The 57,671-nt window shown below is 45.3% G+C and carries 42 protein-coding genes and 1 pseudogene (2 of these 43 running past the window's edge); 28 read left to right on the forward strand and 15 right to left on the reverse strand.

Annotated features, from left to right (window positions below; all coding sequences use genetic code 11):
- The 6 genes from IS446_RS15500 to IS446_RS05195 form a co-directional block, all read right to left on the reverse strand.
- Window positions 1-530, reverse strand: partial view of an OmpA family protein gene (locus IS446_RS15500; protein ID WP_203058944.1) — the 5' end (the start) only. 553 nt of this gene lie to the left of the window's left edge; 530 of the gene's 1,083 nt are visible here — the first part of the coding sequence; the start codon lies at window positions 528-530; its stop codon lies off the left edge, out of view.
- 246 nt (window positions 531-776) lie between these two features.
- Window positions 777-1,940, reverse strand: coding sequence for an OmpA family protein (locus IS446_RS05175; protein ID WP_203058945.1), 1,164 nt, complete (start codon window positions 1,938-1,940; stop codon window positions 777-779).
- Window positions 1,941-2,452: 512 nt separating this feature from the next.
- Window positions 2,453-4,201 carry a hypothetical protein gene (locus tag IS446_RS05180; protein ID WP_203058946.1) on the reverse strand — a complete coding sequence of 583 codons (1,749 nt, stop codon included), beginning with the start codon at window positions 4,199-4,201 and terminating at the stop codon, window positions 2,453-2,455.
- Between the two features lie 11 nt (window positions 4,202-4,212).
- Complete coding sequence (locus IS446_RS05185) at window positions 4,213-5,376, reverse strand: DUF4249 domain-containing protein (protein WP_203058947.1); 1,164 nt, start codon at window positions 5,374-5,376, stop codon at window positions 4,213-4,215.
- An 11-nt stretch (window positions 5,377-5,387) separates the two neighbouring features.
- Window positions 5,388-8,153: a TonB-dependent receptor gene (locus IS446_RS05190; protein WP_203058948.1), complete on the reverse strand. Its 2,766-nt coding sequence runs from the start codon at window positions 8,151-8,153 to the stop codon at window positions 5,388-5,390.
- A gap of 6 nt (window positions 8,154-8,159) precedes the next feature.
- Window positions 8,160-8,861: a hypothetical protein gene (locus tag IS446_RS05195; protein WP_203058949.1), complete on the reverse strand. Its 702-nt coding sequence runs from the start codon at window positions 8,859-8,861 to the stop codon at window positions 8,160-8,162.
- A 571-nt stretch (window positions 8,862-9,432) separates the two neighbouring features.
- Here IS446_RS05195 and IS446_RS05200 point away from each other — a divergent pair.
- Both IS446_RS05200 and IS446_RS05205 read left to right on the forward strand, forming a co-directional pair.
- Entirely contained in the window at window positions 9,433-9,927 is a 495-nt protein-coding gene (locus IS446_RS05200) for a hypothetical protein (protein ID WP_203058950.1), read from the forward strand.
- A 51-nt stretch (window positions 9,928-9,978) separates the two neighbouring features.
- Window positions 9,979-11,697, forward strand: coding sequence for an adenosylcobalamin-dependent ribonucleoside-diphosphate reductase (locus tag IS446_RS05205; RefSeq protein WP_317192170.1), 1,719 nt, complete (start codon window positions 9,979-9,981; stop codon window positions 11,695-11,697).
- Here the strand turns inward: IS446_RS05205 and IS446_RS05210 are convergent.
- Complete coding sequence (locus IS446_RS05210; RefSeq protein ID WP_203058951.1) at window positions 11,694-12,143, reverse strand: DUF2267 domain-containing protein; 450 nt, start codon at window positions 12,141-12,143, stop codon at window positions 11,694-11,696. The two genes, IS446_RS05205 and IS446_RS05210, sit on opposite strands and share 4 nt — an antisense overlap.
- Window positions 12,144-12,456: 313 nt before the next feature.
- Here IS446_RS05210 and IS446_RS05215 point away from each other — a divergent pair, with 313 nt between their 5' ends.
- The 3 genes from IS446_RS05215 to IS446_RS05225 all read left to right on the forward strand — a co-directional run bounded on the left by IS446_RS05215 (window position 12,457) and on the right by IS446_RS05225 (window position 17,316).
- Window positions 12,457-12,873, forward strand: coding sequence for a sulfur reduction protein DsrE (locus tag IS446_RS05215; protein WP_203058952.1), 417 nt, complete (start codon window positions 12,457-12,459; stop codon window positions 12,871-12,873).
- Window positions 12,874-12,915: 42 nt separating this feature from the next.
- Window positions 12,916-14,562: a bifunctional metallophosphatase/5'-nucleotidase gene (locus IS446_RS05220; protein WP_203058985.1), complete on the forward strand. Its 1,647-nt coding sequence runs from the start codon at window positions 12,916-12,918 to the stop codon at window positions 14,560-14,562.
- 282 nt (window positions 14,563-14,844) lie between these two features.
- Complete coding sequence (locus tag IS446_RS05225) at window positions 14,845-17,316, forward strand: zinc-dependent metalloprotease (RefSeq protein WP_449619086.1); 2,472 nt, start codon at window positions 14,845-14,847, stop codon at window positions 17,314-17,316.
- 343 nt (window positions 17,317-17,659) lie between these two features.
- Here IS446_RS05225 and IS446_RS05230 read toward each other — a convergent pair whose 3' ends face one another.
- The 4 genes from IS446_RS05230 to IS446_RS05245 form a co-directional block, all read right to left on the reverse strand.
- Window positions 17,660-18,379: a hypothetical protein gene (locus IS446_RS05230; protein WP_203058954.1), complete on the reverse strand. Its 720-nt coding sequence runs from the start codon at window positions 18,377-18,379 to the stop codon at window positions 17,660-17,662.
- Window positions 18,380-18,563: 184 nt separating this feature from the next.
- Window positions 18,564-21,077 (reverse strand): TonB-dependent receptor, encoded by a 2,514-nt coding sequence (locus tag IS446_RS05235; protein WP_203058955.1) that lies wholly within the window; start codon window positions 21,075-21,077, stop codon window positions 18,564-18,566.
- Window positions 21,067-21,978, reverse strand: a complete 912-nt coding sequence (locus IS446_RS05240; RefSeq protein ID WP_203058956.1) for a FecR family protein — start codon at window positions 21,976-21,978, stop codon at window positions 21,067-21,069. Before IS446_RS05240 ends, IS446_RS05235 begins: the two co-directional genes overlap by 11 nt.
- A 70-nt stretch (window positions 21,979-22,048) precedes the next feature.
- Window positions 22,049-22,546, reverse strand: coding sequence for an RNA polymerase sigma factor (locus tag IS446_RS05245; protein ID WP_203058957.1), 498 nt, complete (start codon window positions 22,544-22,546; stop codon window positions 22,049-22,051).
- 310 nt (window positions 22,547-22,856) lie between these two features.
- On the opposite strand from IS446_RS05245, the gene IS446_RS05250 reads away from it, so the two are divergent.
- Complete coding sequence (locus IS446_RS05250) at window positions 22,857-23,621, forward strand: hypothetical protein (protein ID WP_235996408.1); 765 nt, start codon at window positions 22,857-22,859, stop codon at window positions 23,619-23,621.
- Between the two features lie 298 nt (window positions 23,622-23,919).
- Window positions 23,920-24,330, forward strand: coding sequence for a hypothetical protein (locus IS446_RS05255; protein WP_203058959.1), 411 nt, complete (start codon window positions 23,920-23,922; stop codon window positions 24,328-24,330).
- On the opposite strand, the gene IS446_RS05260 is transcribed toward IS446_RS05255, so the two are convergent.
- Window positions 24,290-24,547 carry a hypothetical protein gene (locus IS446_RS05260; RefSeq protein ID WP_203058960.1) on the reverse strand — a complete coding sequence of 86 codons (258 nt, stop codon included), beginning with the start codon at window positions 24,545-24,547 and terminating at the stop codon, window positions 24,290-24,292. The two genes, IS446_RS05255 and IS446_RS05260, sit on opposite strands and share 41 nt — an antisense overlap.
- 258 nt (window positions 24,548-24,805) lie before the next feature.
- On the opposite strand from IS446_RS05260, the gene IS446_RS05265 reads away from it, so the two are divergent.
- The 16 genes and pseudogenes from IS446_RS05265 to IS446_RS05340 form a co-directional block, all read left to right on the forward strand.
- Window positions 24,806-25,177, forward strand: coding sequence for a hypothetical protein (locus IS446_RS05265; RefSeq protein ID WP_203058961.1), 372 nt, complete (start codon window positions 24,806-24,808; stop codon window positions 25,175-25,177).
- 43 nt (window positions 25,178-25,220) lie between these two features.
- Entirely contained in the window at window positions 25,221-30,182 is a 4,962-nt protein-coding gene (locus IS446_RS05270; protein ID WP_203058962.1) for a 2-oxoacid:acceptor oxidoreductase family protein, read from the forward strand.
- 14 nt (window positions 30,183-30,196) lie between these two features.
- Complete coding sequence (rsxC, locus tag IS446_RS05275) at window positions 30,197-31,588, forward strand: electron transport complex subunit RsxC (protein WP_203058963.1); 1,392 nt, start codon at window positions 30,197-30,199, stop codon at window positions 31,586-31,588.
- Window positions 31,581-32,600, forward strand: coding sequence for an RnfABCDGE type electron transport complex subunit D (locus IS446_RS05280; protein ID WP_203058964.1), 1,020 nt, complete (start codon window positions 31,581-31,583; stop codon window positions 32,598-32,600). The genes rsxC and IS446_RS05280 overlap by 8 nt, the downstream gene beginning before the upstream one ends.
- Complete coding sequence (locus IS446_RS05285) at window positions 32,597-33,292, forward strand: RnfABCDGE type electron transport complex subunit G (RefSeq protein WP_203058965.1); 696 nt, start codon at window positions 32,597-32,599, stop codon at window positions 33,290-33,292. Before IS446_RS05280 ends, IS446_RS05285 begins: the two co-directional genes overlap by 4 nt.
- 11 nt (window positions 33,293-33,303) lie before the next feature.
- Complete coding sequence (gene rsxE / locus IS446_RS05290) at window positions 33,304-33,930, forward strand: electron transport complex subunit RsxE (protein ID WP_203058966.1); 627 nt, start codon at window positions 33,304-33,306, stop codon at window positions 33,928-33,930.
- Complete coding sequence (locus tag IS446_RS05295) at window positions 33,930-34,511, forward strand: electron transport complex protein RnfA (protein WP_203058967.1); 582 nt, start codon at window positions 33,930-33,932, stop codon at window positions 34,509-34,511. The genes rsxE and IS446_RS05295 overlap by 1 nt, the downstream gene beginning before the upstream one ends.
- Before the next feature lie 15 nt (window positions 34,512-34,526).
- Window positions 34,527-34,772, forward strand: coding sequence for a hypothetical protein (locus IS446_RS05300; protein ID WP_203058968.1), 246 nt, complete (start codon window positions 34,527-34,529; stop codon window positions 34,770-34,772).
- Window positions 34,773-34,793: 21 nt separating this feature from the next.
- Complete coding sequence (locus IS446_RS05305) at window positions 34,794-35,651, forward strand: ferredoxin reductase domain-containing protein (RefSeq protein ID WP_203058969.1); 858 nt, start codon at window positions 34,794-34,796, stop codon at window positions 35,649-35,651.
- 53 nt (window positions 35,652-35,704) lie between these two features.
- The gene (locus IS446_RS05310) at window positions 35,705-36,571 is read left to right on the forward strand and encodes an RnfABCDGE type electron transport complex subunit B (protein WP_203058970.1); all 867 of its coding nucleotides are present in this window, start codon (window positions 35,705-35,707) and stop codon (window positions 36,569-36,571) included.
- A 702-nt stretch (window positions 36,572-37,273) separates the two neighbouring features.
- On the forward strand, window positions 37,274-40,477 hold the full coding sequence (locus IS446_RS05315) for a glycoside hydrolase family 2 TIM barrel-domain containing protein (protein WP_235996409.1): 3,204 nt from the start codon (window positions 37,274-37,276) through the stop codon (window positions 40,475-40,477).
- Window positions 40,478-40,488: 11 nt separating this feature from the next.
- Window positions 40,489-41,898, forward strand: coding sequence for an Ig-like domain-containing protein (locus IS446_RS05320; RefSeq protein ID WP_203058971.1), 1,410 nt, complete (start codon window positions 40,489-40,491; stop codon window positions 41,896-41,898).
- Window positions 41,899-41,919: 21 nt separating this feature from the next.
- Window positions 41,920-42,750: a glycoside hydrolase family 16 protein gene (locus tag IS446_RS05325; protein ID WP_394370953.1), complete on the forward strand. Its 831-nt coding sequence runs from the start codon at window positions 41,920-41,922 to the stop codon at window positions 42,748-42,750.
- Between the two features lie 9 nt (window positions 42,751-42,759).
- On the forward strand, window positions 42,760-44,823 hold the full coding sequence (locus tag IS446_RS05330) for a carbohydrate binding domain-containing protein (RefSeq protein WP_235996410.1): 2,064 nt from the start codon (window positions 42,760-42,762) through the stop codon (window positions 44,821-44,823).
- A gap of 241 nt (window positions 44,824-45,064) precedes the next feature.
- The gene (locus IS446_RS05335) at window positions 45,065-45,919 is read left to right on the forward strand and encodes a CPBP family intramembrane glutamic endopeptidase (protein WP_235996411.1); all 855 of its coding nucleotides are present in this window, start codon (window positions 45,065-45,067) and stop codon (window positions 45,917-45,919) included.
- A gap of 166 nt (window positions 45,920-46,085) precedes the next feature.
- Window positions 46,086-46,541 (forward strand): annotated as a pseudogene (locus tag IS446_RS05340) (serine hydrolase domain-containing protein); the annotation flags it as partial.
- A gap of 223 nt (window positions 46,542-46,764) precedes the next feature.
- On the opposite strand, the gene IS446_RS05345 reads toward IS446_RS05340, so the two are convergent.
- From IS446_RS05345 to IS446_RS05355, 3 genes are all read right to left on the reverse strand, one after another.
- Window positions 46,765-47,688, reverse strand: a complete 924-nt coding sequence (locus IS446_RS05345) for a DUF6268 family outer membrane beta-barrel protein (protein WP_203058974.1) — start codon at window positions 47,686-47,688, stop codon at window positions 46,765-46,767.
- A 215-nt stretch (window positions 47,689-47,903) separates the two neighbouring features.
- A complete protein-coding gene (locus IS446_RS05350; protein WP_203058988.1) occupies window positions 47,904-48,728 on the reverse strand; it encodes a DUF3472 domain-containing protein in 825 nt (274 codons plus the stop codon).
- 15 nt (window positions 48,729-48,743) lie between these two features.
- Window positions 48,744-49,685, reverse strand: a complete 942-nt coding sequence (locus IS446_RS05355) for a hypothetical protein (protein WP_203058975.1) — start codon at window positions 49,683-49,685, stop codon at window positions 48,744-48,746.
- 1,469 nt (window positions 49,686-51,154) lie between these two features.
- On the opposite strand from IS446_RS05355, the gene IS446_RS05360 reads away from it, so the two are divergent.
- The 5 genes from IS446_RS05360 to IS446_RS05380 all read left to right on the forward strand — a co-directional run.
- The gene (locus tag IS446_RS05360; protein WP_203058976.1) at window positions 51,155-52,792 is read left to right on the forward strand and encodes an amidohydrolase family protein; all 1,638 of its coding nucleotides are present in this window, start codon (window positions 51,155-51,157) and stop codon (window positions 52,790-52,792) included.
- A gap of 70 nt (window positions 52,793-52,862) precedes the next feature.
- Complete coding sequence (locus IS446_RS05365; RefSeq protein WP_203058977.1) at window positions 52,863-54,197, forward strand: metal-dependent hydrolase family protein; 1,335 nt, start codon at window positions 52,863-52,865, stop codon at window positions 54,195-54,197.
- A gap of 10 nt (window positions 54,198-54,207) precedes the next feature.
- Entirely contained in the window at window positions 54,208-55,872 is a 1,665-nt protein-coding gene (locus IS446_RS05370) for a M81 family metallopeptidase (RefSeq protein WP_203058978.1), read from the forward strand.
- Window positions 55,873-55,914: 42 nt separating this feature from the next.
- Window positions 55,915-56,907, forward strand: coding sequence for a class A beta-lactamase (bla, locus tag IS446_RS05375; protein ID WP_203058979.1), 993 nt, complete (start codon window positions 55,915-55,917; stop codon window positions 56,905-56,907).
- A gap of 125 nt (window positions 56,908-57,032) precedes the next feature.
- Window positions 57,033-57,671, forward strand: the start of a protein-coding gene (locus IS446_RS05380; RefSeq protein WP_203058980.1) for a serine hydrolase domain-containing protein. It continues 870 nt past the right edge of the window; 639 of the gene's 1,509 nt are visible here — the first part of the coding sequence; the start codon lies at window positions 57,033-57,035; the stop codon falls past the right edge of the window.

Consider the following 57,671-nt stretch of genomic DNA (forward strand, 5'->3'; position numbering starts at 1 on the left):
TGGTTAAGACCTGAATCGTCTCCCAGACCCCATTTTCCAAGGGTGTTTAGGTTGATCGCAAAGTTCTCTCCTACCCAGAAGTTTACTCCACCTCCTGCATTAAAAGTGAACATCTCGTTTTTATTGATCGAGCTAATTCCACCCCCAAGTGCTAAATATGGATCGAACCACCCTCTTTGTGCGAAGAACTTGTTCAAGCCGTAGGTGATCAGACCGTCAGCAGCATAATAGTTCTGATCTTCGGTGATCTCAGTTCCGTCTATAATATTTCCTTCTTTATATGTATTTAATGAAAAGATTCCCTGGAATGTGAATCCGCTTACTGTCTCATAACCTGCCATAAAGCGGTTCGGGTAGAAATTAGAGTTCCAGTTGTCTCCAATATTAAATGGTTCATTTCCTCTGGTTCCTGAATCGTCTACGATATTGTAACCGGCACCAAAGATCCATCCGTTACGGGTGTCCTGAGCGTTTGACTGCAATGCAAAAAGAAAGGTCAAACAGAAAAGAAGTAAGTAGTTGTTTTTCATCTGTAATAAGTAGTTATTATCGCTATTAATTGTTAAAAAAGGGGTGCTTTAAGTCGATAAATATATACAATACGTAAGATTATTCACTTTTTTGAAGTGAAAAATTTACATGAAATGTAAGAGGTGAGTGGAATACTCATCTCTATGTGTTTTTCAGCGGGAATAAGTGTATTTTGTCGATATTTTTGGAAAATATGGATAGCCGTAAAAAGCGCTGAAAGGCTTTAAAATGTCCTTGTTTAAGGGTTAATAGTCCAGTAAAACGTATTCTACCTGTCTGCTTTTTGCCAATTCTTCGTCAGAACATGGTTGATCGTCCTGGCACGGACTTTCGGTTTTGTTCTTGATCGATCCTACCGCCTGAATGCGATCAGGGTGAATTCCGCTTCGGGTGAGATATGTTTTTATACGTCCTGCCCGTCGAACCGACAGCCATGCATTGTATTCTTCGGTTCCCCTGGCATCGACATTACCGCGAATTTCGATCACTGCCGACGGATAATAGTTCATAAAGGCAATGAGCTGGTCGAGTTGCTCATAGTCGTTTTCTTCCAAATAAGAAGAGTTGGTGGAAAAGGACACTCTACTGATACCGGCGAGATCTTTCTTAAGGCGCTGGGTAATGATCTCGGCCTTTTGATCCAGGCTTCGCTGTTTCGCCATAACCGCTGCGATGCTGTCTTTTACCCGTTGTTCGATCTCTTTTACCGAGGGATCAGGGGCTACAGCAACGGGTTCTGTAGAGGCAAGAAGATCATCTTGCGGCGTCTCCTCCTTTTTAACGATACCTTTTGCACCATCTTTCAGATCACCACCATTACCTGCGAATAGCTTTTTGAAATCGGGCTTAAAGACTACACCTAAACCATGTTGTATATGGTTGTCATTGCCCTCGTCAAGTCCCCATTTTCCCAGTGTACTTAAATTCACGGCAAAACGCTCGTTGATCCAGAAATTGAATCCGCCACCCAGGTTAAAGGTAAGCTCATTGTTCCCGGCCAGCCGCTTTAATCCCATCCCGGTTTGCACATAGGGATCAAACCAACCTCTGGGATCTATGAGGTTTTTAAATCCGTATCCAACCAATCCGTCAAGGGCGTAGTAATTCCAGTCGGTTTGCTGCGCGAATCCATTCACCATAACATCTTCACTGTACCTGTTGTAACTGGCAAACCCCTGAAAGATCATTCCGTTGTCTAGCAGGTAGCCCAATGAAAAACGCGATGGAAAGGCTACGCTACTCCAATTGTCTGAAAAATTAAAGGCTTCACTACCTCCGGTACCGGAGTCGTCTATAAAGTTGAATCCGCCCCCTAATAACCATCCGTTTTCTGAGTATTGGGCGTGAAGCTGTCCGGTTGCCAAAAGAATGAACAATGAACACCACAGTACATGAAGGAATTTTTTCATAGTAAATAAGATTTTAAGTAGTTCTTAAAAAACATTCAGGGGGAAAGAATTTTCTATGAACCAGAAGTAACCTTTTTATTATAAGGTATTTCCGACTCTAAAAGTAATATTTCGTTGATTTATTCCCAATAGAAAATGAAAAAATTATGGAAAGGGGGGAGAAGGTAAAGGGGTAAAGGGATAAAGGGGTAAAGCCCTTCTTCGCTAAAGCTACGAAGGGTGAAAAGGGGAAAGGGGGAAAGAGGCTGTACGCTTTACGCCTTAAGCACTGGGGTGCTGAACGTGAATTTTAGATTTTACTCATTCCTGCATCCCTGAACCCCCGTATGCCCATATCCCGTACCTTACAAGAATTCAGTTTTCAGTCTTTACGCACTGCTCCCTATTTTATCCACCGCCTTGTTCTCCGAGACTACATAATTAAGGAGAAAGCTTTAGCGATGGATGACTCTCCACTCATTCAACCTATCGCAACACACTTTGTATTGCCAGGTGTTAATGGAAGATTTTAATCATTCAACCACGAAGGTTGTTTTGAATTTCACGGGTTTTAAGTCAGTAGTGAAGCCCTCGATACTCACCTCGTATATCCCGGGAATATCAGAAGTGAAAAAGTTAAATTCGGTTTCGTTCTCTTTTAGTTGGACATCCGGTTTCCAAAGTAATTGATGGCGGAAGTCAGGAATTTTAGTGTCTGTATCTGTATGCTGTTGTCTAAAGTACTGCTTGGCAGGTTGAGGCCTTTTGATTTTGGCAGAGAGATATTTTTGTTCTTTATACATTTCAAGGAATTCGTTATTGAAAGTGATCACATCGAAAATACCTTGAAAAACCTGCCCTCCGATGTTGACCTGTTCCCTGACTAAGCGTATGGTCTTCACATTTTTCATAGCAAATGCGATAAGGTCCTCGTGGTCCTTAACGACCAGTCCGTCGACAATCACCAAGGGTTTGTAACCGATCTTCGTATTCGTATTGCCAAAATCCCTGATAAATATGGCTTGTCTGTCATCCTTATCGGTATCGACCCAGGCGTCGTCAACGATCTCTACAAGGGTTTCTTTAAAGGAATTAAACCTGGTGTATTCATCGAGGTTATAATCTTTGGATGATGAACCGTAAAAGGGGATGTATGTCTCTGAAACCAATACGGTATCTGGTTTGAATTCAAAATATGCATTTTCTATCTGATTGTGAATGCTTCGCTCTTCTATGGCCTGCTTCATTTCGGGTTTCAGGGAAAAGGAATTACCCTGCTCTTCTGTAAAGGAAGGTGAAGGCAAAGGATTAAGAATGATCTCTGCTTCTTGTGGTGAAGCATTGGCCACCTGAAAATAGACTTCAGAACTCAGGTTGTTTGCATTCAGAGAAAATTGAAATTCACCCTTCTCATCAGTTTCAGCTATAGCTATTTCATATTGATCTCCCGGGATCGAGAAGAAAATACGCTGTTTCTCAAATGCTCCTGTTTCTTGCTTTGTAGCTAGTTTTCCGGAGATCAACTCTCCACGAAGTTCAGGAAGGAACTTTAATTGATCGATCTCTTCGATCCGCATTTTCCTGTAGTCTTCATTAAACTCTTCTGGTGTTAAATTTTCTTTGTAGACTAGAGATTCTGATGCTTTTCGTACAGAAATAGAGTAGTTGCCCAAGAAATAGGGGTCGGAGATGATCTTCAAATTAACCATCTCCCTGACCTTATAGTGATCCTTATTGGTAACTGCTATAAAAGGATCTTCTGAGCTTTTGATAGTTTGTAATGTACTGTTATTTGGGATGTTAGCATCCTGGCTATCCAGTTGATCGCTTAGGAATATCTCCTGGTTATTGGTATACGGATTAATGATCACCACCCGGTCCCGGAAAAATCTGTCTGATGGCCAATTCAGCATATAGCGGGTGTAGGCGGTAAGCGTATAGTATCCTGATTCAAGCGAGGTAGGCAAAAAGAAGTCTCCCTTACCTGTGCCGTTTTGAAGTTTTACCTTTTGGATGATCTTTCTGTTACCGTATTGATCCAGAAGTTCAATATACGCCATCTTACTTTTTGAAGAGAGGCTTTTCTCTTCCTTTGCAAGCGTGTATAATTTGTAATGCACATATTCCCCGGTGAGCATCACATTATGGGTGTAATGTACATAAACTCCTTCTGTACCCATGTGTTCGATGAGTGTGTCGGGAGAAGTACTATCTGAGGTCTGGGATGAAACCATAAAGGTTATCCATAAGAATAGCTGTGTGGTAAAAAAGTGTTTACTCATAGTGTTTAAAGTTATTCTTCGATCCAGAATTCGGGTATTTTAGTACTGCCTAGCAAAGTACAATCAATACATTGTTCAGGGGCTATATTGATAACTCCGGGTGGGTCTTCTGCAACAAAAAGGTATCTGCCGCTATTGATCCTGTCAAAAAGTACCGGATCATTTAATAGAAACCCTTCTCTTTCGCAACTTCCTAAGTAGGATATGTCGTTGCCAAAAATGTCCTTAAAACCAAAAAAGATCCTTTTTTCTGATACAGAAACAGTTTCAAAAAGTCCGATGACTTTAATATTCGGGTCGGTGTCATTTTGAATATTACCGGCAATAAGTCCGGGTTGTATTTGTGAGAACAGGTTGTCGCTACTTGAGAATTTTTTAAGCGTTTCGTAAAACTCATAAGATGTGCTGCTAATTGCGTATTGTCTTACGAGAATACTATACCTAATGGCAACTTTTCGAGCTCTTCTTTCAATGAAATTAACCGGTAGATCAACAACCTTGTTCTCCGAGAGCGAACTGGTCTCGGCCAGTAAAATAGTATTTGATCGTTCTGTAATGTAACAGGTCTTTTGTGAAGATTCCTTTTTGACCACTTCCAGTACCGGAGGGGTTTGGGAGGTGACCACCAGAGAGTCTTGTGGATTGAACCATGAATCGATGCGGTAGGTTTCTTCGTAGTCATACCTCAAGTATCCGGTATTAGCGTCTGAAAAACCATCAACAGTTATCTGTACGCCATCGGTACCGGAGAGGTCGGTGAATCTATTTGCTTTGATCTCTTCAATTTCTGAGGTATTGGTTAATGTAACGGGAGAAGACGAATATGAGGCTCCGTTCTCATCGGTTACAGTTAGTGTATACATAATTCCCCGGGATGGAGAAAACGGTATCGCGGAGACGTATAAACCTGGTTTTCGCTCTGTAAATTCATAATTATCGCCACTGTCTGATCTTACCGTAACCCGGGCTCCTGATACCTGTGAAGTTTCTTCTCCCGAAGAGAAGCTTCTGGAAAGGTAGATCTCATGCTGTTTAAATTCATCGGTGATGCTCGCATCGATCACCAGAATATTCTCGAATTCCGTAGTTTCTATCTCGAAGGGTTCTGTGCAAGAATTGACCATAACCAGCGCTATGAGAAGTAAGATCAATTCTTTTAAAGTATAATTAGGCATGTTACGGAGTCTTAAAATTTAATGTTGTAAGTGATCGACGGAACAGGGATGGCAAAAATGGAGCTTTTGTAGGCCTCCACCTCACCCGAATCGGTAACATAGAAAACCGAATACGGGTTATTCCTGCCCAGGGCATTATATATGGAAAGCGACCAAAAGCTGTGAGCGGCCTTTTTAAGCTTATGATTCCCCTCTATATTAAAAGCGAGATCCAGCCTGTAAAAATCAGGAATACGAAAACTGTTTCGGTCACTGTATACGGCGTATTGAGCACCGTTAAATGATATATTACCAACGGGTACAGTTACCGGCCTTCCTGTTTGATAAATAAAATTTGCAGAAAAGCTGAAACGCCTTGTAAATTTATAATTGGCAACCATGCTAAGATCGTGGGGCTTGTCAAAATTGGAGGGGAAGTATTCCCCATCATTTACCCGTTCTTCTTCAAACTCACTATCCAGCCTTAGTAATGACCTGGAATAGGTGTAGCCCAGCCAACCGTTGAGCCTTCCCTTATTTTTACGTATCAGGAATTCTACACCATACGACCTGCCATCTCCCTGGAGTACTTCGGATTCAACATTCTCGTTCAACAAGAGGTCTGCACCGGTTTTAAAGTCCAATACATTTGTACTGGTCTTGTAAAATCCCTCGAGGCTGATCTCATAGGCATCGGCGTCGATATTCTTGAATAATCCAAAAGAAAATTGCTGTCCGCGTTGGGGTTCTATGTTCAGGTCAGACAGTTTCCAGGTATCAATAGGAGATACCGTGGTGTTGTTGGTGAGCATATGGATGTATTGGATAGCGTTGTTGTATCCTGCCTTTACAGAAAAGCTGGGAGTGATCAAATATCTTATCCCTGCCCTGACCTCAGGACCTCCGTAGGTCTTTATGGGTTCATTTTTACCGTAATTGAGGGTGTCAGTGATGTTGGCTCTGTTTCGCGGATTCCCTTCAAGGTATTGAAATTGAGTACGTTCTCCCAGTGCTGAAAAAACAGAGAACCTTAAGCCTGCATCCACCGACAATTTTTTTGTCAGGTCATAATTAACCGAAGCGTATCCGGCCCCTTCCAAGGCCTTTTCCTGCTGTAAAGAAGTAGTTTGAACAGCAGATTCGGCATTTAAAGGCTTAATACTTCCGGGTTCTGAAACATACCATTTCCCCTCCAGGCCGTAATTCAAGCTCCAACCGCTGTTGTTAAGGTAGTTGAAATTGAACTTGGCGGTAGATTCATTCATGTTAAATCCGAGGTCAAAGTCATTATTAGCTCCTCTTTCGTATTCGATATTAAAACCGTAATTGCTATTGGTGACCTGTAGCTCACCAACATGCTTGTCGTTAAATCGATGTTGCCAGCGTAAGGCAAGTAAACGGTTGTTGTAAATAAAAAGGGAGTCAGAGGCTATACTGAAATCGTCATTGCTGTAATATGCAGTGGCAGTTAGCTCATTGTTCTCGTCAATGTCGTGAGCGTAATTAATCACCCCGTCATAGAAAGAAGCGCTACTATTTTGGAGCTCTTCATCGTCTAATTGTCTGAGTATCCAATTGGCATATGCCCCTCGTCCTCCGATCATGACCGAAGATTTTTCCTTGACTACAGGGATGTCTAATACCACATTCCCTGTTACAGGCCCTACGGAAGCTTCACCCCTTAATTTAGCATGATCTCTTTCCCTGATCTGCATATCAAATACCGAAGAAAGTCTGCCCCCGTATTTAGGAGGGATGTTTCCTTTATAAACATCAAGTTTACCAATGGAGAACGGATTGATAGCAGAAAATATCCCGAAAAAATGTTGCGGATTGTAGATCGTAGCTCCATCCAGCAGGATGAGATTTTGATCTGCACGACCACCCCGCACATTAAATCCGGTAGCACCTTCTCCTGCTGTCGATATTCCGGGAAGCGCCGTTGCTACCTTCATCACATCCCGTTCTCCCAGAACCAAGGGAATGGTTTTGCTTTCTTCGCTGCCTACCTCCTCACTTCCTCCCGATACCTCTTCAATATTACTGTAGATATCTCCTTCAACCACCACTTCTTCCAGTTGCTCTACACTTTCATTAAAACTCAGGTTGAGGTAACCATCGTTAAAAATAATGACCTCTTTTTTATCAGACTCATAACCAAGTCCTCTGAAGTTTAATAGGTTGCGTCCTGCGCTTAGAGAGATCGAATAGGTGCCGGTTTCATTGGTGACACCTAAAACTATGTTATTTGATGTTAGAATCGACATGTCGGGAATAGCATTACCTGAGACGGCATCGGTGATACGGCCTTTTAAAATGTAGCTCTTCTTATCATTTGCCTTGTCTTCCTTGCCGATCCTTATCGTTTCTGTTTTTACAGTTGTAAGGTTCGGTGATGACTGGTAGAATATAGGGGAGGCGTTATTTGCAGGGTTGGCTGCTAATGGTGCTTTCTCTTCCTTGCCAAAGAATCCTTCCGGTAGTTCATCGTAAATACTATTATTCTTGGTGAGGATAATTCGTCCCGGTTCATAGATAAAGTAGTTTATGGAGTTATCCTTCAGCAGGTCCTCAAGTATAAATTCAAGATCCTTTTCCCGGTATGACTTGTTGATTAAATCGTTCGAAAACCATTGGGGATAGAAGTAGGTGGTGTATCCCGTTACTTCATCCAGTTGAGAAAATGCCTGAGCAAGGGTGACCCCATTGAATGCTATGGAGATCTTGTCGCTCTTGAATTGAGCTATAGATAGATGAAAACAGAACAGGGAACATATAATGATCAAAGATCCTTTCATGATGGGCTATTTAGTTAATTCAAGAAAAAGCAGGTTATAAAAAGTGTCCTGGTCCTTACCATAGGCCTTCCGTAGGTCTTTATAAACCTTATTTACGGTTTTTGTTTGTTCAGGAAATAGGTCTTTCCATTGCCTTTTAGAATTTGCTTTATATAGCTCCTTGTTGTGGTAAATAAAGTAATCGGTTGTTTCGGTATATTCTGTGATCACCAATTCTTCTCCGCGAATATCATTTTTCTTTTTACCGTGTTTTTTGAGTAGCATCCGTTCCTTACCCTTCGCGATCAGTTCCAGGTATCCCGGGTCGACCCCGTTGGACGATGTATTTGGCAGACGAATAAAATGGTGATCTTGGATGTGGAATTCACTCACGTGTTCTTTTACGAGCTTAACCACTAAAGCCGATGCATTGTATTTTGGGGTGATAACAAGCTGATCACTGAAAGTATTGTACTTTATATTTTGATCGAAATAGGGTTGTCCTTTGAATACGACCTTTCCCTTGCTAAAACCGTCTATCAAAAAATAAGGATGTGTATTGGTCCTATTCTCGAATTTCTCAATGAGCAAGGGGCCGTTGTAAAGTTCCATGTTCTGCTCTCCGATCTGATAGTCGAAAGCGGCGTAGGCCCTGGAGAGATTCTGGTCTTCCTGTGCGTAAATATTAAATGACCAGCAACAAAACAACACGCACCATAAGGATGCCATGCTAATTTTCGTATTAAGTGAATCCTGCCGGGATGGATACCCTGCAATAAGTTTCCGCATAAGTTTCTTTTTCTGCAATTTGTCTGTAAAGTTATGCGCTTTCTTACGTATTGTAAAACAATATGATACAAACTTTTCTTATAAAGATGAACGATTAGCTCCCTGGGTAGGCAGCCAGGCGGGTAAAGAAGTAAAGCCCTTCTTCGCTAAAGCTACGAAGGGTGATAAGCTAAAGGAGGGAGGCTGTACGCTGTATGCCGTAAGCTTCGAGGTATAAATTATGAATGATAGATCTAACGCATCCCTGCATCCCACTTGAGTTCTAAGTCTTCAGTTCGCAGTTTTTTACTCCCCACTCTCTACTCTCCATTCTCCACTCTCCATTCTCCACTCTCTACTCCCCACTAAATTTAAAAATGAAGATCTTGATAAATAATTGCGCTTATAGTGATGAAAATCAGTTTGTTGGGCGGTGTTTTGTGTTATATTCAAAAGGTGCTTTCTCAGATAGAACTGTCAAAGCCGGCATGGTAGAGCACCTATGCTAAACCAATAATTTAAATCCGGAGTTATGACCATCGATCATTTGGAAGAACGGGTAAAAGACTACACCATCTCTTTGGAAAAGGTACTCCTAAAGAAGAAAGAATGGCAAACCAAATCCCGGCCGAGTATTCTGCGTACCCTGGAGGAGATACATTCCAGGTTCCCCATCGGGTGGGCCGTGCAGCAGTTTAATTGGATGTGGTATAACGAAGCGGTGAATATCACCTTTAAATCGCTCCCGGAAACCCTGCAGGACCTGGCTGTTGAATCGGGAGACGGAGAGCTCATCAAAGGCGGAGCCCTGGTGTTTTCGCAGTTGCATAACGGCGATATTTCGGTGATCGTACTCTTCCCTTTTGCAGATCCGGTAGCTGCCGATAGCGGTAGCCTGGACCTTGGTACCTACAGGCCGGATCAGATCACCGAAAAGCTGGTCATCGAAAAGGTGGATGAATTTTTAAAGGAAATGATCAGATGGGAAGCACCCACTCCCAGAGATAAGATCGGATTTGTTTCGTGATCGATACCATAAAGGCCAATAGCGAACGATATTAATAAAGAGGAGTAGGTTGTGGAAAACATCACCAAAAATGCAGCGCAGATCCTTACTGAGCGCTATCTCCTGCGGGATCAGAGCGGAAGGATCATCGAGGATGCCGATGGACTTTTTCGGAGGGTAGCCCATGCCGTTGCACAGGCCGAATTGTCAAATGCAGCACATTGGGAACAGCTCTTTTACGACATGATGCGCAGCCTGTTGTTCCTGCCTAATAGTCCGACCCTTATGAATGCCGGATTGCCCGGCGGACAATTAAGTGCGTGCTTTGTGCTTCCTGTGAACGATAGCCTGGAAAGCATTTTCAGGACCCTTGGGCAGGCCTCGCTTATTCATCAAAGCGGAGGAGGTACCGGTTATAATTTTTCAGCGATCAGGCCAAAAGGAAGTATGATCAGCGCCTCCCGGGGTACGTCATCAGGGCCATTGGCCTTTATGAGTATCTACGACGAGGCCACCCGTCATGTAAAGCAGGGAGGTAAGCGACGCGGGGCCAATATGGGGATTCTCAATATCGATCACCCCGATATTGAGGTATTTATTAATGCCAAGCTCGATGGGGACCGATTTACTAATTTTAACCTGTCTGTGGCAATTACAGATGCCTTTATGAAGGCAGTAAACGCTGGGGGACTATGGGAACTTCGTGACCCGAATACAGGTAAGGTTACTAAGAGGTTACCTGCTCAAATGCTCTGGGAAATGATCGTTCATGCGGCATGGGCTTGTGGTGATCCGGGACTCGTATTTCTGGATACGATCAATCGCAAGGGTCCCTTTGAAGAAGATCACCCTATTTCCAGTACGAATCCGTGTGGAGAGGTGCCCCTGGAAAACTATGAAAGTTGTAACCTGGGATCGGTTAACCTTTCAAAAATGGTATTGCAGGGAGCTCAAGACTCCAATGTTGATTGGAAGAAGCTCCGTCAAACCGTTCACCATGCCATACGCTTTTTAGATAACGTGATCACGGTTAATCAGTACCCTTTGCCAGAGGTTAAAAAAGCGACACTTCGCAACAGGAAGATAGGACTTGGCGTGATGGGATGGGCAGAAATGCTTTTGGAACTTGACGTCCCTTATGCTTCTCAACAGGCTGTAGCCCTGGCAGGGCGGTTAATGAAGTTTATTCAGGAAGAGAGTTATGCGGCCTCCACAACACTTGCATCAGAGCGGGGTGTGTTCCCATCGTGGGAAGAAAGCAGGTTCTACCCCGACCGGCCAATGAGAAATGCCACCTGCAATAGTATTGCTCCTACCGGTACTATTGGAGTGATCGCCGACACTTCTTATGCTATTGAGCCTTTATATGCCCTTTCGTTCAGGCGGATGGGTATTCTCGAAGGCAAAATTCAGTCGGTGTACATTCCCTTGGTGCGGGAAAAACTGGAGGCATACGGCTTATGGGACGATCGCACCCAACGTTTGGTTACAGAACGGGGAAGTCTGTCTGAAGCTCACTGGATAACCGACCATATAAGAGCGCTATTTAAGACCAGCCTTGAGATCCCCTGGGAAATGCATCTTGCGCATCAACAGGCCTTTCAGCAATACACCGATAATGCGGTCTCAAAGACCATTAACCTGCCGGAGAACACGCCTGAACGCGTTATCGGTGAGATCTATAAAAAGGCCTGGGAAGACCAACTCAAAGGGATCACCGTATACCGTGACCACAGCAAGTCAACACAAGTACTCCATAAAAGTTGCGGGATCTACCCGGCCACTTGTTAGAACATAATGTCGTGATACACCATATGCTTCAACTCCTTGGGAAGCGATGAACGTATGTCTTCCATTTCACCCAAAGAGATATACCTGCGAAGGGCGATAAAGGTGGTGAGGATGTAGTTTTCTGCTTGTTCATCAGATCCGAAGTCATTTACAGAGGTCTGGCCGTCCATACTTCGGGCAAGATCGATAAAATCGGTAAGCGTCTTTACCTTGTCTCTCTGCTTACCTGGAGACCATCCGTTTACATATACCGCTTTAAGGAACATCGGAAACTGTGCTATGAACTGAAAAGACTCTTCAATGGGAATGACCTCCCGCAAGGCATGGAGTATACTGCTTAGTATGCGTCCGGCCTTATCCCTGTCGTCTGGCATGTTGAGATCTCTGGCATACGCCTTTAAAAAGGTGTTGCCTTCTGTAGCGTAATTGTTGAAATTTAGTGACATGATCATAGAATTTAACGTGTTTGAAGAATGTAGACAGAAACCCCCGATCATAAAATGATACCCGTCAATCCGGAGCTTTTTTTAGAGGTAAAAGTATGACTTTCAGTGGTTTTAATATAGGTGTGTAACTTTTGTTACACGGATAGTGCAATTAAAATGATAGATTAGAAGCTGATTTTTGTATTGCAGGATCGCAAGTGGGTATTTGATACCGGTAAAATATATCAGTCTCAAGGGTGAGATACCATCAATACCCCTGATAGCATCTAATGCTCTGAATGCTTCAAAATATCACAACCAAAAAAAATGCCTTATGAAAACAACGTTATACACCGCTTTGACGGCGATCTTATTATTGCTGTCTGCAGCAACTGTTAATGCACAGAACGATGCCACATACAACTACGTGGTCCTGACCAAGAAAGTTCCCCAGTTACAACCTATTCTGATCACGGCAGAAAAACTTCAGGAAGAAGACGAAGCCCAATATGGTGAGTTTCATGTGGTGATCTGCGGACAAGGGATCGGGGAGATCACTGATCCGGAGAAAATCAATAAATTTATAGCAAGGGCAAACCAATTGGGAGTTAAACTCATTGCATGCGGATTTTCCCTGAACAAGTTCAAGGTAGACCGGGCTGCGGTGCCAAAAGAAATGGAGATCGTCGAGAATGGGATCCTCTATAACTTTCAGCTACAGAAAAAAGGTTTTATAAGTCTCGGATTATAACCTCATACCACTTTACGAAAATCAACACCTATGAAATTAATTATGAAAACATTCCTGACGCCTGTTCTTCTTTTGGTCATGGTCTTTTCGTTTACGTCCTGTAAGCAGGAAAAGGATGGAAGAATGGCAAAATTAGAAGCAGTTCAGGATACCCTTAGTATTACCATCCTGCAAACGGCCGACATTCACGGACAGCTGGATCCGCATCCCGAACTTTTTTGGGAAGACAGCACTATCATGTTCAAGGAAAGGGGAGGTTTGGCCAACATAAAAACCCTCTTTGATATGGAGCGTAAGGCCAATCCCGGCCGTACCATCGTGGTCGATGGGGGCGACCTGATCCAGGGCAGTGGCTATGCGGCCTTGTCTGAAGGAAAGGTCATGACCGAACTCATTAAAAATATGAATTACGATCTCATCGTACCGGGAAACTGGGAAGTAGTTTACGGGAAAAAGAATATGCTCGAGATCCTTAAAGGATACGATACCGAGGTGATCGTACAGAACATGTATCACGACGATAATAAAGAGCCTTTATTTCCGCCTTACTGGATCAAGGAGATCGAGGGTGTAAAGATCGGGTTTGTCGGTCTTAACGATCCGGCCGTGCCTGTTCGTCAAAACCCGATCTTTAGTAAGGGAATCGGATTCTCAGGAATCGATGGTGAACTGGAAGCAACCCTTAATAAGCTTAAAGAAAAGGAAGGGGTCGATGTACTCTTTTTGGTGACCCATATAGGCGTATTCAAACAATTGGCACTGGCCAGTAACCCGGTAGCCAAGAATGTAGATTATATTTTAGGAAACGATACCCATGAGCGCATTCGCGATTTGTTTCAGGGAAAATACGCCAAGGTTACTGAGCCCGGGGCTTTCGGTTCTTTTGTAGGGAAATTGACACTTGATTTTGTCGATGGCAAACTGGTGAACGACCACTATGAGCTTATCGATGTAGATCCTGAGCAATTCCCCGCCGACCCTGAATTACAGGCTATGGTGGATAAGGCGAAGGCTCCATACAGGGAGGAGATGGAAACCGTGATCGGGTACACCAGTACCCCGCTGTTTCGGTACCTCACCGTAGAGAATCCGATGGACAATATGATCACCGATGCCGCGCGCTGGAAAACCGGGGTCGATATCTCAATTTCTAATGGTTTCCGGTTTGGGAATCCCATAGTGCCTCAGGAGGGGAAGCCTGCACCTATTACGCGTGCCAATCTCTGGAACCTACTGCCGGTGAATGAGAAGATCAAGACAGGAAAAGCCAGCGGAAAGCAGATCGTTGACTGGCTGGAACAGGAAATGCACAATGCCTTTGCCCAGGAAGCTACAGAACGCTTTGGGGGGTGGCTGGTGCGCTTTTCAGGGATGAAGGTGGTCTTTGATAGTAGTAAGCCTAAAGGAGAGCGTATACAGGAGATCATTGTGAATGGTGAACCATTGACAGCAGATGCGTATTACAGTATCTCTGCCTGTGTTCGTCCGGGTGATCCACTGGATAACCTCTGCCGAATGCCCAATGTGAAAGATGTAGAGGTAATGGATTATACCATCCACGATGTCGTTGAAGAATACCTGAAGATACATTCTCCGGTATCGCCGGTACTTGAAGGAAGGGCCTATGATCCTTCCCTTGGAAAATATTCATTCTCTACAGTTCCGGGAACCGAATATGTATTCCAATAAACTGGAAACCAAATGAGAAAAGAGCGCTCAGACTTTTGAGGTTTCCCCCGCCTTAGGGACTTGAGAACCAAGGGCCACTTGGCTCCGGATGTCGTAAGATATCCGGAGTTTTTTTATGCCTGGAACCCAGGATGTGGATAAGGTTAGGTGAGTTGCCTGATCAATTTGCTGAAGGATCATCAATTATTATAAGTGAAATCCTCAGGATTAAGAAGTATTTAACAATGCTTTCGTGAAATAATCAGGTAATTTGAGGGAAAATTAAACTAACTAACTATCATGATGAGATCAAGATTAGGCTTAGGCCTTCTCATGGCAGCCTGCTTTCTTGGATCTTCTTGTTCTTCGGGAGAACCGCTATTCTCCGGGAAAAGCAAGAAACAAGAGCCGGCACCCGCTAAGAAAGAGAAAAAGAACGGCATCAAACCTTTTGGTAAAGTAATTACTTCGGCAGCCGAAAAGGACGAAGGACTTTTTACCGTGTACACCGAAGGAGAAAAGATGTATTACGAGATCCCCGACAGCCTATTTGGCAGAGAGATGCTCATGGTAACCCGCATCGCTAAAACGGCCACCAATATCGGATTCGGTGGAGGAAAGGCCAATACCCAGGTATTGCGCTGGGAAAAGAAGCCCACCAAGGTACTGCTCAGGGTGGTTTCTCACCAGATCTACGCTGCCGATTCCCTGCCTATTCATGAGGCGGTGGTCAACTCGAACCTGGAACCTATACTACACAGCTTTGACATCGAGGCGCTTGGAAAAGACTCTACTTCTGTAGTGGTTCAGGTGAACGACTTGTTCGAAAAAGATGTAAAGGCGCTCGGACTACCAGGATCTTACAGAGATCGCTACAAAGTAAGTACTACCGATGGAGATCGTTCTTACATAGAAAGCTTAAAGAGTTTCCCGCTCAATATTGAAGCCCGTCACGTAAAAACATACAAGGCTAAGAATCCGCCTTCCAACCAAAGCCTTGGTTCGATCACCGTAGAGATGAACAACTCTATGGTGCTGCTGCCAAAGGAGCCTATGCAAAGAAGGTACTTTGATCAAAGAGTAGGTTGGTTCGCGCGCGGACAGGTAGACTACGGACTCGATGTACAGGAAAGTAAGACCGTGCGTTACCTGGACCGTTGGAGACTGGAGGTTAAAGATGAAGACCTTGATAAATTCAACAGGGGAGAGCTTGTAGAGCCTAAGAAACCTATTGTGTATTATATAGACCGTGCCACTCCTGAAAAATGGAGAAAATACATCAAGCAAGGTATTGAAGACTGGCAGGTGGCTTTTGAAGCGGCAGGATTTAAGAATGCGATCCTGGCAAAAGACCCGCCTTCTAAGGAAGAAGATCCTGATTGGTCGCCGGAAGACGTGCGTTATTCTGTTGTGCGTTACCTGGCCTCTCCAATTCCTAATGCCAATGGACCTCACGTTAGTGACCCCCGTAGTGGTGAGATCCTGGAGTCAGATATCAACTGGTACCACAATGTAATGACCCTGCTTAAGAACTGGTTCTTTGTGCAGACTTCAGCCATTAATCCAGATGCGCAGAAGGTCGAATTCGACGATGAGGTGATGGGGCGTCTTATTCGTTTTGTGTCTTCCCATGAGGTAGGACACACCCTCGGATTGCCGCACAATATGGGGAGTAGCGTTGCTTATCCTGTAGATTCCCTGCGTTCGGCAACCTTTACCAAAAAGTATGGTACAGCACCATCGATCATGGATTATGCGCGTTTTAATTACGTAGCACAGCCCGGAGACGAAGGGGTGGCACTAATGCCGGAGATCGGAGTGTATGATAAGTACGCCATCGAGTGGGGTTACCGACCGATTCCAGGAAAAACAGCTATAGAAGAAAAGGAGACCCTAGACCAATGGATCATGGCCCATGCCGGAGACCCATTATATCGTTTTGGGCGTCAGCAGTGGACCGTGGTAGATCCGAGTTCACAGACCGAAGACCTGGGAGACGATGCTGTAAAAGCAAGTGATTACGGAATCGAAAACCTCAAGCGCATTGTGCCGAACCTGATCAAGTGGACCTACGAGAAAGGAGAGAACTATGAGAAGCTGGAGCAAATGTACGGTCAGGTACTTTCCCAGTTCAACAGGTATATGGGACATGTGAGTAATAATATAGGCGGGGTTTATGAAAACTATAAAACCTACGACCAGGAAGGTGCCGTATACACCCACGTACCTAAAGCGCATCAGAAAAAGGCCATGGACTTCCTCCAAAGACAACTTTTCGCTACGCCAGAATGGATGCTTGATGCCGATATCCTTAGTAGGATCGAGCACGACGGTAGCGTAGAGCGTATTCGTAAGTTGCAAACCCGTACTCTGAACAATGTGCTTGACTTTGGACGTATGGCCAGGATCATCGAGAATGAAGCTATTTACGGAAATGAGGCGTATACCATCAAGGAAATGATGAGCGAGCTTAGAGACGGAATCTTCAGCGAATTACGCAGAGGCCGCACTATAGATACGTATCGTCGTAACTTGCAGCGCGCTTATGTGGAGCGCTTGGGTTACCTCATGCATGAGGAGCAACAGCAAAGCCGCAGAACGGCAAGTGCTATCGATGCCAGCCAGTCGGATATCAGATCCATAGCAAGAGCAGAGCTCAATACCCTGCGTTCGCAGGTGAGCAGCGCTATTAACCGTACCGGTGATCTTATGAGTAAATATCACCTGAGAGACCTCAGAGATCGTATCGATGAGACCTTAGAGCCTAAAAGCTAAAGTGCGATAAAAGCTAAACAAAGACCCGGTTGCTATTCAACCGGGTTTTTTTATGACCGGTTGTTGAGGTTTCAATTGTGCCCGGGACATGAGTTCCATTAAAAACAGAGAGCAGAGGAACGAAGGCTGAGCAGTGTAATTTTTCGAAGGATGAGAACAAAGGCAAGCGGCATAAAAAAGCCCGGCATAAATAACCGGGCTTTTTGGGTTAGGAGAACCAAATGGTAGATCCTTATTATCTGAATGTTTAGGTACTAAAGGAGTTTAAGTATTACCCTTCGGTATTGATGTATACTTTTATTTAGAATTCACAACTTAAAAATTGAACGATACGGTCCGATAGTTAATTCGAAAACTCTGATTCAGTACTTTCATCTAATCCATCCTCTACCAGATCATAGATCTCTTCATTGTTTTCTTCGTTGATCAGGATAATGCCCTGACCGTTGGTTTTTGCATTATCCAACATGGCAACGGGCACATTGCTAAACCATACATAGGGATCAAGAACAATAGAACCGAACACGGTGGTTCCTTCTTCCATAGTCATGGTTTGTTCGGTCTCTGCTTCGAATGTCTCTCCCGAATTGAATTCAAATCTGATGGGCGATGAGGTCCCGTCGGTGCGTACATAGGTGCCCACAAGCATAATAGCAGGTTGGGCATCTTCATCTCTTAATTCCACTTCTATATTCACATAAGAATAGTCTCCGGAAGGAATAACAATGTCATTCATTGGAGGTGCAACCATTCCTGTATTAAAGTCAAATTTCGAAAAGCGTTCTACCTGGCGTTCAATGGAAGTTCCGCGAACCAAAGTACCGTCAAATTCGATCTCGCTTACCCAAAGATGGCCGGCATTAAAGTTGAGGTTTCCTGCGAACTTAGCAACCGTCTCCCGAGATTTACTCTGTGTTGGTGGAACCAGGGAAGCGCTTATTTCAAGGGTGGAAGTTCCGGAACCAATATCGTCGAGCGTATCTTTAGAGCAGCCGGCGATGGATCCTGCAGCCAGTAAGGCGATACATAAGTAGGATATTTTCAGGGATTTAAATGCTTTCATTTTGCAATGTCGTTTTATTTGTGAGTTCTTAGTTTGTTCTATGCTGTAATTACAACATATGGCCCTTTAAATAGATAACAACCGGTAGTTGCATTTTTACCCATTCGAAGGAATTTTTTTTCTTTATTTAAATGATCGGTCATGTTGTTGTACTATTAAAGTTATATTTTTTTTACATAAACAGTTAAAAATCAAGTTTGAGGAAAATATTAATGGTTCTTTCTAATGAGAATTCAGAGGCCCTTTGAGGGTAGTTAATATCGGTAAAACGGTAATACCTGTTGATCTCATTTTCTTCATTAAATATATTCCAAACCGCTGCCCCCAGCCGCAGGTTCATTCGCGGTGGGAGTCTCAGGTCGTAAGTAAGGGAGCCGTCCAGCCTGGAATAATAAGGTAACTCGCTGCTGTTAGGTGCCTCGTAATTGATCTCGTTATTTACCACCTCATTCCCTTTAACGGGCAGGGTAGTGGGTAAGCCGGTACGAGAATTATAACCCAGGGCAATATTAAAGCCCTTGAATTTATAACTTACCCCGGAGGTCAGCGCATGACGTATCCTGAAATTACTGGGGAATAGCTCCGGATAAAGTCCCGGAAAGTTGTATTGGGTATTCGATAGGGAATAATTCAACCAGCCGTTAAAAGCCCGCGCCCCGTAATTCACCGTAACATCAATACCCTCAGAGGTGTAATCTCCCAAAGCGTAGATACGTTCAAAATTGTTCGTGAACTCCTGGCTACGTGCATTGATGCTTTCCACTTTTTTCAGGTAGCCTTCCGTATGAAAGCTCCAATGGTCGTTCTTGTACATATAGCCTAAGGAAACCTGCATGTTCATAACTACCGGTCTGAGCTCGTTGTCGGCAAGAAACCAGCGCCTGTTCTCAACTCCCAAAAAGTCGGTTTGCAGGTCTACTTCCTGGGTAATGCTCTGGGTTTTTAATTCTGCGGCAAGGTTAAGGGTGCTTTTCTCTCCCAGGTTGTGAACGAGATTTACCCTTGGTTCTGCAGTAAAGGCATCTGCCTGGGCGAAATAACTGAAACGGATTCCCGAGCGGAGTTCTCCTCCTTGCCATGGATTCCATTTGACTTCGGTGAAAAGTGCGTGCCGGGTTAATTCGCGTTCCTCCCTGTTCAGGGTTCGTATAGATTGCAGGGCATCGAGATTGATCACCCTGGTATGCAGTACCTCATATCCCGACAAGAGGTGAACAGCACTGTTTATGCGGATCCCTGTGGTGACCTTGAAGCCTGCTTCCTCGATATCGTTTTGCTGTATGAGTAGCTGATCCCTAAGGATATCGGCATTGCGTCCTTCGATACGATAGTTAAGCCAATAAGAATGGAGCTGAAGGGATCGCCCTTTTTTCCACCATTTCTGATATTGAATAAAAGCACTCTGATTCTCCTGTTCGCTACTGCTCAAACGGGATTGCTCTACATTGTTAACGAAGGCATTTTCCAGGAAAGAAAAATTATTCTTCATCAACAGGAATCCCGCTTTGATCCGGGCCTGTCGTGAAGGTTGGTAGTTGAGTACCCCACCCACGTCGTAAAAGCGGAATTCATCGCTTGCCGCAATAACATTCTCACTATTAGTGATCACCTCGGTATTCTGAAAGGCCTGATTAAAATAGTTCTGATAGGCCTGGGAGCGAAATAGTTCGTTGAGCGATCGCCTTCCTGCTACGCTTAACGCCGCTTTTTTTCCTAAAGGAACCGTAAGGGTTGCCATAGCGTTCACGAGGTTGAGACCTGCACTGCCGCTCAGGGTACTGTCGATCTTATTATCGGAAAGCATAAGGATGCTACCGGAAACCCCACCGCCATACCGGGCGGAGGTGCCATTCCTTATAAGCGTGGTTTCATCTACCAGATCGGGATTAAAGGCAGAAATATAGCTGAAGAAATGCCCGGATTGATACATGCGTATACCGTTCCAGGAGATGTAGTTCTGATCGTGACTTCCTCCGCGAATGTTAATATTGGTTACCGTTTCGTCATTACTGTTTATTCCCGGAAGGGTTTGCACCGCCTGCAGCGGATCGGCCTGGGTAAGGCCCGGCAGGATGCCGAAATTTTCAGCGTTGATACGTATGCTCCCGTCAGCGAGGATATCAATACCCTTGGTAAGGAAATTGTAGAGGGTGATCTCACTTAGTAATTCGACCTTGCTGCTTATGATCACCGGGGCACACCCTTCGCTAGTGAGGTTGCTTTCCGCCAGCTTGATCGTTCTGTAACCCAGGTGGGTAATAGAAAGGGTGTCGCGGTCTTCTAGTGTCAGGAACCGGAAATAGCCGTTGTGATCGGTTACCGTATGTTCTCGTGGTGACCTCACCAGTGCACCTTCAAGGGGAGTGCCATCTTCGAGGAGCAATCGGCCACACCTCCACCTGTTTACTTCGGGAGCTTGTGAAATGGTTACGATACGGTCTTGCAGGATCTCAAATTGCAGGCCTGTTTGCACGGTAATGGCGGCCAGGGCCTGTTCGAAGGTAGACGTCTGTTCTGGAGGAAATACACGGTAGGGGGCAATGACCTCATCGGCATAGGAAAACGTATGGTCATAGCCGGATTCAAGGTTCTCAAGCACCTCCTTTAAAACAAGCTTATCCTGTGCTTTAGCGTTGATCGCAAAACACAGGATAAAAAGCAGGCTTATGGAAAAACTCTTATAACTGTTATTGTTCAACAGGTGAGACCTTTACTTGATTACCATTAATGACAAATTGTAACCGGAAGGGCTGACAAACCGCTCTGAGCGCTTCATTAAGGTTGTCATGTGAGAATACACCTGTAAACTCATTGTTTTCCGGTTCCATTTCAAGGGAAATCTGGACTCCGTATTGTCGTTCGATCTCGTTAAGCACAGCAGAGAGTGGCATGCTTTCAAAAGAAGATTTACCCTGAAGCCATAGTGGCTCTCCGGTCTTACTGCTTCTGGCAGTGATCTTTCCGTTGATCACTTGCAGTCCTTCGCCCGGTTTCAAGATCACTTCTTTGTGAGCGACACCCACCTTCACCGATCCTTCAAAACAGTTTACCTTAAAAATACCATCCCGGTTAAACACATTGAACTGTGTTCCTAAGACCTGAACCCAACCATGGTTGGTTCGAACCTTGAAGGCAGATCCTTTTTCCACTTTGAAAAAGGCCTCTCCTTTCAGGGTGAGCGAACGGTTTTGTCCCCATTCGTTCTCGTCGTAGGCGATCTCAGAATCGGCGTTAAGATATACTTCTGAAGCATCCGGAAGGGTTAGTTCCCGGTGCTCTGCCAGCCTTGTGCTGACCTGTGTAGACTGTTGTTCATTAAAAAAGAGGTAGCCTGTAAATAGCACAGCGATAACCGCTGCCACACTGGCCACAGCTTTGAGTCGGCTTTTCAGGGAAATTAACTTGGGTTTACGCGTAATACGGTTTTCCAGGTCCTTAAAGCCTTTCTCCTTATCAACCTTTTGATCATTTTTAAAGTGAGCAGCATGCTCCATGATCCTGAGATATGACTCATAGCCCTCCATGGACTGCAGCTCTCTGAGTTCTTCAGGAGACAGGTCGTTGTCGAGCCATTTTAATATGAGTTCTTCTCTGTTCATTAGGGTTGCCTTTTATTAAGAAACAACTAACGGAGGGATATTTACCCCTGGTCTTTAAATTATTTTATGATCAGATACCATCGATATCCTTTCTGAGGTTCTCAACAGCACTGTACAATCGTTTTCTTACCGCCCTGATCGAGATATCGAGCAGTTCGGCGATCTCCTGGTGACTCTTTCCGTCAATACGGTTGAGCAAAAATACGGTGCGCTGATTTTCACTGAGTGCTGCGAGGGCGTTTTCGTATTTATTCAGGTATTGCTTTTTTTCCAATAAAAATTGTGGGTCTTCGATATTACTGTCGTCGGTAACCACCTGCTGATGTTTAAGGACCACCTTTTTATGCTTCAGTTCGTTAAGCATATGATTATTGGCCACCGTAAATAAGAATCCCTTTGCTTTTTCAGGGGGTACCTTCTTGCAGTTCTGCCATAATTTTACAAAGGCTTCCTGGGCCATATCAAAATGATCATGTTCTGCCCCGTATTTATAATAGAGGAAGTCTGTGAGCTTTTGAATGTACTCGTTGTAAATTTCGGAGAAGACCTTTTTATTGCAAACGTCCATGAAATTTGGGGGTTGATTCCTTTAAAACTGACAGTCAACTGGTTGTGAATATAGGTGTTTTTTATGAAATCACCATAAGAACTATAGCTTTTGAGAGCAACCTAAAGTCCTTTATTTATTGTGCTTCTGCTTGATTATGATGTGTTTATAAGAGATAATTTTAATAAAAAATCAGAATCTGAGGGGTAAATTATTAAAGGGCGATTGTTTTTATAGTAAACACCCCGGAAATGAAGTTGGTTCTAAATCTGAAAAAGAACGGAAAGACCTCCGGGAAATTAAATTCATAAACCTAATAATGCGATTAGCCATGAAATGGAATTTTTTAATGAAAATTGGTAGTTTACTCTTTACTTTACTTCTTATCATCTCTTGTAGTGATAATGATGATCCCGTTACCCGCGGACAATTAAGAATAAGTGTAGGGAACAGTTTAGATTCAGAAGGAGCTAAAGGAATGGTAGCAAACCGAGAAGTGGCTCCCGGACTGGATATTACGACCTTTCTTATTAATATGGAGGAATTTGAACTGGAGATCGATCATGAAGATGATGATTATGACGGTGAAGATGATGATGAGATGTGGGATGATGATGGGTATTACGATTCCGAAGATGAATTTGAACTGGAAGGTCCATTTGTGGTTGATATGCTAGCCGGAAAGGTAGAGCTCATGAATATAAATATGCCCATGGGGCCGTTTGATGAGATCGAATTCGATTTTGAGAAAAGTGATGATCCGGAAAGTATTTTATTTGGAAAGTCGATCCTGGTGGAAGGGACATTTGAAGGCGTACCCTTTATCTTCTGGCATGATTTCATGGATGAGATCGAGGTTGATTTTGAAGATGTAGAGAAAGATATTGTGATCACAGAAGGAACAGAAAGTGTAACGATCTATTTCGATATCGCGAACATGTTCAGTCTGGAGCAAGGTATCGACCTTTCTGAAGCTAAAGATGGTAATGGTGATGGAGTAATTGAAATCAGTCCAAAGGATGAAGATGGCAACAACCAGCTTGCTCATGACCTTAAGGAAGCCCTTAAGGCTCATATTGATCTGTTAGACGATTAAGACACGTAGCGTTTCAAAAGGTGTTACCTGAGTAAACGATAAAAATATTCAAGACTTCATAGGAGAAAAGAAATATCGAATTTCTCCTGTAATTTAACCTACGACGACCTATGTATTTAAAAAAGGCTGCCCTACAACAGGCAGCCTTTTTTAATAATGTGCTTATCATGAATTTATATAAGGTGCTATCATCTATTTATTTAGCCTTATACTGGAAAGCAAGTTTTGGAAATGTAGTTTGAGGGTAGGGTAAAAAATGAAGGGAAGGTTGTTTTAATTTAAAAACCCAAATAGTATTATGAAACACTTATTTATAGCAGTACTCATTCTTTTGATCGGTTTTAATATTGTTGCATGTAATAGCGATGACGATCCCATGGCAAAAGTTACCCTTACCGCCCAGAACACCGACTTTGACGGCGATGTGACCGGAGAAGGAGGAAGTCTGAGCAAAAGTTATACCTGGAACAATCCGCTGGCCACCGTAAATTACAACATGGATATCACCTCCGGAAGAAATGGTTCCTTCCAGCTCATCCTTCAGGATGCCGAAGGCACTGTAGTGGCCGACAGAACTATTGTAGCCGGTCAGGGAGAAGATTCCAGATCGGGAGTTTCTCAGGCTGGGGTTCCCGGAGACTGGACCGTAACCATCGTATTGACCAATTTCAATGGAGATGGGTCTTTCTCGATCTCCCCCGGTAATTAAGCTTTATCACAAAATTCAAAATAGCAATAGGCTGTCTTGAAAAGGGCAGCCTTTTTTGTATCCGGACTTCCCCATTTCCCGACTTCCCCATTTCCCGACTTCCCCATTTCCCGACTTCCCCATTTCCCTGTTCCCGACTTCCCCATTTCCCCGTTCCCGACTTCCCCATTTCCCCGTCTACCCGCATACCCACCCTTGTAACAATTGTTACTCTCACAACATTTTCTTGTTTTAGGTGTCAAATTCATAAAATAAACATGGTGCAGTTGGTTATTTTTAATGATTCTACACAATCCTTGAATATCCTTTATTTTCGGTGAATAGCGGAGATTGACGTCATCTAATTTCAGGTGTCTATCTGTTCTGATTACCCCTTCACCTGACATAAATCATAAAATCAAACGATTGAGCTATCTATTTTTAAATCGCTTTCCTACGATTTTATCCGTTTGGAAGCGTATTTAAACTCGTGCTTATGGATACCACTGCGATCAATTACAGATTTAAAACGGCCGACCGATCCCTTCGCGAAGCGAAGGAAGAGTTAAATCGCCCGGCAGAAGATGTGGTTCCTTTTATGGTGTGCAGAAGCGTTCGCCATTCCATCTCCAATAACCTTATGGGATTTTTAATGAAGCACGGAATTCAGGTCGATGAAAATGCACCGGTAAAGACCCTGCTGGAGAATTGCAGCGCCATCGATAAGAAGTTCAGAGGACTCGAATTAACACCCATATCATTTGTAATGGACGAGGAGTACAGTGCCACCTTCGATAAGATGGAAAGCTGTATCGATCTCGCCACCTATGTGAGACAACTGGTAGGAGGTAAGTATCAAAGTAATTGAAACCTAACTAACCCTATATACGACCTTAATTAAACCGTAGATCATGAGTAAGGCTTTATTAAAGAAACTCGGCATAGAGAACAAACCCAAAGGAAAAATGAAAAACTCGTCTCATCCTAAGTATCCCGGTAATCCGGTGGCCATGGACGGAAATACCGCGGCCATAATGTGTGAACGCGAATCTACCGACGCGGCCGGTGCCTATCCTATTACCCCGTCTACCCAGATGGGAGAATACTGGGCCGATGCTGCCGCCAAAGGGCATCTAAACATTTCAGACAAACCCTTAATATTTATCGAGCCTGAAGGTGAGCACGCCGCAGCTGCGGTAACTGCCGGTCTTTCAATGACCGGTTTACGGGCTGCTAACTTCTCCTCCGGTCAGGGTATCGCATACATGCACGAATCCCTCTATGCTGCAGTAGGTAAACGCCTTACTTACGTACTCAATATCGGAGCACGTGCCATGACCAAATCAACCCTTAACGTTCACGCGGGTCACGACGACTACCACGCGATAGACGATACCGGGTTCTTTCAGATGTTCGCTAAAAAGGCACAGCACGTTGCCGATCTTAATATTATTGCTCACCGCATTGCAGAGCTTGCACTTACTCCCGGGATCATTGCTCAGGATGGATTCCTGACCACCCACCTGATCGAATCGTTCAAATTACCGGAGCGTGAGCTTATTAAGGAATACCTGGGGCGCCCTGATGATATCATCAAGACCCCAACCCCTTCTCAAAAGATCATCTACGGGGAAACCCGCCGTCGTATTCCGGAGCTTTGGGATGTCGATAACCCGGTTATGGCGGGTATCGTGCAGAACCAGGATTCGTATATGCAAAGTGTGGCCGCACAGCGTCCGTTTTTCTTTGACCATATCCGGGAATTGGCCGATCAGGCCTTTGAAGAGTACGGCGAACTTACCGGCCGACATTATGAGCGGGTAATGACCTATAAGGCTGATGACGCCGATTACCTGATCCTGGGGCAGGGTAGTTTAGTGCCCAGTGCAGAGGTGGTTGCCGACTACCTCCGCGAAACCCGAGGCATCAAAGTAGGGGTTGTAGACCTCGTGATGTTCCGTCCGTTCCCTGCCGATATGCTGGCAAAAGTACTTAAAGGTAAAAAGGCAGTAGCCATTCTGGAACGCCTTGATCAACCCCTGGCGGTCGATTCTCCGATCACCCGTGAAGTACGCAGTGTACTCAACAAATGCGTAGAGAACGGTAGAGATAAGAAGAACCGTCCGTACCCTGAATTGGTTGCCTATGGCATCAACGATATGCCAGCTATCTATTCCGGATCCTATGGTATGGGTAGTCGCGACCTGCAACCTGAAGGTATTATTGGTGCCGTAGAGAATATGCTGCCCGACGGTAAACACAAAAAGAATTTCTACCTCTCCATAGATTTTATTCACGAAATTCCGAACTCCCCTAAACAAAAAGCCTACCAGGAAAGTATCCAGGAGGCTTATCCGCGGGTTAAAGAACTTTCAGTAAGAGGATCAGAGAACCCGAACCTCATGCCTAAGGATGCCATCACTGTGCGTTTCCACTCCATCGGAGGTTGGGGAGCGATCACCACCGGGAAGAACCTGGCCATGACCCTCTATGAGCTTTTAGGTTACGATATCAAGGCCAACCCAAAATACGGTTCGGAGAAAAAAGGACAGCCCACCACCTATTACCTGGCAGCGGCATCAGAGCCTATTCGTATCAACTGCGAATACTACTTCGTAGATGTGGTGCTCTCTCCTGATCCTAACGTATTTAAACATACCAATGCCCTGGCCGGTCTCAAAAAAGGAGGAAGTTTTATCATCCAAAGTGAAAGAGCTACACCCGAGGAAGTTTGGGCCGATATTCCGGAACGCTACCAGAAGATCATTATCGACAAGGAGATCAAGGTGTTCTATATCGACGGCTTCAAGATCGCACGTGAGGAAGCCTCCGACCGCGAATTACAGCTTCGTATGCAGGGTATCGCCTTCCAGGGTGCTTTCTTCGCTGCCTCTCCGCTGATGGAGAAATCCGGACTGTCGGAAATAAAACTGCTCGAAGCCATCGAGAATCAGCTGCAAAGCAAGTTCGGCGCCAAAGGACAACGCATCGTAGACGATAATATGCGCGTGGTTAAACGCGGATTCGATGAGGTGAAAGAGATCAAGGAAATGGAACTGGGCGCCGGACATGAGAAGAACGGTAAGGTGGTGGAAGCCCTGCCCATCCCACGCATTATGAAGGAGATCCCGAAGAGTGAATCCAAGCTCAGCGATATTCACCGCTTCTGGGAGCAAACCGGAAACTTCTACCTCCGCGGTATGGGGAACGACAACCTGACCGATCCGTTTATCGGACTCAGTGTGATGCCGGCCGTATCGTCGGTATTCAGAGATATGACCGGTATCCGTTTTGAGCACCCGAAATGGATCCCGAACAACTGTACCGCCTGCGGCGACTGTTATACGATCTGTCCTGATACCGCCATCCCGGGGCTGGTAAGTGAGGTTTCTGATGTGTTCGACACCATAGTGAAGCGTGTGAAGAACGCCCATGGTAAGCTCGAAATGCTTCCAAAAGCCGTTCGTAAGATGGAAGGTCATGCCAGAAAACTGTTCAAATTACCTAAGAATGGTAAAACGGTGAACGACTATATCCAGGATGCAATAGAAATGACCGTAGCCGATTTTGACGATAGTACCGTATTGGCTAAAGAGTTTACATGGTTCAAAGAAGAGCTGGGCGAGTTCGACTTCGCCTTGACCAGACCTTATTTTGACCTTCACGAGAAAAATGAAGAAAACTCAGGCGGATTGTTCAGTATCACCATTAATCCAACCACCTGTAAGGGATGTATGGAATGTGTGGCGGTATGTAACGACAACGCCCTGATCAAGATCCCACAAACCGAAGGGTCTGTGGTAGAACTCAACAAGCAATGGGATCTGTGGATGGATCTGCCGAACACTCCGGAGAAATTTAATCGAATTGACGACCTGGAAGAGAAGATCGGCCCGCTGCAGACCATGCTGCTCAATAAGGATGCTTACCTCAATTTTGCCAGTGGTGACGGGGCCTGCCTCGGATGCTCAGAGAAATCGGTGGTACACATCTTTACTGCAACGGTAGAATCGCTCATGCAGCCGCGTATTAAGAAACATATGACCTACCTCAAGGAGCTCACCGAGAAGTTGGAGAAACACATTCAGAGCAAATTGATGGGGGGTATGGATCTCACCGATTCGGCTACCATGACGCGCATTATTACCGAAATGCAGAATTCTGACCTCACCATGGCCGAGATCACCCGCCGATTCGAATCAGAACAAGGCGGAGAGCCGATCGACCAGGAATGGTTACGCCATGTGACCCAACTGCTGGCACAGCTCAAGAAATTACAGTGGAAATACTCCAACGGAACCACAGGAAAAGGCCGCTCTAATATGGGTATGCTGAACTCTACCGGATGTACTTCGGTATGGGGAAGTACCTGGCCGTTCAATCCGTATCCATTCCCTTGGGCGAACCACCTGTTCCAGGATTCTACATCCATGGCCATGGGTGTCTTCGAAGGGCATATGGCTAAGATGGCTGAAGGATTTAAAGCGATTCGTAAAGCCGAACTGGAACTCGCCGGAAAATACGATCCGACCGAACACGATGAATTCTTCACCTACTTTAACTGGCAACAGTTCACCGACGACGAATGGCATCTTTGTCCGCCGGTAGTCACCCTCGGAGGTGACGGATCCATGTACGACATCGGATTCCAGAACCTCTCCCGTATGATGGCCTCCGGAAAACCGATCAAGGTGATCGTGGTCGATACTCAGGTGTACTCCAATACCGGAGGACAAGCCTGTACCTCCGGGTTTATCGGACAGGTATCAGATATGGCGCAGTACGGTAAGGTGTGGAAAGGGAAGAGCGAACCTCGTAAAGAGATCGGACTCATTGCTATGGCGCACAGAAATACTTATGTGTTACAAAGTACCCTGGCCAATACCAGTCAGATGATCGAAGGATTTATCGACGGCCTCCAGACCAAGCGTCCTGCGGTATTCAATATCTATACCACCTGTCAGCCTGAACACGGAGTAGGTGACGATATGGGAGCACACCAGGCGAAACTCGCGGTAGAATCCAGAGCCTATCCGATATTTAAATACAATCCGGATCACGGTATCAAGGCGAAAGAGGCCTTTGATCTGGGAGGAAATCCGGATATCAACGAGATCTGGCCAACCTATAAGCTCAAATATCTCGAGTACGGTCAGGAACGCACGATGGAACTGCCAATGACCTTTGCCGACTTTGCCCTTACCGAGGCGCGCTTCAGAAAGCATTTCAGAAAAGTGCCGCGTAACGCATGGAACGACAATATGATCCTGCTTTCCGACTTCCTCAAACTGGAAGAAAGCGAACGCGAAGGCAAGTTCCCATATATCTGGGCAGTCGACAGAGATCAGAAACTCAACAGGATCCTGGTGGCCAAGCCTATAGTAGACTCATGTGAAGAGCGTCGCGACTTCTGGCTCATGCTGAAAGACCTTGCCGGAGTGGAGGAAATTGATGCGAATGCCGAAAACCTTGAGGATAAGATCCGTACTGAAGTAGTCGGTAAGATCGCTCAGGGACTCATGCAACTCGCCGGAGGTGAAGGTAATGGACTTGCCGACCTGGCTATGCCTCCTGCCGCACCTGCTGAAGCCAACGGTGAGGAGCAGCCTGCAGCAAATGGAGAATACCTTGCGCCATGGTTAGAGTCTGATGAGTGTACCTCCTGTGATGAGTGTATGAAGATCAATGCCGGGATCTTTGCCTACGATGAAAATAATAAGGCATACATAAAGAATCCTAAGGCAGGACCTTACGAAGACCTCGTTAAAGCAGCAGAAAAATGTACGGCCGGAGTGATCCATCCCGGTTTACCTGCAGACAAGTCTGCCAAGGACATCGAAAAATGGATCAGCCGTGGTGCTAAGTATAATTAATATACTCAGGGCCTATGTCAATATTCAATTTTCATAAGAATTCGTTTAAGCACGGGATTCATCCCCCGGAAAGCAAAGATGAGACCAAGGGACTGCCGATAAGGCAGTTCCCCTTTGCTCCGGTGATCATACTGCCCATGGCTCAACACATCGGTGCCCCGTCACAGATCGTAGTCAGGGAAGGGCAGGAGGTGCATCGCGGACAGTTACTGGCTAAGGCCGGTGGTTATGTTTCGGTGCCCATGCATGCTCCGGTTTCCGGAGTGGTGCGTAAGATCGGGAATGTTCCTACGATCAGCGGACAAATGACCACGGGGATCTATCTCGAAGCCTTTCCGTTCTCCACCCAGGAAGTGTTGGAAGGGACCCCTGTTGATCCGGACACCGCTACCCCCGAAGAGATCCTTCAGGGTATTCAGGATGCCGGTATCGTCGGACTTGGAGGGGCAGCCTTTCCTACCCATGTAAAGCTCAAAGTGCCGGAAGGTAAGACCTGTGAGACCCTCATCATTAACGGAGTGGAGTGCGAGCCTTACCTCACCACCGACCACCGGGTGATGCTGGAACAGGAAGCCGATATCTTTATGGGTATCAAATACCTCCTGAAGGTTACCGGTGCCAAAGAAGCCGTTATCGGGATCGAAGCCAATAAGAAGGATGCCGCCGAACACTTGAGAAAACATCTTCCCCCGGACCTTCCCATATCGGTAAAGGTACTCCCGGTAAAATATCCGCAAGGAGCAGAAAAAATGCTGGTTACCGCTATCCTCGGTAAGGAGGTCCCCTCTAAGAAATTACCCATTGAGGTAGGGGCAGTGGTGGTTAATGTAGCCACAACAGCAGAGATCGGTCGCCTCCTGCCTCACGGTCGCGGAATTCAGGAGCGGGTGATCACCATTAGCGGACCCGGAGTAAAGAAAAAAGGGAATTACCTGATCCCGGTGGGCACGCCCCTGCGCTTTGTTCTTGAACATATTGGTGTAGATGAGGCGATCACAGAGGTGTATATGGGAGGCCCCATGATGGGGGTAGCTGTTTCCAATCTCGATATCCCGATCGTAAAAGGAACCTCGGGGATCCTGGTATTTACCAGGAAGGAGGTCGAACTCAATGTGAAGACCTACCCGTGTATTAAGTGCGGCGCCTGCGTAGATGCGTGTCCGTTAATGCTCAATCCATCCCAAATGGGTATTCTGGCCAAGTCTGAAGCCTATGATGAGATGGTAACCGATTTTAACCTGATGGATTGTTTTGAATGTGGTTCCTGCACCTATGTTTGTCCGTCCCACATCCCGCTGGTACAATATTTCCGCCTGGCCAAACGCCAGGTGCGTAAGCGTGAAGCGGCCGAAAAGGAAGCTGCAGCAAAGCAAGAAGCAGATAAAAAAGAAAAATTAAATGCTTAAGAAAACACTTCATATAAGCTCTTCGCCCCATATTACTAAGGGCAGAAGTACCGATCAGATCATGAAAAATGTGGTGTGGGCCTTGTTGCCTGTAGCCGGATTTTCCGTATGGTCTTTTGGGTGGAATGCCCTGTTGGTCATAGCAACGGCCACCCTGGCCAGTGTGCTTACCGAGCACGTGCTGTGCAGACTCTCTAAAAAGGAAACCACCGTTAACGATTATTCGGCGGTGATCACAGGTTTGTTACTCGGACTCACCCTGCCACCGACCTTTCCATTATGGATGGCCTTTATCGGTGGAGTAGTGGGCATCGCCCTGGGGAAATACATCTTTGGCGGATTGGGCTATAATGTCTTCAATCCGGCGCTTGTAGCCCGCGCCTTTTTACAGGCGGCATTCCCAGTGGCCATTACCACCTGGCACCCTGCCTTACTTGACGATCGCTTTACGACCATTGCAAGTTCGGTATTTACGTGGCCTTTTATGGCCCCTCAATACGATGTGATCTCCGGTGCAACCCCACTCGCAGCCTTTAAGTTCGACGGGGTAGTTACCCCGACCATGGAGCTGGCCTTCGGCCAGATAAGCGGATCGACGGGGGAGACCTGTGCTGTCATTATTATTCTCGGCGGACTCTATCTGATCGCGCGGGGTATGATGAGCTGGAGAATTCCCGCTGCGGTATTACTAAGTGCCTTTCTCCTGAGTGGCGCCCTCTATATGATCAATAGCGAGGTGTATCCTTCACCTGTATTTATGCTGTTTTCCGGCGGACTCATGCTGGGGGCTGTGTATATGGCCACCGATATGGTATCATCTCCCATAACGCCAGCCGGGCTATGGGTGTACGGGGCGATCATCGGGATCTTAACCATCGTGATACGTGTATGGGGTGGTCTTTCTGAAGGGGTGATGTACGCCATTCTCCTGGCAAATGCCATTTCACCACATATAGATAGGGTGATCAAAAACAGGGTATACGGAACAAATAGAAAAATGAAGGTCGCATGAGTGAAACAACTACCATAAAAACACAAAAGCCTGCGAGTAGCAATAAGATGCTTTTCGCTATGGGAGGTATAGGGATCATAAGTGCCCTGTTGATCGTTATGACCTTCGAACTCACCAAACCCCGGATCGAACAATTGAAGGCCGAAGCTTTGGAGAAAGCTATTTTCGAAGTACTGCCCGGTACGGTACGTACACAGGCTATGGCCATTACCCCGGAGCAAACCCTGGCAGCACCCAAAGCTGGAGATGCCTCAGAAACACTGGTATATGCCGGATTTGATGCTAACGAGGCCCTTGTGGGCTATGCCGTGGAGGCTGCCGGACAGGGCTATGCCGATATCATCAGGATACTCTATGGTTACGATCCGGCCTCGGAAACCATCATTGGATTCAGGGTACTGGAAAGCAAAGAAACGCCCGGTCTTGGAGATAAGATCGAAAAGGAACAACGCTTTTTAGACAACTTTAAAGCTCTGGATGTAAGCCTTGATGAGCAGGGTGCTATTCGCAATACGGTGATCACGGTAAAGCAAGGAGAGAAAGTGAATGCCTGGGAGGTCGACGGGATCTCCGGAGCCACTATCTCGTCGAGAGCTATTGGAGATATAATTGGCAGGAGCTCTAAAGAGATCGTACCGGTATTACACGGGGCTAATGAACAGGAAGTAACGTCGCAAGACGATAAACAATAAAAAGGAAAATAATGACTAAGAACCCTCCAAAGACAGAAACACCGAAATCTACCGATGAGTTCATCAAGGGACTGTGGCGGGATAATCCGGTATTTGTGCAGGTACTTGGAATGTGTCCGGTACTGGCCGTTTCCAATACGGCGGTCAATGCCCTGGCCATGGGACTCGCAACAGCCTTTGTACTGCTGATGTCGAATATCCTGGTGTCTATGTTACGCAAGTTTATTCCGAAGCAGGTGCGTATTGCCTCCTATATTCTCATCATCGCAACCTTTGTGACCCTTACCGACTACGCTATTCAGGCTATAAGTGTGGAGCTTCACAAGAGTCTGGGAGCCTTTATTTCACTCATCGTAGTGAACTGTTTGATCCTGAGCCGTGCCGAAGCTTTTGCTTCAAAAAATACCATAGGCAGGTCTATGCTCGATGCCCTGGGAATGGGACTCGGATTTACATTTGCCCTTTTCTGTCTGGGAGCCGTTAGAGAGGTCCTGGGGAATGGTTCCATATTCGGGGCCATGCTCTTCCCGGAAGGTTTTCAGAGCTGGATCGTGATGATCCTGCCGGCAGGCGGATTCTTTACCCTGGCTTTGTGGTTACTGGTTATTAATGCATTACAAACGAAAAAAGCAAACTAATGGAAACAGCCGATCTGGGAACTATATTTCTTAATGCCGCATTGGTCAACAACTTTGTACTGGCATACTTTCTGGGGATCTGTCCGTTCTTAGGCGTTTCCGGAAAAATGGAAACCGCCACAAAAATGGGGGGAGCCGTGATGTTCGTGATGCTCATCAGTTCAATGTGTGCCTACGGGATCCACGCCTTCCTGGTAGCCATTAACGCCCCCTTCCTGCAGTTGATAAGCTATATCGTAGTGATCGCCTCAACGGTACAATTGGTAGAGATGTTCATTAAAAAAATGAGTCCCGCCTTGTTCCGTTCACTGGGGATCTTTTTACCGCTCATTACCACGAACTGTGCGATACTGGGAGTAGCCCTGTTTCAAACCAATAAGGGATACGGATTTTTGGAAGCCGTGGTGTATGCCCTTGGCGCCGGGGTTGGATTTACCTTGGCCCTGGTACTTATCGCCGGACTCAGGGAGCAATTAAAATTTGCAGATGTACCCCAGATCTCAAAAGGAACCGCATTGACCCTGTTCATTGCAGGAATATTATCACTTTGCTTCATGGGCTTTGCTGGCCTGGGAGCATAAAAACTCGAAAAAACGATGTTAAAATCACTTGTTATAGGAATCGGACTAACGCTGAGCATCGTGTTCTTTTGGGCACTGGTGCAAGCCCTGTGGAAAAAAACGTTTCGCGAGGAATACAGCGAAGATGATGTTTTGGCAGGCAGAAGAAGCTGCTCGAATTGCGGTTGCACCACAGCCTGCGCCACTAAGGGTAGTGTTGATTCGCATGAGGATAATACGTCAAAGAATACACCAACAATTAAGATCAATTACAGAACATAACTAACGAATTAAACAGGAATCATGGCACATTTACTAGATTTTGATACAGAGAAAAGGTATAAGGCAGTTGTTAAAGATACCTCCCGGCTCACCCCAAAGGATACCGATGAGGTCAGGGAGATCGTACTTGAAGTAAAAGACCCCGCATTTAAATGCGAGGTAGACCAAAGCTTTGGCGTATTGGTCGATGCCCCCGGCGACTTTGGGAACACCCTGCATCACAGGTTGTACAGTGTGGCCGATCTGCCCGGAAGCAGTAACGGAAATGCACAACTCACCATGCTGGTTAAACGCTGTTTTTACGTAGATGAATTCAGTGGAGAAAAATACGATGGGGTTGCGTCCAATTATCTTTGCGACAGAAGCAAAGGCGATGAGATCACCCTAACAGGGCCCTTCGAACTCCCATTTAGGGTGCCGGAAGATAAAACGGCTAATATGATCCTGATCGGGATGGGAACCGGGATCGCACCTTTCCGCGCTTTTATCAAGCATATCTATAAGAACGTAAAAGACTGGGAAGGGAAGATACGCCTGTTCTACGGAGCGAATAGCGGATTAGAGTTGTTGTACATGAACGATAAGAACAACGATCTGGCTAATTACTACGATGAGGAAACCTTTAAAGCCTTCCAGGCTTTGAGTCCGCGACCACACTGGGCCGATCCTATCGATCTGGATAAGGCGCTGGAGAAGCAAGGAGAAGAATTACTCGAAATGCTTTCAAGGTCCAACACCTATGTGTATGTAGCCGGATATGAATCGATACATAAAATGCTTAACAAAGCGTTCGCCAATATCCTGGGGTCTGAAGAAAAATGGCGTCTGCGTAAGGCCGAACTGATCGCAGGGAAGAAATGGGCCGAGATCATTTTCTGATCGCGGTTATCATGAGCGCCTGATGTTTTTATACCAACACCAAAAATGATCATATGTCTATACTTATTGCCATAGTTGCACTCGGAGGGTTAACCTTGTTATTAGCAGTTTTGCTCATTACTGCATACAGGAAACTCTATGTCTGGGAAGATCCACGCATTGATATGGTAGAGGATATGCTGCCCCGCGCTAATTGCGGGGCATGCGGATATCCGGGATGCCGGCCGTTTGCAGAAGCCCTCGTTGGGGAAGAAACCCTGCCCGGAAAATGTACCGTGAGTTCTGATGAAGGCCGGCAGGCGATAGCATCTTTTTTGGGTGTAGATCTGGGTGAAGAAGAAAAGCAGGTAGCCCGTCTGGCATGTGCCGGAGGTACCAACGTGGCCATTAACCGCGCCCAGTACGAGGGCATACGCAGCTGCCAGGGTGCTGCACTGATCTCCGGCGGAGGTAAAGGGTGTTTCTGGGGGTGCCTGGGACACGGCGATTGTGAGGTCTCCTGCGATTTTGGCGCCATCACGATGAACGAGCACGGCTTGCCCGTGGTCGATCCTGAAAAGTGTACCGCCTGTGGCGACTGTGTGGAAGCCTGCCCAAAAGACCTGTTCTCTCTACAGCCTGTGAGTCACCGCCTTTGGGTGGCCTGTAAAAACCTGGAACAAGGCGATGATATCCTTGAAGATTGCCAGGTAGCCTGTACCGCTTGCGGACGATGTGCCATGGATGCCCCCGGAGATCTGATCACCATGCAGAACAATCTTCCGGTGATCAACTATTCCGAAAACCACGATACTACCGATCCGATACAGCGATGCCCAACAGGAGCCATCGTCTTCCTTAACGATGAGGGAGGAGCTGTAAAAGGAAAAGCCAGTAAGAAGATCATCAGGAAAGGACAAAGGGCGATGGGGTCTACATGACCAACGATAGCCTTCCCCTCTTATCGAGGGCCGAAAGACCATGGAAGGTTCAGTGAAGCTTTCATAGTGAGGTGCTTGCTGGTTGGCAGAAGTTTTGCTTCGCAGAACCGGAAGGGGATACCTCATATTTGCAACCTTCTTAACTTCATGAGATTGCTTCGTTGCTGCGCTCCTCGCAAAGACAAAGACGCTCATCCCTCATCCCTCCTCACTCCTCACTCCTCACTCCTCACTCCTCATTCCACTCCCTACTAACCACTCCCTACTAACGATCCAAATCTCAAATTTCAAAAAATCCATATCCCTCATCCACAATCCACAATCCACAATCCTTACCCCCATTTCCCTCTTTCCCCATTTCCCCATTTCCCTCTTTCCCCATTTCCCTCTTTCCCCATTTCCCTCTTTCCCCATTTCCCTCTTTCCCTCTTTCCCTACATTTAACCTTAAAAAATTGCTTAAGGCATTGATATTAAGTAGTTTAGTGTTCGATTTCGAAAAACATGGAACTTGTTTCCCTTATTTTTTAGTTCAGAAATACAAGTCATTCCCCCATGGCTTCAATGGTTCAATACGTATTTTGATTCGTTTACCGTCTTTTATTTCAGCCCCACACATAGAATAAGTAAGTGACTCACAGTAAGCAAGCTGTTGAGCTAGAACAATGAAGTGATCATACTGTACTAACAAACAGTTTTAATTATGGAAAGCCAATACACCGTGTCTGGTATGAATAATGCAACGAAAAACACCCTCACCCTTAAGCTCACCATCCTGATCTTTTTTAGTCTTTTCACTTTTACAAGCAGCTGGTCCCAGGTAAATAAGGTTACCGTTCAAAAGGATCAAAACGGAGCGCGACTACTCGTGAATGGAGAAGATTTTATGATCAACGGGATGAACTGGGATTATATTCCTATAGGTACCAATACCGTAAATGCACGGTTCTGGGATAAATCGGATGATATTATCAAGGCAGGGCTCGACACCGAAATGTCTCTGCTTAGGAATATGGGGGTTAATGTGATACGACAGTACACCGGGGTGCCGGCACGCTGGATTCGCTATATCTACGAGAATTACGGCATCTACACCATGTTGAATCATTCTTTCGGGCGCTACGGACTCACTATTGACGGGGTATGGATCGAAATTACCGATTACTCCGATCCACGCACCCGCGAGGTACTGCTCAGTGAGGTCCGGCAGTTGGCACATGAGTACAGGAATACTCCCGGACTTCTCATGTATTTACTGGGGAATGAGAATAACTACGGGCTCTTTTGGGCAGGAGCAGAGACCGAAGATTTCCCGGATGATGAAGAAGAGAAGAAATATATAGGAGAAAAACGCGGGAGGCCCATGTATCAATTAATGAATGAAGCTTCCATCCTCATCAAGGGCATAGACAATGCGCATCCGGTAGCCATTTGTAATGGTGATGTACTTTTTATTGATATCATAGCCGAAGAATGTAAAGATGTAGACATCTACGGCACCAACACCTATCGTGGTGTTTCTTTTGGTGATATGTTCGAGGTGGTAAAGGAAAAACTCGATATGCCAATTATGTTTACAGAGTTTGGTGCCGATGCGTTCAATGCCGCCGAGAATAAAGAAGATCAATACTCCCAGGCGTACTATATGGTAGGTAACTGGAGAGAGATCTATGCCAATGCTGCCGGTCTGGGACTGGCAGAGAATTCTATCGGAGGATTCACCTTTCAATTCAGTGACGGGTGGTGGAAATTCGGTTTTAACGACCGGAAAGGTGCCGATGTACACGATACCGACGCCTCCTGGTCTAACGGTGGTTACCCCAGGGATTTGTCGGCTCCCGGGGCAAATAATATGAACGAAGAGTGGTTCGGGATCTGTGCCAAGGGAATGACCAATGAAAGAGGACTCTATGACCTGTATCCGCGTGCCGCATATTACGCCTTAAAAGAAGCACATAAGCTCGATCCGTATGGCGATGGGGTAACCCAGGCCTTCCTTCAGAACTACTTTGACAATATCCAACTTATGGATGCCGTACTCAAAGCCAGGGGCGACAAGGCGGCATTAGTAGGGGAGGAGAGTAAGCTTATACGCGTAAGCAAAATGGAAGCCCGGTTCTCGACCTTTAATACCGGGGGGAGTCTTATTACCACGCCGGAAAGTCCCGAAGAGGGATCAAATCAGTTTCCTGATCAGTTAGGATTTGACCATATGCAATCCTTCTTTGTGGGCTTCGAAGGAAATCCCGCTCCTAATATGAAAGCCAATGTAAACTTCAATATTGTGGGGAATGTGGCTACCAATCCGATCAATGAGATCTTTTATGAGAATAGCAGCCGCCCGGTGGAGGTGAATGCCACCGATGGCACCCAGGTGCTTAGCGATATTAACAGGGTCCGGGTGTACAGCGCCTCCTACGAATGGAAAACAAAGCAAGCCGACGTGAGAGGATTCTATCGTACCGGTCACTATCATTGGGGATACGAGGGCGATTTCTTCGGACTCTATCCTGAGGCTAATTACGGGCCTAACCTGGATATCTATAACGGGGAGATCCTCGGGATGGAGATCGATGGTAAAAGTGCTTTAAAAGGTTTTAAAGCGGCATTCGGACCGCAACTCTGGTGGGGAGCCAACCCGGCGATCCTTTTAAAATATCAAACCACCCTTGGGAAATTTGAAGTTACCGGAATTTTCCATGAAGATGTTGACCGGATCGATAATTTTGTTTCTTCCCTTGCGATACCCATGCCGCAAACCAGAAGGGCGACCTTGGCTATAGAAAGAGAATTCGGGAAGTTCGGCCTTCAACTCGGAGGGATATGGGGAGGTCAACCTCTTAACGGTCGGGAATTTCAGTTTACCGAAGGAGAAGATGGTGATTACACCGTATATACGGATAAAGTGAACTCCGGTGATAACTGGGGAGGAAAAGCCAAGATCACCTATTCCGGCGGCCGATTTAACTGGTATGCCCAGGGAGCGGCTATGGGCCTTGTGGCTAATGGGGGAGCCGATTATACACAAACCTTTACCGGATGGAAATTGAAGGATAGTGGAAGTGGAAATCAGACCAATTTCCTTACCGGATTCACCTATTCTTTTGGTAATGTGCAGGTAGCACCCAATTTTCTTTGGCAAAAGCCTATTGTAGGGCCAATGCCCAATGATGTTCAGGGGCCGGGAAGACTGCGTAATATCCTGGACGACCCTTTTGTGGTTAGAGCCAACAGAGAAATGGTAGCAGGAGAATTATTGCTCACCTGGGATCCAACCCCGGGAACATGGATGTATGCCTGGGATAACGACAGGGCAGAAGATGCGAAACTTGCAGTTAGTGCAGGATTTGTTTTCAGACATCAGCCAACCACGATGGATGCTGCTGTAGGTTTCCTTGACGACAGGACCTTCTTTGCCTTTCCGAATTCGGTACCGGCGAAAGACCTTTGGGAAGCCCATGCCCGTATCGTTTCAAAAGTAAATACCGACCTGGGGGTCATAACCAATCTCTATTTTGGTAACGCCCAGGCCAGAGGTAGCGACCCGAGAACCATTGAGCGACTCGGTGCAGATATCAGGATGATCTATAAAAAATGGAAACTGCAACATGAATTTAAGATCAACGACTGGGGGCCCTTTGACTATCACCGGGATTTTAACCTTACCTATCCCGTGCAGCTCATGCTTGACCTGTCTACCACTCTCGGCAAACCCGATTGGTTCATACTTCCCAATACCCAGATAGGTATCAGGGGAACATGGCGTTCCCTGAATGAGTTCTCACCTCGATACCTTCCTTCTGTGACCAATGAATTTGCTACCGATCCCGTGATAAGCCCTGTAGGATTCGGCAATGGTAACGAGTGGGAGATCAGAACCTACATTCACATCAATATTGGTAAATAAAAAGACAAGCGATGAAAAAGTATAGCAATAACAGATCCATATTCACGGTTGTATTCGCAGGTATTTGTTTACTGCTTGCAGCATGTGAACGGGACGTGTCTGATGAGGTCGAATTTGCCGATTTCTCGAATAATCCCGAAGTGTATATCGACGGATTTAGTGCCGGGTTGGAGTACCTGCCCTTTCAGGGGTCCCGGTTGGATGCCTTTTCAGTAGATACCGAAGAACCTTATGAGGGCACATCGTCCATGCGTTTTGACGTTCCTAATTTTGGTGATCCGCAAGGGGCGTTCGCAGGGGCTATTTTTCCGGATTATGGCGGAAGAAACCTAACGGGTTACGATGCGCTAACCTTTTACGCCAAAGCGACCAAAGCAGCAACCATTAATGAGATCGGATTTGGAAATGATTTCGGTGCGAACAGGTACCTGGTCGTGAAGAATAATTTAAGAGTTACCACGAATTGGCAAAAATACATCATCCCCATTCCAGATCCTTCAAAACTGGTGGTGGAGAGTGGGATGTTCTGGTATGCCGAAGGTCCCGAAGAGGGAGATGGCTACAGCTTCTGGGTCGATGAGTTGAAATACGAAAAACTGGGTACGATAGCCCAACCCCGTCCCGCTATGTTTAACGGAGAAGATGTGATACAGCAAAGTTTTACGGGATCTACCCTGCAGGTAACCGGCTTGACACAAACCTTTAATTTACCCTCGGGCGGAGATCAAACCGTAGCAGCAGCACCTGCTTACTTTTCTTTTTCGTCAACAGATCCTGATATCGCCAGGGTCGATGAGTCCGGGCAGGTTTCTGTGCTCGGTACGGGTACAGCAACCATTACCGCCATTATCGCCGGAGTAAAGGCTGCTGGGTCTTTAACGGTAGAGTCCTTAGGCGATTTCGTACCTGCCCCGGTGCCTGACAGGGATCCTGCTACGGTCATTTCGGTGTTTAGTGACGCATATACCAATATCCCGGTTGATTTCTATAACGGATTCTTTGAGCCGTTCCAGACCACACTGGGAGGGGTCGATCTGGAGATCAACGGTGACCAGATCATTCGATATACCCAATTGAACTTTGTCGCCACAGAGTTTAAGAATCCAACCATTGACGCCTCGGCAATGACCCATTTTCACGTAGATATTCAAGTACAGGAAGCTATTGATGCCGGTGATTTTCTGGAGATCGAATTAGGTGATTTCGGGCCGGATAATGCTTTTGGAGGAGGAGACGATTCCAGTGCCAGAGTGCGTTATGACAGTGGTGACCTGGTGAGTAACCAATGGATTAGTCTCGATATCCCGTTATCCGAGTTTTCCACCCTCACCAGCAGAAGTAACCTCGCCCAGATCTTCTTTATTTCTGATGCGACCATATCGACCATTTTAGTAGACAATATGTATTTCTACGCAGAGTAATCCATTCTAATTTGAAAAATGATGAAGAGAGAGCGATTAAAATCTATAAAGACCTTGTTGTTACCCCTGTTACTGTTCATGGTATTTGGTTGTGCTAACGACGATACCCAAAGGGTGGTCACCTATACAGAACTGGTCATGCATGACGAATTTGATGTAGATGGTGCCCCGAACAGTGAACTATGGGGATTTGATATAGGTACCGGAAATAATGGTTGGGGTAACCAGGAATTACAATACTACACCAGCAGGCCGGACAATGTGAGGGTACAGAATGGCGTATTGATCATAACGGCCCAAAGGGAAAACTTTGAAGGCTCCCAATACACCTCGGCAAGGTTGCTTACCAAAAACAAGTTCGAAGAGCGCTACGGTCGCTTTGAGGCACGCATATGGCTGCCCTATGGGCAGGGTATATGGCCTGCCTTCTGGATGTTGGGTGCCGATATCGATGAGAATCCGTGGCCGGGAGCCGGAGAGATCGATATTATGGAATACCGCGGACAAACCCCTACGATTCTTATCGGGAGTGTACACGGACCCGGATATAGCGGGGGTGATGCCATCTCAAAAGAATACGAACTGGAGAACGACCGCTTTGATACCGGCTTTCATGTTTTTGGCGTGGAATGGGCGCCGGAGTACGTAAACTTTTATGTAGACGACGTACTCTATAACCGCATCACCCCGGATGATGTTACCGGTCCCTGGGTGTTTGATAAGCCCTTTTTCATGCTCATGAATCTTGCTGTGGGAGGAAATTTTGTGGGTCCGCCCAATCAGCAAACCGTTTTTCCGCAGCGCATGCTGGTAGATTATGTTCGGGTATATAAAAGTACAATTGACAATTAAAATCATATAATGATGAAAAAGCTATTCACCTTATGGAGGTATTTTTTCATATCCCTTTTTCTTATTTCGTTTACAGGATGTGAAGACGATGATGAAGTTAGCTTGCCAGAAGTGGTGGCAGGTTTTACCTATACGCAAAATGAAGACACCGGTACGGTAACCTTTATCAATATTTCTGAAAGGGCGAATACCTATAATTGGGATTTTGGCGATGGGACTACCTCTACCGAGATCAATCCCGTGAAAACCTTTGCCAATGGGGCTTATATCGTAACCCTTGAGGCGTTTAATCCTGCCGGAGCCTCTGCAACCTTTCAGGATACGATCGCGATAGATGTATTATTTCCGGCAACCTTACCGATCACTTTTGATGACCCGAATACGTCTTATGATGTTACCACATTTAACGGGGCAGCCTTTGAGGTCGTTGACAATCCTGATGTCTCGGGTACCAATGATAAAGCCTCCAAGGTAGGGCAGATCACCAATATCGGAGCCGCCTTTGAGGGTTTCTTTATCGAACTGGGTGAAGCCATTGACCTCTCTGCTCAAAAGAGTATAAAAATGAACTTTTGGTCTGAAGCAGGGGTCGATGTACTCATGAAACTGGAGCAGGGTACAGCCGGTGATGTTGAAACCACGGCCACTCATACCGGTTCCGGTTGGGAAGAGTTGGTGTTTTCATTCGATTCGGCAGCAGCATACAGCACCCTGACCATATTTGTAGATGGTCCGGGAACTACAGCGGGAACGTTTTACATCGATGATATAGAACAAACCGATACACCTGAACCGCCATTTGATTCCGGACTGCTGACCAATGGCGATTTTGAAGCCGGGGTAGATCCGTGGTTCGGTAATGCGGCCAACGTGGTTACCGAAGGAGGCAATAGTTTTAATCTGGCCGAGGTGCAGACCGCAGGCAATCCTTTTGATGTGAATTTAAGCCAGGTAGTTGCCATCAACCAGGGTACTAACTACATCCTGACCTTTGAGGCCTCTTCCGATCGCGAGCGTACCATATTGGCGGGGATCGGGCTTAATGAAGACCCCTTTACCAATACAGTAGTGGAGATCACCCTGACCCCTGAAATACAAACCTATACCCTTCAATTGGCGGCCAATGATTTTGGAGGAGCCAACAGTAGGGTGCTCTTTGATATGGGTGCCGATGTTGGTGTGGTGGTCATCGATAAGGTCTCTCTGGTAGAAGGGGGTGATGGAAGCGATACAAATTCTCCACCTCCACCGGCTGCAGAGAATCTCCTGACCAATGGCGATTTTGAAGCCGGGGTAGATCCGTGGTTCGGGAATGCAGCCAACGTGGTTACCGAAGGAGGCAATAGCTTTAATATTGCTAATGTTGGCGTAGCAGGTAATCCATTTGATGTGAATCTGAGCCAGGTGGTAGCGATCAACCAGGGGAGTACCTATACCTTGTCCTTTGACGCTTCTTCGGATCGGAGTCGAACCCTGATCGCGGGGATCGGATTGAACGAAGATCCGTTCACCAATACGTCTCAGGAGGTGAATCTTACCACCAATACGCAAACATTCACCCTCGAACTAACAGCAGCCGATTTTGGAGGTTCCAATAGCCGTGTCCTGTTTGATATGGGAGCCGATGTAGGCGTCGTGGTCATTGATAATGTGGTGCTCACCGAAACTTCAGGTGGCGGTAATGGCGGCGGAGCCGGTGCAGAAAGTCCGTTCTGCAGGACCCAGATCGCAGCCTTTGGCGGTGATACCGGTTCAGAAATATTGTTGTCGGTATTTAATGTAGATGCTCAGACCATGCGAATAGAGATCGAGTCGGCCGATGATGATCCCGTAGATAACCTGGTGTTCCCGGCCGGTTTGTGGGTCCCTATCCCCGGAATATCCATTGCCCCTGCCGAAATATCACCCGGTGTTTGGGCCGGAGAATTCTTCTTCCCGGATGGCGCTCCTGAAAATGTAGAATTCGTCGTTGAATGGAGTAAGGCTTCTTTTGGCGGTAACTGGAGCTCCAATGCACCAGGAGAACTGAACACGGTACCATTTAATGCTACCTGTGATCCTTCGGGAAATTAAAATTGGAGTGATAGTCGGTACGGAAAGTTTAAGAATTCTAAAAAGAAAAGCTTGGTGTGATCCAGGCTTTTTTATTCTGAAATGTAATGGGTCGTTATGAGTTCGATTTACTCAACCTCCATGACCCTTAGGTAATTTGTTTATAATGAAATATGACCTATGACCAAAAAAACTCCGAAGGACCCAGTCACAAAACCCGTATTCCGTCGTCTTACCGGTACACATGAACCAATCACCAAACATGCTTTATAATTCATCAGACCGCAAAGAGACCTGGAAAACGATCTTTTTATTTCTGACTCTCGTATTTGTACTTACGTCACCTTTCCATTATGCCATCGTAAATCTATATCCTTCAAGGATCTATGTTGGCGCCATTATGTGGTCTCCCGCCATAACTGCTTTTATCACTCTCAAAATAAAAGGGCGTAAAATCTCATCCCTGGATTGGAATTGGGGTAATTGGAAATACATCAAATGGTCTTATTTCATTCCGGCCCTTTATGGGGTGATCACTTACGTGCTCATCTGGGGTTTCAGACTTGGGAGTCCGGCCGATAAGGAGACGATTACAAATTGGGGAGAAGAACTGGGCTTATTTGGCATAGGAACATTAGATCCCACCTCGATAGCCATCATCGGGATCTTCTTAGTAGGTACGGTAGAAGTCATACGTGCCATGGCGACCACCTTGGGAGAAGAAATAGGTTGGCGCGGCTTTTTTATTTATGAACTGAGAAAGGTGCTTTCCTTTACCGGGGTTTCTGTGGTGAGCGGACTCGTATGGGCGGCATGGCATTGGCCATTGCTGGTATATTACAGTAATAACATGCTTTTAGAATTTATCACCTTCTTTATAGTCATTGTTTCGATGTCGTTTGTCATGGCTTACTATACCTTCAAATCGAAAAGCCTGTGGCCGGCGGTAGTTTTTCACGCGGTAAGCAATGTATACATTCAAAAGATAATGCCTCCGCTTACCATGAAAATCGAAGGGACTGAACATTGGCTTGGTGAAAACGGAATTATGTTTGCCATTGTGACTTCGATCTTTGGGATTTACTTTTGGAGAAAAGCGATCAAAGAAGGATTGTAATAATAATCTGAGGACTTCAAAACCATAATGCGGTAGAGGCAGTACAATAGAACTCCGGAACGAAAAAGATGATAAAAAACAAAAAAGCGAAATGGATCGTACGGACACTGTTACTCGTTGGAACAGTAATATCCCTGTTCTTTGTGCCATGGATCCTGGTAAAGGCCTGGATCTGCCAGCCAGCTTTGCCCCGGGGGAAGGATATGCGTATTCGAACACCAATTATTTGTTGCTTCGCAATATCATGGACGATGTATTAGGGTATGGCCATCATGATTATATCAAAGAAAGAATACTGGAACCTTTGAATCTCAATAACACCTTCTTTTCAATTACTGAAGTTGATCTCGACGATGTCATGAGCGGCTATTATGTGGGCTATGATGATGACTTTAAAGAACGGGAGTATGGCATGTTGGCTACCGCTCAGGATGTAGGGACATTTTTAAGAGCTTTGAATGATGGTTCTGTATTCGAAGCGGGTGAGCAAGAGATCTACCCCTATGAATACGATCACGGTGGTTTGGTTGTGGGGTATCAAAGTCTTGCGGAATACCACAAAGATATTGATGCGGTAGTGGTGCAATTTATCAACACCACAGATTTTGAAGGTTGTGAATGAGATCTATCGGAAATTATGATCAACCGCATTGTGAAAATAATTAGCCGGGATAACTAGTTGGAACTATCTGGCTATGTCCGCCGTTACTCAGGTTAAAAGCTGCTTAATGTAGAGGGGTATGGCCTGAATTGGTTCACGAATTTTGATGAATTAGTTGTACGATACAAGCTAAAGGATGTAACCATATTACGTTTGATGCGGCTGATGTTAAAGGTAGATCACATTATAAATTTATGGCGTAGACAACTCTGACATTAGCATAGGCTCCATTGCGAAAATTAGCATTCTCATTGAGCTGAGTTCGATCATCTCCAAGGGTAAAAAGAGGTAATGCCAGATCGATTTTTTCGTCTTGGTTATACTGACCGTAACTTCTGCCAAAAGAATACCCATATCTGCCTTCAACATGAATTCCTCCCATAATCCTGTACCTGAGGAAACATCCCAGGTCGATGCTTGATCGTTGTATGTAGTCATTCTGATACGCTTCTTCACCTAATCGATATGAAGTGACCAAGCCGAAATGATGCATCCCCAGTTGTAATTTATCGGTTGCCTGGTATTTTATTTTAGAGGAAATAGGCAGTAACCCTGACACAGACCACCTCTCAGAGATCTTCCATTCCAGGTTCAACAGGGGAGTGACATTAGGTCCAAAAGTTTCCTGGTTATACAATACCCCATAGCCGATCTTCAATCCCTCGTGATATATTTTTTCATAAATAAGCGTACCTCCAAACTGGAAGTGTTTGTGGTCTATTTTTTTGAGATCAGACATTAGCCTGGGCATAAATACTACCTGAATAGAATTGCCGTTTGAAAGCTTTTGAATCAATCCTGTTCTTAGAATAAATCCGTGAATATTAATAGGGTTAACGATATCATCGGCCATCGCAATGTCATTTTTGACATTCCACTGCATGTAGTTAACACTGTTATACCAGATTTGTTTGTCGTTCAATACGATCGGTACCACCAGATTAACCATAGCGCCTCTTTCGGTTGTTTCTCCGGTAAAAGTAGATCCGGGCTCAAAAGGTTGTGGTGTACCAAAATGTCCGGATACGGTTAATATATCTAAGGTTTCCTGAGCAGCAGCGAATGATACCGCTCCGAGGACAAATAATAAAGCAATGATTCTTTTCATTTTGAATGTTTTGACCTTTATCAGGTTACCGATTTCGAGGGCCATTTAACATAAAGGCAATCTACATAAGCCCAATAATGAAACAAAAAAACGAACTATTTCCGAACCTTTAAATTGTATTATTTAAAAGTTTTCAGCCTCTGAAGGAAAGAACTTTTACGCTCAGGATAACCCCTCATGGATACGGGAGTTTTAGCTCAAAACAGTGATGTTGATTAAGGTATAGGTGAAAAGTCAATTTCGGGTGGTATTGCTGAAGGATTGCGTGTGAGGGTTAGGCCATAGGGGGTATTTTCACTAAAAAAGCCACAGTTCTTTAAATAGAAGGTGTTTCCAATGCCCCCTTCTGCATAATCCAAACGATGTCCTTGAGAGGCCGTGCTGTCATAGGTAAATTTTACATTGGTTAATTCAATCCAACCATTAGCTGTCGTGTTTATCCATTGATTTCCATATGCCCCACGGCGGGTGAGGTATCCTGTACCGGGAATAAAATTCTCGAGGAAGGAATGCAAGCCTGTTAGGTGCGTGCTTATTTTGGGTCTTCCCAATTTTGCGATCAATTTCCAATTTCCTTTTTCGGGGTCAAAGAAGTATCCTGTATAATCGGTTGAGCCTGCAACCGCTGCATGCTCGCCCTTTAGTAAGAATTTATAGGTTACCCCGGCTTTCCAATCCACATCGATAAAACTCTGGATTCCCGACCCTTCATTTCCAAGATCCAGGACGGTTACGCCTTGACCATTGCCGAGGTTGGTTACTTTGTAATCATCCGGGATCTGATTGGGATCATCTGTGGTATAGCCGCTCCATATAGAAAAGAGCACACGCCTCTCATGCTCGGAGTTTACCTGCATGCCAAAATATCCTTGTGCGTGTCCGTTGGCCATAAAAAATGATCCTAATTGGTCTTCTCCTTCCGGTACGGTAACCTCGTTGTAAAACCATTGTACGTCCTGTTCGGAAGGGACATCGTAAGGAAGGTGAACCGAAGGGTCTCTTCTTCCGAAGTAAAAGTTGCTTGGCTTCCCTATCTTAATTTCCGGGAAATGTGATTAGTTTCGTCTTGAATTTAGATATTCCTCCAGGTAGTTGTGCAATCCTTTTTCCGGATGTTCGAGTAGTTCTGATTTGTATTCGACGCCTAATGCATCCAACAGGCGCAAGATATTGAAGCCTATGGTGTAGTGATAGTCTGTAGCTCCGGCATAGACCAGGTAGTTAAATGCAGGGGCGTTCAGGTCAATTTCTTTGAATTCTGAAAACCCTTTAAACATAGTATCACCTTTGATTATCGGAGCATCGACCTGGTTGGCATAATCAGAAAAAACGAGCATGCTTTTGTATTCCATATACCTTGCCGAACCTTCCTGTATCACGTAAAAATCTTCTACTTGTTCCAGGTCAGGATATTCTGTGCTGTATTTTTTAATACGTACTTTTCTTTCTTTTAAATAGGTTGAAATTAGTGAATCCCTAACGGTCGCATTCCCCTCAGAAATGGCTTTCATGAGATAGTCGTTCTCTTTTTGGATCATGGGCAAGAAGTCTTCATCTTCTTTGGCAAGAGTTCTAAAATCATTGGGATTAAAGGGGAGGGCGCTAATGAAAGTTTTGGCGTATTCCCGGTATTTCTCATTATTGAATTGATAATGGTGAAACATTTCATGTAACACCATGGTGGTCCACATTTCTGTGCTTTCTACAGATGGGATGAATTGGTGAATTTCTTCAACAGTTGAATACTGTTCTACAGGACGATCAAAGTAAAACTGAGAGCTGTCTGCCTCATCGAAACTCAGCATATTTTCCATATGGTATGGAATGTCGTCTGTCCTGGGGGCCATCACATAATCGGCACTGTATGTTTCGTAGGTATCCAGAGTTTGAAGCACTTTTTCATTAGGGAAAAATATTTCAGATCGGTCCCCGTTGAAGTAGATCAGGGTTCCTTCGGTCTTTTTTGCACCAAAGCCGGTCCAGGAGGTTTTAGCCACAGCTTGTTTTAGACCTAAAGTGAAAGAAATTCTTTCGGTCGATAAGCTATCAGGGAGGTCCCATGTATGAGCGGTCGTGTTGTTTAAGGTATTGTTCTGGACTGTTTCTTTTTTATCCTTGCATGCAGTTGTAAGTAAGCATACTACTGCTATTAGAATTAGTTTTAGATTCATCGAGGTTGGTTTTGGTTAGTGTTTTTTATTTGACTGGTAAGAATGCCATGCATATTACCTCGCCAAAGCAGTACAATGAAATTTCATCCATTCTTTTTTATTGACGACCTATAGCTTGTTTTGTTACAAACTGATAATCATCGGATATAAGCCATTACGTTCTCATTCGAAATTCCTTGTTCTATGAACTTTTCAAGAATATGAACCTTAAAATTTGAATTTTGGAATGTGACCGATTTGATTTCAGGATTACCTCATCTTGTTCGGTGAACCTGAGAGGGGAGATGTTGCTCAATAAAGTTCAGCATATGCTTTCGCATTGCTTTTATTTTTTTATTCTACCAAGATCATATAAAGGGTAAAGTCTAACCCCGGGATTATTCGCTCTGCTCATGATCCTGAGTTAGAGGATGTTGCTCATAAAAAGCCAAGCCTCGCTAGCACGAGGTTTTCTTTTTTCATTCCTTCCACTTACAAAAGCTTGCTTTTGACGTTTCAGGGAATAAAAAAAGCCAAGCAATTTTTTACTTGGCTTTTTATGGTCGGGAAGACAGTATGTCGATCCTATTTCGTCAGGTCAATTAAACACTGAATTGTTCCTTTTTGTCTCCCTCCAGGTAACCGAATGGGTAACCTTTGGAAATCTTTCAATGGTAAAATTACATAAAAATTAAAGACCATCTAGAGGTTCCAGATCGCAATTTTTCAGTCCTTTAGAGCAGGTTGTCGGAGAAGAGGACTGAAGAAAGATTGAAAGAAAACATTAAAAAATAGACGTACTACTAGCTTACTAAACAGTCTTTGGTTTTTAGTAAAATGAGATGCCTGAGTTTGCCAATATGCACGCAGGCTTGAAAGGAATTGTACTAAACGTAACATGCCTTGGCGTGTTACCCTCTCGCTATTCCTTTCTATTTTTCTACTAACATGATACAGTACAGGAAAAGGTGGGAATAACTTAGGACTGTTAATAGCTATGATCAAATAAAATCGCGAAAGAGAATATCAGAAACAAAAATTTTGATAAAAAAAATAGAAGACAAAAAAACAATAGTAAGCAACATTGACTCTATTTCATGGCTAGTGTAGTACTTCTAAAAAAGGCAAAAATATCCATGAACCCAACCAGGCTATTCGTTTCCATCGGATACACCATTAAACCCATCCTCCACGAACCATTGCCCTGCGGTTGATAAGAATAACAGTACAACGCAGGAAGAAATTTACATCGAATATTTTTATTGATTGCATCAAAAATAATCACTATATTTAATTGAGAATCAAATATTTATACAATGGGTAAATCACTTTTAATCCTATTGATCAACGTACTTCTTTTTACCAGTTGTAATGAAGAAACTTCTAAAAGGGGAGCAGATTCGAATCAGGAATTTGATGTTGTGATCTTAAATGGTCGTGTAATGGACCCCGAAACCAATTTTGACGGTATTCGGAACGTAGGTGTTAATGACGGAAAAATTGCCTTAATCACCGAAGAGTCTATTTCTGGTAAAGAAACTATTGACGCTACCGGACATGTGGTTGCTCCCGGCTTTATTGATGGCCACCAGCATTGCATGGAACCTTATATGTATCGTTTAATGCTTCGCGATGGTCGTACTACCATTTTGGATTTGGAAGTCGGGGCCTACGGACCAAAATTAGATGAGTGGTATAAACGCCGAGAAGGAAAGGCTCCGTTAAATTATGGGGTGGCCGTTGCACATGAGTTGGTGCGTGCAGCAGTACTAGATAGTTTCAACGAGTGGGAGTACTTCTATACGATGGATGCTTTAAAATCCCGTGTAAAAGATGGTTGGTCTAAAACAAGGCCTAATTTGGAGCAGGGAAACGAAATTTTAGCCCAAATGGATGCAGGTTTACGCCAGGGTGGTATTGGTATAGGCTCAACGGTGGGTTATATGCGCGAGGGGGTATCCACCCGTGAAATTTATGAATTGCAAAAATTGGCAGGTGCCTATGGCCGTCAGATAGGTATGCACTTCAGGGGTACGCCCGGTAACGATGTGGCCGAAGTAAATGGTATTCAGGAAATGTTGGCCAATGCAGCTGCCCTGGGCGCTCCCGCTATTGCCATCCATTTCAATAATCCCGGGTACAATTTGGTACACGAATTATTGGTTAAAATGCGTGAACGAGGCTTCAATGTTTGGGGCGAAATTTATCCTTATGCTGCAGGTTCTACCGCTTTAAATGCCGTTTTTCTTGAGCCCGATGTGTGGGTAAAATCTTTAGGCAACAAATACGAAGAAACCGTAAAAGATGTGACCACAGGAGAATGGTACACCCAGAAAAGTCGAGAGGAAATGTTGAAAAGAGAGCCCACCAGGGCCGTTTTGGTATACAAAATGCCTGAGGAAGCGGTTATCGAATGGCTTAAAATGCCAGGGGTGGCCATTGGTAGCGATGGTATGCCATTAATTCCATTTACGGGTCTGACCAGGAATACACCTTATGAAGACTTGCCCAATGTTCATCCTCGCTCTTCCGGCGCATTTGCAAAAACATTGCGTTTAGGCCAGGACAATAACATTCCATTAATGCAATTGGTATCCATGACCTCTTACAATTATGCCAAGCCATTAGGCGACATGGGTTTAAAAGCCATGCAGGTGCGTGGTCGTATGCAGGAAGGTATGGTGGCTGACATCACCATCTTTAGTCCAGAAAATGTAAAAGACAATGCAACTTATGCGAAGGGCACAACCCCATCTACAGGAATTCCTTATGTTTTAGTTAACGGGGTAATTGTTGTAAAAGATTCCAAAGTCATGCCCGATACTGTTAATCCGGGTCAACCGATCCGTTTTGAACCTGTGGAAGAGAGTAAACTTGTCCCTCTGGATATTGAGAGTTGGGAAAACGAATTTTATGCTGTACCAGATGATTTTGGTGGAGTGGGCTTAAAATAATCCAACTTTAAAAATTGAGAGAGCCAGAATATCTAAAAAATGATAAACAAACTGAAAGACTCTTTTAAAATTGAAAAAATCGCTAGTTGCATTTACCCTTTGTGTCCTCAGTTTAGGACTTTTTGCTCAGGAAAAACCAAAGCAAATCACCTTGTTTACCAATGTACAAGTCTTTGATGGACTATCTGATAAAAGGTTCAAGGCAGATGTTTTGGTAGAGGGCAACCTAATCAAGCAAATATCAAAAGAACCATTGATGGTTGTGCAAACCGATAATGTTAGTATTATTGATGGGCAAGGCATGACACTCATGCCCGGTCTCATCGACAACCATTGGCATACGGTATTTAATTTCTGGTCTATAAGCAAACTTTTAAATACAGATTTAGCCCACCTCGGCATCAATGCAGGCCACCATTCAGGAAAAACCCTGTTAAGAGGTTTTACTACGGTGAGAGATGTTGGAGGTAATTCTTTTGGTGTAAAAAAGGCTATAGATGAGGGCACCATTTTTGGCCCCAGGATATACCCATCAGGACCCACGATTACCCAAACTTCTGGGCATGGCGATTTTCTGGCACCCAATGCAGTTCCTTCTAACCCGGATCAAGCATTGGATTACATTCAGAGAACAGGCCATACACTCATTGCGGATGGAGTGCCGGAAGTGACAAAAAGAACCCGTGAGGCACTTAGAATGGGTGCTACCCAAATCAAAGTGATGGCTGGCGGTGGGGTATCTTCTTTGTATGACCCGCTCGATGTCACCCAATATACCAAGGCTGAGGCCGAGGCTATGGTTGAGGTAGCTGCAAGTTGGAACACCTATGTCGCCATCCATGCCAATACCGATGACGCAATTCAAATGTGGGTAAGAGCTGGTGCAAAATCCGTCGAACATGCTTTTCTCATCACCGAAGAAACCGCTAAACTCATGGCTGAGAAATATGTATGGTTTAGCATGCAGCCCATCATAAACGATGAAGATGCCATTCGATTTGAAGACCCGATAAGTACAGCAAAATTTGTTGAAGTAACGGACGGTTTGGACAATGCGATTGCTTTAGCCAAAAAATATAAAGTGAAAACCGCATTCGGTACGGATATTCTTTTCGATGCCAAGTTGGGCGAAAAGCAAGGAAGATTGCTAGCTAAACTGAAAAGATGGTACACCCCCTACGAAATCCTGAAAATGGCCACTTCCGACAATGCCGAATTGGTGAAACTTTGCGGACTTCGAGACCCCTATCCACACCCCATAGGCGTTATCAAAGAGAGTGCTTATGCGGATCTGATATTGGTAGACGGCAATCCATTAGAGAACATCGATTTAGTTGCCGATCCCGAAAATAATTTTAAGGTGATCATGAAAGACGGTGTTTTATATAAAAACAATTTAAAGTAAATCGAAACAAATGAAAAGAAGAAAGTTTGTTATGCTATCCAGTGCTGCAGGTCTTGCTACAGCATCAGGTCCTTTACTTGCATTCAATTCTAAAAATCAAAAAGAAAAGAATAATTCGAAAAAATTGAGAGTCTCTTATGTTGGTTTTTTCCATGAAACCAACACCTACCTCACAGAAGGCATGGGCGAAACCACGCTCGATAGAATGCGCACGTTCCGGGGCGATCAAATTAAGAATATGTTGAAAGGGACTGCCATTGGCGGCGCGGTAGATGTTTGTGAAGAAGAGGGATGGGAGCTGCTTCCGGGCGTCATGTACTATATAGACTGGTGCTTCAGCACAGTGAGCGATCAGGCCTGGAAGGATGCGAAAAAGGAGATCATGGACACGCTGAAATCACAGATGCCGATGGACATCGTCTACCTTGGTGTTCACGGTGCCGGTATGGTAAAAAGCACGAACGATCTTGAAGGAGACTTAGCGGAGTCTGTCAGAGAACTGGTCGGAAAGGACACGATGATTGTCTGGAGTGGTGACCTGCATGGCAAGATCACAGATAAAATGAAGGATAATATGAATTTCTTCAGTGCCTGCAAAGAATATCCTCATATGGACATGAATGCTTGCGCACGTGATGCGATGTATCGTGGTGCAGCCATCCTTGCAGGAGAATCGCATCCTACCCCCGCCTATCGCAAAGTGCCCCTGATGATGGGGATGAGTAATACCGAAGAGGAGGGCACCTTTGCCAATCGATTGAAAGAAAAGTGCATTGAAATAGAAAAGCGGCCCGGTGTTCTGAACTGCTCTGTTATGCATGGTTTCCCCTACCAGGATAGCAATTTTTGTGGCGTGTACCCGATGGTCACTACCGAAAACAACCTCGAGCTGGCCGAAGAACTGGTGGACGAACTGGCGCAGTGGATCTGGGATCACCGGAAGGAGTCCATCATTCCATTAGAAACTTTGGATTCAACAATGAGTACTGTGTTGGCCATGCTCGAGAAAGACGGACACTATGTGCGTAAATTGCCAACGAAAGGGGATATCATCGACCATACCCCGATTGTGATTGGAGACGCAGCGGATAATCCGGGTGGCGGAGCAGGAGGTGGTGGCACCCACCTGCTGAAGGCCCTGATGGAGACAAAGGGCCTGGGTAAAGTCGCTTTCATGTCCATACACGATCCGGAAACCGCAGAGGCCGCAGTCGCTGCCGGTGTAGGAGCTACGATCGATGTGAGTCTCGGGGGCAAATATGAGACATTGGCAGGCGAACCGATCAAGACCAAAGCCTATGTCAAGTCCATTTCGGATGGGAATGAGACCGTTCGCGGGGGAACCGCTTTCAATGGCCCATTCCAGCTTGGCCCTACCGCCAGGTTGGTTGTCGAAGCTGAGAATACGGTGGATGTCATTGTTATTTCCGGCCTATGCCAGACCTATGATGATACGCAGGGACGGCCACATGGCATCATCATTCAGGAATATGACGTTATAGGGGTCAAAAGCGGGATGCACTTTCGAGCCTTCTATGAAAACTTCACCGATAAGTTACTGCTCGCTGATGTTCCCGGAACCACTAGTCGCGACATTTCGCTTTTCGAGCACACCCAGCTAAAGTATCCTATCTACCCTCTCGACCAAAACGCAACTTTTAATTTAAGAGGTTAATGTAATTCGAGATAGACACAAGAATTAATTATAAAAAGTAAAATGAAACAAAACCTGGTATCATTATTTACGGTAGTAGCCTCGATGTTTATTACAGTTCAACCAGCTTATGCTCAAGAACAAAATGTTGAAGCTATTTCTCAAAAGATTGAGAAACTTTCGGAAAGGCTGGTTGGCCGCATTGGTGTGGCCTCACAGGAAATAGGCTCGGATAAGAAGATTACCATAAACGGAGATGAACAGTTTGTGATGGCTAGTACTTATAAAGTAGCGATTGCCGTCGCCTTGCTAAACCGTGTCGATAAAGGTGAACTTAAACTTACCGATTTAATGGATGTTGAACAAGAAACCATGGTTACAGGTGACGGCGCGATCGCAGTGAACTTCGTCCACCCCGGCATTAAATTATCGGTAGCCAACTTAATTGAAGCGATGATAACCTTAAGTGACAATACAGCGACAGACGCTTGTCTAAAATTAGCGGGTGGTCCCGAAGCGGTAACAAAGAAGATGCACAGTATAGGGATAACAGAGCTTCGAGTAGATCGATATACCAGCGAAATATTAAGGGACTTCTATGGTTTGCCCGACAAAGCCTATGCATCCGTACTTGCAGAGGCTATTGCCAAAGACCCAACGCTCGCATCAAAGCAACCACTTCGAAACCTGGAGTTCGAACAAGAAGATCCACGTGACCAGAGCTCGCCAAATGCAATGCTGCAATTGCTATTGGCTGTAGACAGCGGAAAGGCCTTGAGTGAGAAAAGCCGTGAATTCCTGCTTGCTACTATGTCGCGGACTCGTACAGGTAGTGGAAGACTAAAAGGCCTTCTACCAAAAGGAACCCCAGTTGCCCATAAAACAGGAACGATTGGTGGTGTTGCTAATGATGTGGGCTATGTAACGCTACCCGACGGCCGACGTTTTGCGATCGTGGTATTCACCAAAAGCAGTACAACCACAGAAGCAGATAGGGATAGAGCTATAGCAGAAGTTACCCGGACTTTGTACGACTTTTATTATTTAAAGCCCTAAGATAAATAAGCTTTATCGTGCCTGTCAATTGGTTGCCTCGAATGACGCTTTGAGTCACCGTTGAGCCAAGTCCCTAGGCATTCAATAAATAAACTCAATAATAAATATTTAAAAAAAGAGGGACCATGAAACAATACATGAAACTTTTATTTGCTGTTATAATGACTTCATTATTTGCAGTTCAACCGGCTCTTGCTCAGAAAAAGCAACCGTCCAAAGTAACAATGACAAAGAAGGAGGGCCAGGCGACCTTTGATGCGGTTATCGCCGAAACTGCTGAACTGATCAAGGAACTGCGCATACCGGGACTTGCTGTCGGTGTCATCCATGGGCCCAACTCCTACAGCGCCGGACTCGGTATCACCAAGGTAGGCACCGACGAGGCCGTTACCCCCGACACCCAATTTCAAATTGGCTCTGTGACAAAAACCTTCCTTTCGACTCTGGCCATGCAGCAGTCCGAACAGGGCATTTTGGATTTGAACGCGCGTATCGTCGACATCCTGCCGTGGTGGAGGGTCGCGGATCCCGAGGCGACATCGAAAGCACGGGTCGTTGACCTGTTCCATCATCGCGCTGGCTGGTATGGCGATCATGGGTTCCTTCCTGTTCCCCCGGGTGGATCCATTTCCGAGAAGGTCATGCTCCAGGGGGCTTACATCCAGCAGATCTATCCGTTCGATCAAACCTGGATGTACAACAACACCAGTATCACCTTCGCAACCCATGTGGTGTCGCATGTCGGCGGAAAGCCGATCGAGACC

It is taken from the genome of Robertkochia sediminum (assembly GCF_016786255.1).
GTDB lineage: Bacteria > Bacteroidota > Bacteroidia > Flavobacteriales > Flavobacteriaceae > Robertkochia > Robertkochia sediminum.

What these genes read in the sequence shown, in the direction of transcription:
- IS446_RS05175 (WP_203058945.1), bottom strand. Translation starts at nt 1,940, where the DNA reads ATGAAAAAATTCCTTCATGTACTGTGGTGTTCATTGTTCATTCTTTTG.
- IS446_RS05180 (WP_203058946.1), bottom strand. Translation starts at nt 4,201, where the DNA reads ATGAGTAAACACTTTTTTACCACACAGCTATTCTTATGGATAACCTTT.
- IS446_RS05185 (WP_203058947.1), bottom strand. Translation starts at nt 5,376, where the DNA reads ATGCCTAATTATACTTTAAAAGAATTGATCTTACTTCTCATAGCGCTG.
- IS446_RS05190 (WP_203058948.1), bottom strand. Translation starts at nt 8,153, where the DNA reads ATGAAAGGATCTTTGATCATTATATGTTCCCTGTTCTGTTTTCATCTA.
- IS446_RS05195 (WP_203058949.1), bottom strand. Translation starts at nt 8,861, where the DNA reads ATGGCATCCTTATGGTGCGTGTTGTTTTGTTGCTGGTCATTTAATATT.
- IS446_RS05200 (WP_203058950.1), top strand. Translation starts at nt 9,433, where the DNA reads ATGACCATCGATCATTTGGAAGAACGGGTAAAAGACTACACCATCTCT.
- IS446_RS05210 (WP_203058951.1), bottom strand. Translation starts at nt 12,143, where the DNA reads ATGTCACTAAATTTCAACAATTACGCTACAGAAGGCAACACCTTTTTA.
- IS446_RS05215 (WP_203058952.1), top strand. Translation starts at nt 12,457, where the DNA reads ATGAAAACAACGTTATACACCGCTTTGACGGCGATCTTATTATTGCTG.
- IS446_RS05220 (WP_203058985.1), top strand. Translation starts at nt 12,916, where the DNA reads ATGAAAACATTCCTGACGCCTGTTCTTCTTTTGGTCATGGTCTTTTCG.
- IS446_RS05225 (WP_449619086.1), top strand. Translation starts at nt 14,845, where the DNA reads ATGAGATCAAGATTAGGCTTAGGCCTTCTCATGGCAGCCTGCTTTCTT.
- IS446_RS05230 (WP_203058954.1), bottom strand. Translation starts at nt 18,379, where the DNA reads ATGAAAGCATTTAAATCCCTGAAAATATCCTACTTATGTATCGCCTTA.
- IS446_RS05240 (WP_203058956.1), bottom strand. Translation starts at nt 21,978, where the DNA reads ATGAACAGAGAAGAACTCATATTAAAATGGCTCGACAACGACCTGTCT.
- IS446_RS05245 (WP_203058957.1), bottom strand. Translation starts at nt 22,546, where the DNA reads ATGGACGTTTGCAATAAAAAGGTCTTCTCCGAAATTTACAACGAGTAC.
- IS446_RS05250 (WP_235996408.1), top strand. Translation starts at nt 22,857, where the DNA reads ATGAAATGGAATTTTTTAATGAAAATTGGTAGTTTACTCTTTACTTTA.
- IS446_RS05255 (WP_203058959.1), top strand. Translation starts at nt 23,920, where the DNA reads ATGAAACACTTATTTATAGCAGTACTCATTCTTTTGATCGGTTTTAAT.
- IS446_RS05265 (WP_203058961.1), top strand. Translation starts at nt 24,806, where the DNA reads ATGGATACCACTGCGATCAATTACAGATTTAAAACGGCCGACCGATCC.
- IS446_RS05270 (WP_203058962.1), top strand. Translation starts at nt 25,221, where the DNA reads ATGAGTAAGGCTTTATTAAAGAAACTCGGCATAGAGAACAAACCCAAA.
- rsxC (WP_203058963.1), top strand. Translation starts at nt 30,197, where the DNA reads ATGTCAATATTCAATTTTCATAAGAATTCGTTTAAGCACGGGATTCAT.
- IS446_RS05280 (WP_203058964.1), top strand. Translation starts at nt 31,581, where the DNA reads ATGCTTAAGAAAACACTTCATATAAGCTCTTCGCCCCATATTACTAAG.
- IS446_RS05285 (WP_203058965.1), top strand. Translation starts at nt 32,597, where the DNA reads ATGAGTGAAACAACTACCATAAAAACACAAAAGCCTGCGAGTAGCAAT.
- rsxE (WP_203058966.1), top strand. Translation starts at nt 33,304, where the DNA reads ATGACTAAGAACCCTCCAAAGACAGAAACACCGAAATCTACCGATGAG.
- IS446_RS05295 (WP_203058967.1), top strand. Translation starts at nt 33,930, where the DNA reads ATGGAAACAGCCGATCTGGGAACTATATTTCTTAATGCCGCATTGGTC.
- IS446_RS05300 (WP_203058968.1), top strand. Translation starts at nt 34,527, where the DNA reads ATGTTAAAATCACTTGTTATAGGAATCGGACTAACGCTGAGCATCGTG.
- IS446_RS05305 (WP_203058969.1), top strand. Translation starts at nt 34,794, where the DNA reads ATGGCACATTTACTAGATTTTGATACAGAGAAAAGGTATAAGGCAGTT.
- IS446_RS05310 (WP_203058970.1), top strand. Translation starts at nt 35,705, where the DNA reads ATGTCTATACTTATTGCCATAGTTGCACTCGGAGGGTTAACCTTGTTA.
- IS446_RS05315 (WP_235996409.1), top strand. Translation starts at nt 37,274, where the DNA reads ATGGAAAGCCAATACACCGTGTCTGGTATGAATAATGCAACGAAAAAC.
- IS446_RS05320 (WP_203058971.1), top strand. Translation starts at nt 40,489, where the DNA reads ATGAAAAAGTATAGCAATAACAGATCCATATTCACGGTTGTATTCGCA.
- IS446_RS05325 (WP_394370953.1), top strand. Translation starts at nt 41,920, where the DNA reads ATGAAGAGAGAGCGATTAAAATCTATAAAGACCTTGTTGTTACCCCTG.
- IS446_RS05330 (WP_235996410.1), top strand. Translation starts at nt 42,760, where the DNA reads ATGATGAAAAAGCTATTCACCTTATGGAGGTATTTTTTCATATCCCTT.
- IS446_RS05335 (WP_235996411.1), top strand. Translation starts at nt 45,065, where the DNA reads ATGCTTTATAATTCATCAGACCGCAAAGAGACCTGGAAAACGATCTTT.
- IS446_RS05345 (WP_203058974.1), bottom strand. Translation starts at nt 47,688, where the DNA reads ATGAAAAGAATCATTGCTTTATTATTTGTCCTCGGAGCGGTATCATTC.
- IS446_RS05360 (WP_203058976.1), top strand. Translation starts at nt 51,155, where the DNA reads ATGGGTAAATCACTTTTAATCCTATTGATCAACGTACTTCTTTTTACC.
- IS446_RS05370 (WP_203058978.1), top strand. Translation starts at nt 54,208, where the DNA reads ATGAAAAGAAGAAAGTTTGTTATGCTATCCAGTGCTGCAGGTCTTGCT.
- bla (WP_203058979.1), top strand. Translation starts at nt 55,915, where the DNA reads ATGAAACAAAACCTGGTATCATTATTTACGGTAGTAGCCTCGATGTTT.